The sequence below is a fragment of the Nonomuraea angiospora genome, from assembly GCF_014873145.1.
Classification (GTDB): domain Bacteria; phylum Actinomycetota; class Actinomycetes; order Streptosporangiales; family Streptosporangiaceae; genus Nonomuraea; species Nonomuraea angiospora.
The window spans coordinates 398,261-452,683 of the sequence record NZ_JADBEK010000001.1; the positions used below are offsets into that span (position 1 = coordinate 398,261).

Genomic DNA, 54,423 nt, shown 5'->3' on the forward strand with positions numbered 1-54,423 from the left:
GCCGCTTCATGACCGGGTGCAGGTACGCCCTGGCGGCGCTGAGCCGGCGCCCGCGCCGGATGTTGCGGTCGAAACGGGCGAAGCCCTCCTGCCGGTAGCCGTTCACGTCGTCGGTCAGGGGATAGCCGGCCTGCTGCACCGCCTCGAAGAACGCGTCGTACAAGGGCGTGCTCGCCGCCCCGCGCTCCAGCACGAGCGGCCCGCCGTGGCCGCGCCAGGGCGTGTCGGGGTCGGCCAGGCAGTTCTCCATGCGCTTGAAGTACGGCAGGCAGTGGGCGTAGTCCCAGCTCTTCATGCCGGGATCGGCGCCCCACCGCTCGTAGTCCAGCGGGTTGCCGCGCTGGAAGATCATGCCGTTGATGCTGCTGGAGCCGCCGAGCACCTTGCCGCGAGCGTGATAGATCCGCCGGCCGTGCATGTGGGGCTCGGGCTCCGACTCGTAGCGCCAGTCGTAGAAGCGGTTGCCGATGGGGAAGGGCAGGGCTGCGGGCATGTGGATGAACACGTCCCACGGGTAGTCCGATCGGCCCGCCTCCAGGACGAGCACTCGCGTGGCAGGGTCCGCGGAGAGCCGGTTGGCCAGCGCGCTGCCGGCCGAGCCGCCTCCGACGATGACGAAGTCGTATTGATGTGACGTCATGGTGCCTCGTCTCGCTCGCGCGTTTCGCCAAATCGTAGCGTTATACGCATTGCGTTTCACTACTCGCAACAGGAGATCTTTTGGGCTTGCGTTAGACGGAGTTTCCTCCAGCACTTAGAGTTTCGCTATGGGCAACGAGTCGAGCAGCGGGGGCGTGCAGTCGGTCGATCGGGCGATCAGCGTGCTGGAGATCCTCTCCCGGCGGGGCGAGGCAGGGGTCAGCGAGGTCGCCGCGGAGATCGACGTGCACAAGTCGACCGCGTTCCGGCTGCTCGGCGCGCTCGAGGCGCGCGGCCTGGTCGAACAGGCCGAGGAGCGCGGCAAATACCGGCTCGGCTTCGGCATCATCCGCCTGGCCGGCGGCGTCAACACCCAGCTCGACGTCACCCAGCGGGCGCGCCCGGTCTGCCGGCGCCTGGCGGAGGAGATCGGCGAGACGGTCAACATCGCCGTGCTCCGCTCCAGCTACGCGGTCAACCTCGACCAGGTGCGCGGCGCCTCGGCGGTCACCGCCTACAACTGGGTCGGCCAGATCACGCCGTTGCACGCCACCTCCAGCGGAAAGGTGCTGATGGCCCACCTGGACGAGCGCCAGCGCGACCGGGTGCTGTCCGACGGGGCCCTGGAGTCCTTCACGCCCCGCACGGTCACCGACCTGGGCCGGCTCAAGGAGCAGCTGACCGAGATCAAGCGGACCGGCTACGGCTACTGCCTGGAGGAGCTGGAGGAGGGGCTGAACGCCATGGCGGCGCCCATCCGCTCCTACCACGGTGACGTCGTCGCCGCGGTGAGCGCCTCCGGCCCCGCCTACCGCTTCACCGCCGAGCGCATGCACGAGCTCGCTCCCGTCCTGATCGCCGGGGCCGACGAGATCAGCCGCCGCCTGGGGTACGCCGGCTGAGCCGGATCACGATGCTCTTGGAGGTCGGGGTGTTGGAGGTCTCGGCCACCGAGTCGAGCGGCACCAGCACGTTGGTCTCCGGGAAGTAGGCGGCGCAGCAGCCGCGGGCGGTCGGATAGGCGATGACCCTGAACCCCTCGGCGGTGCGCTCGCCGTCGGGCCACTCGCTGACCAGGTCGACCACGTCGCCGTCGGCCAGGTCGCGCTCCGCGAGGTCTTCGGGGTGGACGAAGACCACCTTGCGGCCGTTCCTGACCCCGCGGTAGCGGTCGTCGAGGCCGTAGACAGTGGTGTTGTACTGGTCGTGGCTGCGTACGGTCTGCAGCAGCAGCCGCCCCGGCGGCACCCGCAGGACCTCCAGCCGGTTGACGGTGAAGCCGGCCCTGCCGGTGGCGGTGGGGAAGCGGCGCTCGTCCCGGGGCGCGTTGGGCAGCGCGAAGCCGGCCTCGGCGCGGCCGTTGAAGTCCTCGAAACCGGGGATCACCCGCGCGATGCGGTCGCGGATCGTGCCGTAGTCGCGCTCGAAGTCCGCCCACGGCTCCTCGCCGAACAGCTCGCGGCCCAGCCGGGCGACGATCGCCACCTCCGGCAGCAGGTCCGGGGAGGCGGGCGCGAGCCGGCCGCGCGAGGCGTGCACCAGCCCCATCGAGTCCTCGACGGTGACCAACCCGGCCGGGTCGCGCTCGGTGCGGCCCAGCGTGGGCAGGATGAGCGCCCGCTCGCCGCACACCGCGTGCGAGCGGTTGAGCTTGGTGGAGATCTGCACGGTCAGCCTGGTACGGCGCAGCGCCGCCTCGGTGACGCGGCTGTCGGGGGTGGCGCGGACGAAGTTGCCGCCCATGCCGACGAAGACCTTCGCCTCGCCGTCGCGCATGGCCCGGATGGCCTCGACCGTGTCCAGCCCGTGGTGCCGGGGCGGCTCGAAGCCGAACTCGGCGGCCAGCGCGTCCAGGAAGTCCTTCGAGGGCTTCTCGTAGATGCCCATGGTCCGGTCGCCCTGGACGTTGGAGTGGCCGCGCACCGGGCACAGGCCCACGTTGCCGCGCAGCAGCTGGAAGTTGACCACCTCGCGGATGGTGGCCACGGAGTTGCGGTGCTGGGTGAGCCCCATGGCCCAGCAGACGACGACGGACCCGGCGTTCCTGACGTCGCGGGCCGTCTCCTCCAGCTCCCGCCGGGTCAGGCCGGTCGCCTCCAGCACCTCCGCCCAGTCCAGGCCGGTCAGGTGCGCCTTCCACGCCTCGAAACCGCTGGTGTGCTCGGCGATGAACGCCTCGTCGGCGGTGTCGAGCAGCAGCAGCGACAGCGCCTGGAACAGCGCCATGTCGCCGTTGAGCCGGATCTGCAGGAACCGGTCGGCCAGCGCCGTGCCCGCCGCCAGCCCGGACGGCCGCTGCGGGTTCTTGAAGCGCAGCAGCCCGGCCTCGGGCAGGGGATTGACCGCGACGATCCGCGCGCCGCCGCGCTTGGCCTTCTCCAGGGCGGTGAGCATGCGGGGGTGGTTGGTGCCCGGGTTCTGGCCGATCACGAAGATCAGGTCGGCCCGGTGCAGGTCGTCGAGCGACACGGTGCCCTTGCCGATCCCGATCGTCTCGGTGAGCGCGGCCCCGCTGGACTCGTGGCACATGTTGGAGCAGTCGGGCAGGTTGTTGGTGCCGAACCGGCGCACCAGCAGCTGGTAGGCGAAGGCCGCCTCGTTGGAGGTGCGGCCCGAGGTGTAGAAGACCGCCTCGTCGGGGCTGTCCAGCGCGCGCAGCTCGGCCGCGATCATGCCGAACGCCTCCGCCCAGCCGATCGGCTCGTAGTGCTCGGCGCCCGCGGGCTTGTACATCGGCTCGGTCAGCCTGCCCTGCTGCCCCAGCCAGTAGTCGCTCATCCCGGCCAGCTCGCTCACCGGATGGGCGGCGAAGAACTCGCGGGTGACGCGCCGGACGGTGGCCTCCTCGGCCACCGCCTTGGCGCCGTTCTCGCAGAACTCGGCCGGGCTGCGGTGCTCGCCCTCAGGCCAGGCGCAGCCGGGGCAGTCGAAGCCGCTCTTCTGGTTGACGCGCAGCAGCGTCAGCGCGGTGCGGCCGATCCCCATCTGCCGGTGGGCGATGCGCAGGGCGTGGCCCACCGCGGGCAGGCCGCCCGCCCAGTCCCTGGGCGGGCCGGCCGTCAGCCGTTCGTCGTCGTGCTCGTTCACCCGACGCGGTCCTGGACCCAGTCGTGGAAGGCGCCGATGTGGTGCTCGCTGGGCACCAGCACGCCGCCCTTGGCGTACGTACGCGAGCCCATCTGCGGCTGGCACCGCTCGCACGCCTCGAAGTCCTGCTCGTTGACCCGGTGGAACAGCTCCACCGACTTGTCCAGGTCCTTGCCGCTCGCCACGACGCCGGGCAGGTAGAGCCAGTCGCACTCGACGACCGTGCGGTCCACCGCCAGCGGGAACATGCGGTGCACGATCGCGTGGTCGGGCACCAGGTTGACGAACACCTGCGGCTTGATCGTGATCGCGTAGTAGCGGCGGTCCTGCTCCTCACTGACGCCCGGGATGCGGTCGAGCCCCTCGGAGCCGTCGACGGTGAAGCCCTGGATCTCCTCGCCGAACTCGGCGCCGTGGCCCACGAAGTACTGGGCCGCGTAGCCGTCGGCGAACTCCGGCAGCACCTCGGTCAGCTCGGGATGGATCGTGGCGCAGTGGTAGCACTCCATGAAGTTCTCGATGATGAGCTTCCAGTTCGCCTTCACGTCGTAGACGATCCTGCGACCCACCTCCAGGCCGGCCACGTCGTAGTTGTCGAGCAGCTCCAGCGAGCCGAGCCGCTCGGTCACCGCGCCCAGCACGTCCTCCTCGAAGGAGGGCGGCTCGTCGGCCAGGCACACCCACACGTAGCCGAGCCACTCGCGCACGTGCACCTTCACCAGGCCGTACTCCACCCGGTCCAGGTCGGCCATCTTGGTCAGGTTGGGCGCGGCGATCAGCTTGCCGTCCAGGTCGTAGGTCCAGGCGTGGTACGGGCACTGGAAGGCCCGCTTCACCTCACCCGACTCCTCCGTGCGCAGCGTCGCGCCGCGATGGCGGCAGACGTTGAAGAACGCGCGCACCGACATGTCGCGCGCCCTGGTGACGAGGATGCTCTCGGAGCCGACCTGAACCGTCTTGAACGCGCCCGGCTTGGGCAGGTCGGCCGAGCGCACCACGCAGAACCACATCGCCTCGAAGATGTTCCGCTGCTCCGCGGCGAAGATCTCGGGGTCCACGTAGTAGCGACCGGGGAGGGTGGGGATCACGCTTGACGTGGTGGTGGTCACGGGCAGTACTCCTCTGAACAGGCCGGGTCAGTGCCCTCGGCGGATCCAGTTCTCGAGCTGCGGAGCCTCGGCCCCGATGCTGGTGTCCTCACCGTGTCCGGTGTGCACCACGGTCTCGCCGGGCAGCGTCAGCAGCGTCCGGCTGATCGACGAGATGATCGTCGGGAAGTCGCTGTACGACCTGCCCGTCGCGCCGGGACCGCCCTTGAACAGGGTGTCCCCGGAGAACAGCACGCCGAGCTCCGGCACGTACAGGCACACCGCGCCCGGCGCGTGCCCCGGCGTGTGCAGCACGTGCGCGGCGGTGCCCGCCACCCGCAGGAGCTGTCCGCCGGCCAGCCGCCCGCCGGGCGTGGCCGACGGGTGGGCCAGCTTCCACAGCACCTCGTCGTCCGGGTGCAGCAGCACGGGCGCGCCGGTCAGCGCGGCCAGCTCGGGCGCGGCGTTGACGTGGTCGTCGTGCGCGTGCGTGCACACGATCGCGCTCACCCGGCGGTCGCCCACGGCCGCGGCGACGGCGGAGGCGTCGTGGGCGGCGTCGACGACCAGGACCTCCTGGTCGTCGCCCAGCAGCCACACGTTGTTGTCGACCTCCCACGTCCCGCCGTCCAGGCTGAACGTCCCCGACGTGACCAGGCGCTCGACCCGCATTAGAGCACCACCACCGAGCGAAGCACCTCGCCGCGATGCATCTTGGCGAAGGCGTCCTCGACGTCGTCCAGGCCGATGGTCTCGCTGACGAACGCGTCGAGGTCGAGACGTCCCTGCAGGTAGAGGGAGATCAGCATGGGGAAGTCGCGGCTGGGCAGGCAGTCGCCGTACCAGCTGGACTTCAGCGCGCCGCCGCGGCCGAACACGTCGAGCAGCGGCAGCTCCAGCGTCATCTCCGGCGTGGGCACGCCGACGAGGACCACGGTCCCCGCCAGGTCGCGGGCGTAGAAGGCCTGCCGGTAGGTCTCCGGCCGGCCGACCGCGTCGATCACGACGTCCGCGCCGAACCCGCCGGTCAGCTCCCTGATCGCCTCGACCGGGTCGCCGTCCCTGGCGTCGACCGTGTGCGTCGCGCCCAGGCCGCGGGCCCACTCCAGCTTCCGGCCGTCCACGTCGACCGCGATGATCGTGGTCGCGCCGACCAGCCGCGCGCCCGCGATGGCCGCGTTGCCGACACCGCCGCAGCCGATCACCGCCACCGAGTCGCCCCTGCTGACGCCGCCGGTGTTCACCGCGGCGCCGAGCCCGGCCATCACGCCGCAGCCGAGCAGGCCCGCCGCGGCGGGGGAGGCGGCCGGGTCGACCTTGGTGCACTGGCCGGCGGCCACGAGCGTCTTGTCGGCGAACGCGCCGATGCCCAGCGCGGGGCTGAGCGGCGTGCCGTCGGCCAGGGTCATCTTCTGGGTGGCGTTGTGGGTGGCGAAGCAGTACTGCGGGCGGCCGCGCAGGCACGCCCGGCACGAGCCGCACACGGCCCGCCAGTTGAGGATCACGAAGTCGCCGGGCGCGACGTCAGTGACACCGTCGCCGACCGACTCCACCACGCCGGCCGCCTCGTGGCCGAGCAGGAACGGGAAGTCGTCGCTGATGCCGCCCTCGCGGTAGTGCAGGTCCGTGTGGCAGACCCCGCACGCCTGCACCTGGACCAGCGCCTCGCCGGGCCCCGGGTCCGGCACCAGGACGGTCTCCAGGCTGACCGGCTTGCCCTTGCCGGTCGCGACGACCCCGCGTACTTCATGAGCCATGATTCACTCCTGTCTCAGCCGACCTGAACCGGCGCCGTTTCGAGCTGCCGCCGCCATCGGGTGAACAGCCGTACCTGGTTGACCCCGAGGACCGCGACCGGACGCTCGCCCTGCCGGTAGACCGCGAGGAAGCTGTGCCCGGCCGGGTCGCCCTCCTCCACGTTGACCGTATCCGCGTCCGCGGCGTGCCCGACGAACTGGATCTTCACGTCGTACTGGTCGGACCAGATGTAGGTGGGCCGCCGCGCCTCGGCGCGGGCGGTGCCGCCGGACAGCAGCGTGGCCGCCGCGACCGAGGCCCGCTGCCGGGCTCCCGTCCAGTGCTCGATCCGGTGGTGCCTGCCCTGGACGGGGTCGAACCAGGCGGCGCAGTCGCCCACGGCCACGATGCCCGGGGCGGAGGTGCCGCCCGCCTCGTCGCACAGTACGCCGTCGCCCAGGTCGAGGCCGCTGCCCCGCAGCCAGTCGATCGCGGGGACGGCGCCGATCCCGACGACCACGACGTCCGCGGGCAGGTGGGTGCCGTCCGCCAGCCGTACCCCGTCCACCCGGTCCGCGCCGGTGAGGCCGGACACGACCGTGCCGGACAGCAGCCGCACGCCGCGCCGCTCGTGCAGCGCGGCCAGCGCCTCGGCCATCGGCACGCCGACGACGCGGGCCAGGGGCGCCGGGCCGGACTCGACCAGCGTCACGTCCAGGCCGAGGTCGCGGGCGGTGGCGGCGACCTCGGCGCCGACGAAGCCGCCGCCGATCACCACCAGCCGCCGGCCCGCCTCCAGGTCGGCGCGCAGGGAGCGGGCGTCGTCCAGGGTGCGCAGCGTGTGCACGCCGGCCAGGTGGCCGGCGCCGGGAAGCCTGCGGGCGGTGGCGCCGGTGGCGATGACGACGCCGTCGGCCCGCACCGAGGTGCCGTCGCTCAGCTCGACGCGCCGCTCCCGGGGGTCCAGGGCCACGGCGGCCACGCCGAGCCGCCATTCCGCGTCCAGCTCCTCGCCCTCGCCCTCACCCTCGCTCTCCAGGGCCAGGTCGGCCTCGGTCAGGTCGCCGCGCAGGAAGTCCTTCGACAGCGGCGGGCGGTCATAGGGGCGGTGTCGCTCGTCCCCGACCAGCACCAGCCTGCCCCGGTATCCCTGGGCGCGCAGCGCCCTGGCGGTCAGCAGCCCGGCGAGGGAGGCGCCGACGACGCAGATCGTGTTCACACCTGCCCCTTGACGGTGACGCCCGGCGGCAGGTTGGGTGGCGCCTCGGACTGCTTGACATAGATGACGCCGTCGTCGACCACCACCTCGTGCGTGCGCACGGGGAGCTTGGCCGGCGGCGCGTCCACCCGGCCGGTGCGCAGGTCGAAACGCGAGGCGTGCAGCGGGCACTCGATCTCGCACCCCTCCAGCCAGCCGTCGGCGAGCGAGGCGTCCTGGTGGGTACAGGTGTCGTCGATGGCGAAGATCTCGCCGTCCTCGGTGTGGAAGACCGCGATCGGCGGGTCGGCCTCGACGCGAAGGGCCTCGCCTCGAGGGAGTGACGCCAGTGGGCACGCTGGGATCATCCTGTCACCCCGGTTTCGTAAAGAGAAACGTCTAGCGCTATACGCAACAGAGTGAGGGCGGGACGGGGAGATGTCAAGGCTGATTTGTCGGACTTAAACCCCAGTGTCCGGCCACCTCATCGCCGGGGGCGAGCGGGGACAGCGAGAAACGCCAGACCCCCGGCCAGTACGGCCATCCCACACCAGGACAGCGCCGGCAACCGCTCGCCCACGACCGCGCCGCCCAGCACCGCCGCGCCGCCCTGCACCGCCGCGCCGCCCTGCACCGCCGCGCCGCCCTGCACCGCCGCGCCCGCGGGCTCCGCCAGCGTCAGCGTCGTGGCCGCCTGCGCGGCGGTCTTCCGCAGGCCGCAGCCGAAGAGCCGGTAGGCGAGGAACGTGGTGACCACGGCGAGATGCGCCGCCACGGCAGCGCCGCAAAGCCCGTTCAGCCACTGCGTGCTGCTCCCCAGTAGTACGACGGGCAGGACCAGGAGCGCCGCCGCGCCGAACATCGCCCCATCACCGCATCGGAGGGATGTCCTCGTGCGATGAGGTTCCCGCCGATGAGCGAGTAGCGGCGTACGACAGCCCGGCCAGGGCCGCCAGCGCCACGCCGGTGACGTCCACGTCCACGGGCGCGGCGCCGCCGGCGAGCTCGGGGCCCGGCACCAGGACGGCGCAGCCGACGACCGCGGTCACCGTGGCACCGGCCCCATCGAGCGGTCGGCGCGGCCTGCCGGGTGCGCCACGCCATCAGACCGGCGAAGACCGATGCGCTGCCCAGCGCGACCCCGGTGGTCACGGACACCCCTGACCGTGCCACCGCCGGGTAGAAGTTGACCGGATAGCCGGCCACCGCCAGCGCGCCGAGGGCGAGCAGCGACCGCTCGTCGCGCGCATCTCCTGGCGAGCGAACGGGCGCCCGGCGCGCAGAGGCCATCAGCAGGCCGCCCAGCACCGCCGGGCCGTAGGAAGCCGTCGACGATCGGATGCGGCGCGCCGCCCCTGAACTTGCTCACCGCCCCGCCGATCGCCTCGCGCCAGGTGGGGCCGTGCCTGGCGAAGCTCTCCACCAGCCCAGCCCAGCCCAGCCCAGCCCAGCCCAGCCACGGCACGGCCGGCGCCGGGTACGAGACGGCGACCTCGACCTGGGCCATCCCACGCCGACCACGGCTCGACGCCGGCCCCCGTCAGCCGTTCCCCTACCTCCTCGTCACGCGGCGGCTCCGCACCCGCGCAGAACGCGGCGATCCCCACCCGCGCAGAGCGCGGCGATCCCCACCGCCGCAGCACGCGGCGATCCCCACCCGCGCAGAACGCGGCGATCCCCACCTCGACAGCGGCGTCAAACCCCACTCATCCGATCATGACGCAACCTTGCTTCCGGCCCGAGGGTGCCCCCGCCCAGCTCGAACCGTCCGCACCGCATCGGTTCTAGGGAAACTGCGTCCAGGCCTCGACCACGTGGCAGCCCTGGGCGTCGCCCGAAGCCGTGGACCACTTACCCTGCTGGCCGGAGGCCTTGGTCACCCACGGGCCGACGATCGTTCGCGTGTAGGGGTAGTGAGCCGAGTTGCACTTCGCGGCCACCCGGTAGCTGCCGAAGCCGGACGCGCACAGCGCGCCCGCCACGTTCGCCGTCGTGTCGACGGAAGTGATGCAATTCCATACTTCGGCTTGCGCCGGGGTGGCGGTGCCGGCGAGGACCATCGCGCCGGCTGCCACGGTGGCCAGGGCCCGTACGACGTTACCCATGGCGTCTCCTTTGCGCCTTCGGCTTGGCTTACGCGCTTCATGCTTTCGCGTGCGCACGATCCGAGGACAGGGCGCCAAGAGGGCATCTACCGGCCATTTCGCGTCGACGCGAGCACGCCTGTGCCCGGGGAGCCACGGGGATGCACGTGGTCAGGGAATGAGGGAGACCTCGGGGAAGCGAGCGTCCGGGCCCTCGAACAGGCGGGTCGGCTTGCCCCGCAGGTGCAGGTCGAAGAAGGCCCCGACGTAGGCGCGCTGGGCCGCCACCGAACGGCCGGGATCGATCGTGCCCACGTAGTCCGCGAGCGGCACCTTGGGGAGCTTGCCCGCGATCTGCGGCAGCAGCGGCTGCAGGTCGGTGAACGAGCCGTGGGCCGCGCCCTTGAAGCGCAGCTCCCGCTTCCACCCGGTCGAGGCCCGCCAGAACGACTTCCAGCTTGGCTCGCTGTCACGCGTATGGGTCTCGGCCGCCAGTTGCAGGAACGGCCTGGTCACACCGCGCCCGGCCACCGGGCCGACATAGGAGCCGTCGAGGTTGACGGCCGCGTCCACACGGGCGTCGTCGCGGGTCAGCTGTGCGGCGACCGACCCGCCCAGCGACTGTCCCAGCGCTCCCACCCGCGTGGCGTCGGGCGCGCCGAGCATCCCCTCGGGCAGTGCCCCGCCGATCGGGTGGCCCTGGGCCAGGGCGGTGACCTGGTCCAGCACGTACCGCATGTCCGCCAGGCGCGCCCGCGCGTGGTCGGCCAGCAGCTTGGCGATGACCTTCGGCGTCAGCTTCGGGGGCAGCGGCAGGGCGCGTACCAGGCGTCGGCCGGGAAACTCCACCTGGTCGGCCTCGTAGGTGTGGTCGACGGTGACGACCAGGTAGCCGCGCGAGGCCAGGTCCTCCACCAGGGTGGTGCCCAGCGTGCGAGGCCCGCCGTCCCCCGAACCGAACAGCACCACCGGCAGCCTGCCCGCACGCGGCTCGACCGGCGCGCCCACGCGGGCGTGGGTGCGCGTGGCGGCCCAGGCGACGGCGCCCTTGGGGACGCCCAGGGGTGGCGCCGAGTGCCGATCCCAGTCGGCGGCGGCCAGCGGCGCCATGTGCGGCGCGAGCGGCCCGCGGTCCGCCGCCGGGTACCACAGACTGATCATCAGCTCCCGGTACGGCTTGGCCGCCACCAGCGGATCGGGCCGCGAGCGGTCCACCAGCCGCATGGCCACGGTTCCGACCGGATACGGGCCGCCCGGCGCGGGCAGGCTCACCCCGATCGGGCGCGCGACGTTGGCTCCGGCTCCGGCTCCGGCGCTGGCACCGGTGCCGGCGCTGGCGTTGGACGCGGGCAGGGAGACCGCCAGCACCAGCACGGCCAGCCCGGCGACCTTGCCTGTGACCCTGCCCGTGCCCGTGCCCGTGCCCGTGCCCGTGCCCGTGCCCGTGCCCGTGCCCGTGCCCGTGCCCGTGCCCGTGCCCGTGCCCGTGCCCGTGCCCGTGCCCGTGCCCGTGCCCGTGCCCGTGCCCGTGCCCGTGCCCGTGACGTTGCCTGCCGCCTTCGAGACGGTGGACGGACCGGTAGCCCTGGCCCTCATAGCCAGATCCGTATTTTTCGTGACAACGGACATGCGAAAGCTCCTCTATCGGAAAAGGGATGTCCGACAGGCTGACAGCCGGCACGTCGAGCGGACAGCGGCGGAGGTCGCACGCGCGCCTGCGACTTTCGGATGACGGTCGTCCCCGAGGAGGAGCGGGAGCGAACCCGCAGGACAACTAGGGTGAAGCGCATGAACCCAGCCGACCGTCCGGCGGCCCGCCTCACCGCGCTGAGCCGATGGTCGACCTTGCCCGCCGACGCGCTGCCGGCCGCCGCGCTGTTCCTGGCCACGCTCGGCCCCGGCCAGGTGCTGTCGGGCCCTCCATGGCTGTTCGCGCTGCAGACGGCGCTGGTGGCGCCGCTGGCCTGGAGGCGGCGCGCGCCGATGACGGTCCTGGGCGCGATCGGTCTCGCAGCCGCCGTCCAGTGGGCGCTGGACGTACAGCTTCCCGCCGACGCCGCCCTCCTGGTGGCCCTCTACACGGTCGCCGCGCACCGCCCGTGGCGCCACACCCTGGCGGCGGCGCTCGCGCTGCAGGCCGGGGTGCTGCTGGCCGCCGCCCGCTGGGCGCCGCCCGGCCAGTTCCCCTTCACGGTGGCTGCGCTGAGCGCGATGGCGGCCGCCGCTCTCATGGCCGGCCTGTGGATGCGGGTACGGCGGGCGTACGTCACCTCCCTGGAACGCGACCGCGAGCAGCGGGCCCGGCTGGCCGTCGCGGAGGAACGCGCGCGGATGACCCGCGACATGCACGACATCGTCACCCACAACCTGTCGGTCATGGTGGCGCTGGCCGACAGCGCCGCGTACGTCCGCCACAGCGCGCCGGACCGGGCCGCGGAGGCGATGGAGCACATCGCCGCGACGGGGCGCCAAGCCCTGCAGGACATGCGCCGCTCCCTGAGCACCGGCCACGCCACCTCGGGCGAGGACCGCCTCGACGAGCCGCTTCAGCCCGCGCCCGGGATCGCCGAGCTCGGTCCGCTGGCCGAGCGGATGCGCGCGGCCGGGCTGGTGACGCGTGTCCGGGTGGCCGGGGACGCCGAGGCGGTGCCCGCCGCCGCCCAGCTGACGATCTACCGGCTGGTTCAGGAGGCGCTGACGAACACGCTGCGGCACGCGTCCGGGGCCCGCGCCGAGGTACGGGTCGAAGTGTTGTCACGCCATGCCGAGGTGGAGGTCGTCGACGTTCGCGAGCCGGCTGCCCCCGGGCTCGCCGACGCCGGGACCTGGGTGCCCGGGCCCCGCTCCGGGCCAGGGGGCGATGGGCTCCGGGGCGATGGGCTCCGGGATGGTGGGCTCCGGAGCGACTGCCCCCGGGGCGATGGGCGCGGGATCGCGGGCATGCGGGAACGGGTGGCCGCCTACGGCGGGACCCTGGACGCCGGGCCGGTGACGGGCGGCGGATGGCGGGTGCTGGCCGTGCTGGACCTGGGAGCGCCACGATGATCCGGCTGCTGATCGCCGACGACGAGTCGCTGCTGCGAATGGCCTTCCGCATGGTCTTCGAGGCCGAGCCGGACATGGAGGTGGCGGGGGAGGCGGACGACGGCGAGCAGGCGGCCCGGCTGGCACGGCACCTGCGCCCGGACGTGGTGCTGATGGACGTACGCATGCCCGGCCTGGACGGCATCGAGGCCACCCGCAGGATCGTGCGCGACAGCCCGCGCTCGCGCGTGCTCATCCTGACCACCTTCGATCTCGACGAGTACGCCTTCGCCGGGCTGAAGGCCGGAGCGGCGGGGTTCCTGCCGAAGAACACGCGGCCACAGGAACTGCTGAGCGCGATCCGCAACGTCGCGGCGGGAGAGGCGGCGCTGTCGCCGCGCGTCACCCGCCGCGTGCTGGAGAGGTTCGCGCCGCAGATGACGCCGGGACCCGCCGAGCGGGACGAACGGCTGGCGCAGCTGACCGCGCGCGAGCACGAGGTGCTGGCGCAGGTGGCGCGCGGGCTGTCCAATGCCGAGGTCGCCGCGGCGTTGCACCTGGCCGAGGCGACGGTCAAGACGCATCTGAGCCGCGTACTGGTCAAGCTCGGACTGCGCGATCGCGCACAGGTGGTGGTCTTCGCGTACGAGAGCGGCCTCATCCGCCCCGCCGCCCCCGACCTCTGACCACCCCACGACGGCTCGCCCGTTCACGTGGAGGCGGGACCCAGGAGGCAGGCCCGTAGCCGCAGCGACTCCAGGCGTCACGGCCTACCTCGCGGCCGGCCAACTCCGCGACGGTCACTGCCTCCTGCGCGCAGGCCTGGTCGCGGGCGTCCTGCTTCGGGGCCGGTCCTCGGTGATCAGGGCGTCGAGCCGGTCGCCGACGCGCAGCATCGGGGCGAGGTCCTGCCACTGGCACAAGGCCGTCCCTGCTCAGTGGCAGCGCATGTCGAACCCCGGTTCGTGAGGTCCGTCGAAGAACTCCACGATGACGCCCTTGAACCCGTCCCGCCATGATCCGCTCGGGTTGACGTTCACGGTGCCCGAGAGCGGGCGGCCTTCGAGACCCTCGATCGCGGCGGACTCGTAGTAGCGTGCGATCTCGGCGTCCGGCAGCTTGGTAAGCAGGGACATGCGGACCAGGTAGTCGCAATGATTGCTGTTGCCCGACTGGATACCCACCGTGCCCTGCACACTGAGATCGCCCGGCTCCGTGTCGGGCGGGAGCGGGAACACGCTCACCCGCTCCGCCAGCCGGGCCAGCTTCTCGTCGGCTGCTTCGGTAACGCCTCCGGGGCCGCCTCGGTCAGCACCATGCCATCCTCCAGCGCGTTCGTAGGATGATCACCAAACAACAACACGGACCGGCGCCAGGCCTTACCGCGAGGATGGGAAGATGTGGAGGTCGTCCCCCTCAACGGAAGAGAATCCTCGGCATGGCCGTCATCCACCACACGACCCTCAAGCCGACCAAGCTCGAACTGCTCACCGCCTGGCTACCCACCCGGCCGTGGTACTCGGGCGGCGCGGGCGACCCGGAGTTGGCCAAGGCCGGCGGCTTCCGGCTCGACGACCCCGAGGGCGAGGTCGGGATGGAGTTCTTGGTGGTCACGGACACCTCGGGCACCCAGCCGATCAGCTACCTGACACCGCTCACCTATCGCGGTGCCCCGCTCGACGGGGCGGAGCACGCCCTCGTCGGCACCATGGAGCACGGGGTGCTGGGGCGGCGCTGGGCCTACGACGGCTGCCACGACCCGGTGCTGGTCGCCCAGCTGCCGGCCCTGATCGAGGGCCGCGTCCAGGCCCAGGACCAGAACATCAGCGACACCCCTGACCGGGAGGTCACCCGCTCCTACCTCGGCGCCAGCCCCGTCCCCACGGGCTTCTCCGCCACTGCCGTCGACGACCACGAGGGCACCGAGCTGCCCGCCCCGGACGGCACGGCTCTGCGTTTGCACCGGGTCCTGCGTCCCGTCCCGGACGACGCGGCTCTCCTTCCGCCCGAAGCGACCGGCCACGTCGCCGGCGCCTGGCAGATACCGGACGGCACCCGCGCGCGGGGGCTGTTCGTCACCCTGCGCACCGGCCCTCGTGCCTGAGGAACGCCGTTCATGGAAGCGGGCTCACGGCACCCGTACTGAACTGGCCCGGCCAGTAGTTCTACAGAAGGCGCCCGTAGGCGGGGACGGCATGCTCTGAGTCATGCAGAACGTGGAGATCTGGAGTGAAGAGTTCGGCGCCGCTACGGACGAGCCGATCTTGCTGGTGATGGGTTCGATGTCGCAGGGGGTCCTGTGGCCGGATGAGTTTGTCGGCCGGCTGACGGCCGGTGGCCGGCGGGTGGTCCGGTACGACCATCGTGATACCGGTAGGTCGGGCACGGTGGATTTCGAGAAGGAGCCGTATACCTGGGGCGATATCAAGGACGATGTGCTGCGGGTGTTGGACGCGCATGGTCTGGACAGTGCGCATCTGGTGTGTCATTCGGCGGGTGGGTTGCTGGGGCAGTTGATCGCGGTGGAGCGGCCGGAGCGGGTGCGTTCGCTGACCGTTATCGGGTCCTCGCCGCTGGGTGGGGGTGAGGGGATGGTGATCATGCGGGCTTTGATGGGTCAGCCGCAGCCGGAGGGGAGTTTGCCGGAGCCGGTGGCGGAGTTCGTGGCCCACTTTCGGGGGTTGATGGCGGGTCCGCCGCCGGTTGATCGGCGTGGGCGGATTGAGGCGATGATCGCGGAGCAGCGGGTGCTGCACGGCACCGCGTTGCCGTTCGATGAGGATGCCGCCCGCCGGTTGCAGGAGCGTATCTTCGATCGGGCCCGGGATCTGGATGCGGTGGTGAACCATCGTCTGGCGGCGATGGCTCGGCCGGATTTCGAGCCGGTGGGTGTGTTGGATCGGGTGAAGGCGCCTACTTTGGTGATCGAGGGTACTCACGAGCCGGCCAAGCCGGGTCATGGTGCGATCATCGCCGGGCAGATTCCGGGGGCGCGGTTGATGATGGTGGAGGGTATGGGGCACACGTTGCCGCCGGAGGTGCACGAGGAGCTGGCACGGGCCATCCTCGCGCACACAGCCGCCTGACGCGCGCCGCCGAGCACGGGGCCGACCCCGGCTGAAGCGTCCGAGGCAGACCAACACGGAGCACGGCGGGCGCGGCGTCCATGTCAAGGACGCGGCCGGCCACCCATCGAGCTGATCACCAGACCTTGCCACCCAGCTTGGGGGAGTGGGGAAACAACCACCGCGACAGGACTCCGGATGGGCGGCAAGCGCGGTGGGCAGGGGGTGGCTCAGCTCATGCCGACGGTCTGCCGCTCGGGCTCGATGACGGCGATGACGCGTTCCTCTTCTCGGGTGTAGGGCCTGCCGATGTACTTCGTTGCGATCTGGTCGATGATCTCCCAGGCGGTGTCGCCCTCGAGCCATTCGATGACCCGGCCGCGGACGATGACGGGCTGGAACGGGTTGTCGGCGGGCGTTATGGAGAGCGCCACCCGCGGGTCGCGGCGCAGGTTGCGAGCCTTGCGCGACTGCGGGCCGGTGAGGATGACGATGTGGTCCCCGTGGGTGCCCACCCAGAGCGGGACGGTGTGGGGCGAGCCGTCCGGCAGGACGGTGGCGAGGTGGGCCAGCGAAGTGCCGTCGAGGACGCGGCGTACGTCGGGGTTGAGCATCTTCTTCTCCTTGCGGGGTGAGCCATGCGATCGGAGTTCCTTGAAGAGACTCTGTGACCGTAACACGCGAAGTTCCCTAAGGGAACCCCGATTGCTAGACTCTGCTCATGCAACGCACGAACTTCGGCCAGATGGCCTGCTCCATCGCCCGCACCCTCGACGTCATCGGGGAGCCCTGGTCGCCACTGATCCTGCGTGACGTGTGGGCCGGCCTGAGCCGGTTCGACCAGCTCCAGGCCGACCTGCAGATCTCGCGCAAGGTGCTGACCGAACGGCTCAACCACCTGGTCGACCAGGGCGTGCTCGAGCGCCGCCCCTACGACAACCGGCCACGCTACGAGTACCACCTGACCGTCAAGGGGGCCGAGCTGGTCGACCTGCTCATGGTCATGGCCGGCTGGGGCGACAAGTGGCTCGCGGGCGAGGCCGGACCGCCGGTGCTCTACCGCCACCACGCGTGCGGCGAGATCAGCCGTGCCGACCTGCGCTGCGCCCACTGCGGCGAGCCGATGCACGCGGGCGACGTCGACCTGCTGCCCGGCCCGGGCGCGGCCGTCTGAGTGAGGGGAGTGGTGCGGTGGAAGCCCGGCAAGCCGATGCTTCCGGGTCTCTGCCGGACGGTCGGGGCGGTGATCGGCGCAGGAGGAGCCGGATCGCGCTTCGCGCTTGTCGCCGCGAACATCTTAACTCTACGCGACGATTCGATTACTTTAGGTAGTGGACGGGTCGCGGAGTGCGACCTCAGCATCGGAGGTGCCCACCCCCATGCCACGCATCCTCACCAAGATCGTCGCCGCTCTCGCATCAGTTGCGATGCTCGGCCTCGCCTGCCCCGCTCAGGCGGCCGAAAGAGCCCTCTTCGAGTTCACCGACATCACCGGCGAAAGATTCGTCGTCCAGCTCACCGACCCGGAAAAGATCGCGCACGCCCGCGAGCTGCTCGCCGGCGTGACCAGCGACCAACCCCACCTGATCGGGCGGATCGTCAAGCGTCCCGTCCCCTACAACCCGCGCTGGAGCTACCACTACGACCCCAACACGGTCAGCTTCTTCGACGTGGCGATCGAAGTCTGCGACGCGACGATCCCCTACGTCGAAGACCACCTGGACGAGGCCGGCGGCGCGTTCCTGCCCGGCCTCTACTGGTGTCCATGGACTTCCCGGCTGGTGCGCGAGCTGCCCGCCTGGCTATGACCTAGAGTCCAGTCCCGTGCCCAGGTGACGAGGCCGCCGGCCAGGACCCTGGGCACGGCACGCGAGCGCCGTCCGATCTTCGCCCTGCCACGAAGGAGACCAGATGCATCCCGCCCCCGAGATGGACGCGGCGGGTGGCTCGGTCCCGCGCCCCAGTGCACGTGTCGTTCTCATCGACGACGCCGACCGGCTCCTGCTGTTCTCCAGCCGCGACCAACACGATGGCACGCTTCGCTGGTACACCCCGGGCGGCGGTCTCCAGCCCGGAGAGAGCCATCGAGACGCGGCACTGCGTGAGCTGCGTGAGGAGACCGGGTTGACGGATGTGGCGCTGGGGCCGGAGGTGTGGACAGGACGCCCCTGGACCATGGAGCGAGACGGCGTCATCCACGAGGTGCGGCAGCGCTACTACCTGGCCCGCGTTCCCGTCTCGGAGATCGACACCACCCGCATGGAGGACTTCGAGAAAGCGAGCATCACCGGCCATCGCTGGTGGACAGCGCAAGAACTGGCTGAGACCGCCGATCTTCTGCGCCCCGCCGGGCTGGCGCACCTGCTGGCCGCCCTGCTTGCCGACGGCCCACCCCGCCACCCGGTCCTCGTCGACGGCTGACCGCGCCGACGTGGCCGTTGCCGCAGGAGCCGGCACGTCCCGGAACCTGGGGGAGCGCGCACGACTACGCCGAACGCGGGCCGGCCTCCGAGCGCGGAGTCGCCCCGCGTCGAGTCGGGGCGGCTCGCCACCCGCCGATCAAGATGCGGCCCCCACCCCGCGACGTACGTCTGCTCGGGTCATTTGTCGTAGTCGGGGCGTACCCTCCCCACCATGAAGGACACGCACACACCGCTCGATGGCGAGCGATGGCAGCCTGGAGACCTTGTCGTCGATGCCGAGGGCGGCCTGTTCACCCGCGCGAGCGCGCAGGACCAGGACAGTGGCCGGCCGTGGGGACATCCCACCGGTGTGACACGCCATCGCGACGGCAGCGCTCATGTGCCGGACGGCGAGGTGGGGGAGACGGTCCCCGTCCGACCGCTCACGCTTTTGCTTCGTGATGGTCAGCCGGCCTTGCCTGCCGCGCCCGCGAACGCCTCCGCGGTGCTCGGCACCCAAGCCCAGCAGACCGCCACCTTGGCAAGTGTCGGCGGCCTGTTCCTGGCCGCCACCGCTTTCGACCCTGACGGCGCAGGGGATCCGAGAGCGGCGAGGCTGCGCGCGGACCTGCTCGACACCGTCGTGGTGGTGGACAGCGAACAAGCGCTCACGGCGATGTTCGGCGGGGCCGCCGACGGGTTGCTGGTGGAGCTGGCGGAATGGCATCAGCGGAGTGTGGAGGAAAGCGCCTGAGCGGCCCTAGACCCTTGCAGGCCGCCGGCGCGGGGAAAGAGGTACACAACCCCGCGTCACGTCGGCCGTCCGAGGTCGGAGGCATCGTCCACCGGCGCCGGTGCCGTACGTGTTGTTCCCGGTCATCAGCGACGGTCACGGTCCGTCGTGCTCGCGGGAAGCCGCGGGAAGCCGCAGGAAGGCGGCGGAGAGCACCGCGACCAGCGCGAGACCCGCCGGCGCCATGGCCGCCGCGCCGCCCCCGGCGTCGAACAGCCGGCCCACGACGAACCCGCCGGTCAACGCGGCCACCCCGGCGACGAAGCTGAGCAGGCCGAAATAGACCCCGAACCGTCCGGACGGCGCGCACCGCGTGACGGTCTGGAACAGCGCCGACTGCATCAGCCCCTGGGCCAGCCCATGCAGCACCGCCGCCACCAGGAGGACGACGAGGTGGCCGCCCTCGCCGGAGGGCATCGCGAGCAGCGCCAGATAGCCGAGGCCGGCGCAGACCAGGCCGCTTCTGAGCACCCAGGGACGTTCGCCCCGCCCACCGGCCGCGCACCAGGGCTGGACCGCGGCCATGGCGACCGCCACCACGCAGAAGAACAGGGTCGTCGAGCCTGCCCCGACCTCCTTGAGCGGGACCACGGTGACGATCTGGTCGGCGAGCAGCGTGGCCGGCGCGGCGGTCATGGCGAAGCGCCGGAAATCCCGATCCCGGAGCACCGCCGACACGCCGCCGGTGAGCCGGGCGCCCGCCCGTGCCGCGGCGCCGCGTTCGGCCGGCAGCAGCAGGAACAGTACGGCGCCGACCGCCCAGGCGCCCGCCGCGGCGGCGGACAGCAGCCCGAACCCCCCGGCCAGCAGGGCCAGCCCGACGGGCGGGCCGGCCACCGCCCCCACCTGACCGGCGACGACGTAGGCCGCGAAACCCCTCGCGCGCCGCGCGGGCGGCACCCCGGCCAGCAGGGACTGGGCGGCCGGGTGGAACAGCGCCCCGCCCACCGCCAGGACCGCGGCCGCGCCGAGCAACCCGGCCGGCCCGTCGATGACCCCCAGCACGGCGAACCCGGCCGCCCGCAGCGCGCAGGCCAGCGCTCCCGCGCGGGCCGCTCCCACCGCGTCGGTGATCGCGCCGGCCGGCAGGAACAGCATGTTCTGCAGCGCCACGCGCACCCCGAGCACCACGGCGATGGTGCCGGCGAGCAGGCCGAGGTCGTGGCGCAGGTACGTGACCAGGTGCGCCATCACCGCGAAGAACCCGATCGAGATGGCCAGCTGCACTCCGACGACGACGGCGAGCACGTGGCGGCCGCTGCCCGGCGGGCGCGCGGGAGGCGCGGGATGCCCGGTGAGCGGCCGGTTGGGATGCGGGGTGGACGTACTCGGCGCCATGGGCCGGGTCGTTCTCACGATCGCGACGCCCACCGGAGGACGCCGGGGCGCTGCGGCCCCGTCGGCCCCTCATTCACGATCTGCACCGCAAGAGAAGAGCAGAAGCCGCCGGGTCATGTCCAATATCGATATGTGCCCAGGGGGATAACCCCTTCAATATCGGTGCTGGTGGGGGCCGGGTAACCCGCCAGCTAAGCGGGGCAGACCTCCTGATACCCCACGTCGGCTCCCACGTGCTCGCGCCACTCCGCCTGCGTGAGCCGGCGGCCCGCCCGCTCGCACACGCTCCGGACGGCCGGCGCGGGATCGACCGGCAGCTCCTGGAACGCGCCGTCGAGCCCCACCACGCGCAGGGCCGAGCCGTCGGCCGTGAAGGCGAGCGCCGGCATGGGGTCGGCCGGTTCGTACGGATCGAACGCCCCCGTGGTCACGGTCCAGGCGGCGCCGAGCTGGCGGCCCGCGACCGCGTCGAACAGCGTCACCCTGGTGTCATGGGCGACCGCCAGGATCCGCCCGTCGGGGGAGAACCTGGCCCCCGCGACGTCCCCCGGCACCCTGAACACCCGGCCCGTCGTACGCCAGGTGCGGGTGTCCCACAGGACCACCGCCCTGCTCCCGTACGGCGAGGCGCCGAGCGGGCCCTTCGGCGCGAGGGCCATCCACCCCTCCGCCAGCGTCCCCGGGCCCTGCGCGCGGGGGAGCACCTTACGGGCGACCAGGTCGATGACGTCGGCGCCCCCGGCGTCGGCGGTGACCAGGTACCTGCCGTCCGAGCTGAAGGACAGCGGGCCGCCCGCGACCGGGCCGAACCGCATGACCCGCTCGCGCCGCGCGATGTCGATGACGACGACGTCGCCCGCGCCGTAGTAGTCGTTGGCCATGGCCGAGCTGAGGGCGAGCAGCCGGCCGTCGGGGCTGATCTGCAGGTCCGCCCGCGTGTCAACCGACTCCAGGGTCAGGTGGCCCAGCTTCCGCCCGGATGCCGCGTCCCAGAACGTGGGTCCCGTGGTGAGATCCTCCGAGGAGATCGTGACGACCGTGCGCCCGTCGGGGCTGACCCGCATGATCGGCTCGCCCTTGCTGGGGACGCCGAGCCGGCCGGTCTCGGTGAAGCCGGGCACCGACCAGCCGCGCACGGTGTCGCCCGTGCGGGCGAGCAGCAGGCTCCCCGAGGCGGTGAACCGCGTCTGCAGAGCGCCGGCGGGCACGACGCGCCGGGGGCCGGTCTGCCGGCTGAGGTCGTAGGTGGTCACCTGTCCGGCGTCGTCCAGGATGCTCAGCGTACGGTTCCCGGGGCCGAACCGCGGGGACCCGACGATCTTGGAGGCGACGGTGAGCCGCAGGAGCGGGGCCGCGTCGCTCAGCCGCCACAACGTGATGCGCCCGCCCGCCCAGTTGTCGAAGGTGATCAGGAAGCGGCCGTCGCCGCTGAAGACGGCTTCGCCGGCCGGGCCGGGGAAGGCGTGCCGGTCCCGCTCGCCGGTGGACAGGCTCCACAGCGTCGTGCCCTTCTCCCCGCCCACGGCGGCCAGCGCGCCGTCGGGGCTGATGGCCATGACCTGCCCCTGCAGGCCCCGGCCGGGGAGCCGCTTGCCCGCCGGCGTTCCGCCGCCTGGCAGCGCCCGCAGCGCGGTCACGGTGCGCTCCTCGGTGATCTCGAGGGCGGCGAAGCGGTCGCCGGGGCCGACGCGGGCGTTGCTCACGTAGCCGTCCTGCTTCTCCAGCGCCCGCCGCGCCACGTTCCACAGCCCGACGTACGGCCCGCCCAGGTTGGCGCGCACGACGATGTAGCCCCCGCCGGGGCTGAACTCCAGGCTCGCCGGGCGCCCGTCGTAGTCCGCCGGAGCCCCGGGCATCCAGCCGCCCCCGCCCAGCAGCCGGCCGCTCCGCAGGCTCCACCGCTCCAGCCGGCCGCCCCCCGCGAGCGCCAGCGTGTCACCGTCCGGGCCCATCGCGGCGGTGACGGGCGCCTCGCCGATCCCGCCGAAGGTCCTGACCGGCCGCCCCGTCACCACGTCGTAGGCGGTCACCCGGCCGGCGCCCGCGCTGACCAGCGTCCGCCCGTCGGGGCTCAGCGCCCGCCCTTCGTTGGCCGGAGCGGGATCGGTGAAGACCGACTGCTCCTGCTGCGCGAGCGAGCTCAGCACCGCCGAGCGCGCCTCCGGAACCTGCGCGATGCGGTAGGCCGCCACGCTGAGCAGCATCGCCTTGACCGGGTCGGTCGCGCGCAGCGCGTCCGCCTGCAGCGCCACCCGCCGCGCCGCCGCCTGCGCCCGCTCCTCGGCCAGGCGCCGGCCGGCCTCGTCGCTCCTGAGCGACTGCTGCCAGGCGAGGGCGCCCGCGGTGAGCGAGGCGACGAGCAGGACCGCCACGCCGGTTGTGACCAGGCGACGCAGCCTGCTCTGCCGCGCCGACCCGGCCCGGCTCGCCTCGACGAACTCGCGCTCCGTGGTGTTCAGCGTCAGGTGCGTGGCGGCGGTCCACTCCATCGCGTGGCGCAGGGCGGTGCCGCGAAGGAGATCCTCGGAACGGCGGCCGCCACGGGCCCAGCGGCGGGCGGCCTCGCCCAGCTCGCGGTGCCGGCCGAGCGCGTCGCGGTCGCCGGTGACCCACTCGTGCAGCCGGGGCCAGGCGTACAGCAGGGCGGCGCTGCCGATGACGACCCCGTCTCCCTGGCGGCGGACCAGCGTGGCCTCCTCGAGCGCGGCGAGTACCCGTTCGGCGGCCTCGTGCCGTACCTCGATCAGCTCGTCCAGGGTGGCGGTGCGCGGCACCTCGTCGCCGTCGCGGACGTCCACCAGCCGCAGCAGCAGATCGCGCGCCACCTCGCGTTCGGACGCCGGCAGCCCGGCGTAGAACCGCTCGGCCACCGCGCCGAGCGCCGGGTCGGCGGCCGGCCCGCCGGGCGGCCGCACCCCCGCGGCGGCCTCGGCGCCCTCGGCCAGGGTCGCGCGCCCGCCGCCGAGCAGCGTCAGCAGCAGGCGCTGCGCGGAGGGCCGCGCGGCCGGGTCCTTCGACAGCGCCGCGCGCACCAGCTCGCGCAGCCCGCCGGGCAGGACATCGACGTCAGGGTCGTGGTTGAGCAGCCGGTTGATGACCGCGACCGTCGTCGGGGCGGTGAACGCGTCGCGTCCCGTCGCGGCGAACAGCACCACCGAGCCCCAGGCGAACACGTCGGCCGCCGGCTCGGCCCGGCCCCCGGAGAACAGCTCCGGCGCCATGTACATCGGGGTCCCGGCCAGCTCGCCCGTCGAGGTCATCGACAGGCCCGCGGCCCTGGCGATGCCGAAGTCGATGACGCGGGGCCCGTCGGGCCCCATCAGGACGTTCTCCGGCTTCAGGTCGCGGTGCACCACGCCCGCCTGGTGGATGGCGGCCAGCGCGGTGGCCACGCCCACGGCCAGCCGGTGCAGCGGGTCACCCGAGAACGGCGCCCCCTCCGCCACCGCCGCGCGCAGGCTCGGGCCGGGGACGAACTCGCTGACGATGTGGGGGCGTTCGCCCTCCAGATCGTGATCCAGGATGCGGGCCGTGCAGAACGAGGCCACCTGCCGCGCGGCGGTCACCTCCCGGGTGAAGCGGCGGCGCAGGACGGAGTCGCCGGACAGGTACGCGTGCAGGACCTTGACCGCCACGCGGTTGGCCGCCTCGTCGTAGCCCTCGTAGACGACGCCCTGGCCGCCCGAGCCGAGCCTGCTCGCCAGCCGGTAGCGGCCCAGCCTCGACGGATCCCCGGGGCGCAGCGGGTCTGCTGTCATGGTTGCTTAGATGGCCGATCACCGCCGCCGGTTCGGGCGGCGGGCTGCCCGCGACGGCGTGTCCGTCAGGAACGGCTTCCGCTCAAGTCCCACGAGATCAGCACAGAAGGCAGGACCATGCTCACCACCGAGGAACAAGCCGTCGTCGACACGGTCCGCGACTTCGTCGAGCGCGAGGTCCGGCCCGTCGCCCGCGACCTGGAACACGCCAACGCCTACCCGGACAAGCTCATCGAGCAGATGAAGCGGCTGGGCATCTTCGGCCTGGCCGTCCCCGAACCCTGGGGCGAGGCGCCGGTCTCCATGCCGTGCTACGCCCTGGTCACCGCCGAGCTCGCCCGCGGCTGGATGAGCCTGGCCGGCGCCATGGGCGGGCACACCGTCGTGGCCAAACTCATCCTCGCCTTCGGCACCCACGAGCAGAAGGACCACTACCTGCCCAGGATGGCGACCGGCGAGATCCGCGCGACCATGGCGCTGACCGAACCCGGCGGCGGCTCGGACCTGCAGGCCATGACCACCGCCGCCCGCCGGGACGGCGACGCGTACGTGGTCAACGGCGCCAAGACGTGGATCACCAACGCCCGCCGCTCCCAGCTGATCGCCCTCATGTGCAAGACCGACCCCTCCGCCCGGCCGCGCCACAAGGGCATCTCCATCCTGCTCGTCGAACACGGGCCGGGCCTGACGGTCTCGCGCGACCTGCCCAAGCTCGGCTACAAGGGCGTCGAGAGCTGCGAGCTGGTCTTCGAGGACTTCAGGGCACCGCGCGCCGCCCTGCTCGGCGCCGAGGAGGGCCGCGGCTTCGCGCAGATGATGAAGGGCCTGGAGGTGGGCCGCATCCAGGTCGCCGCCCGCGCCCTGGGGGTGGGCCGCGCGGCGTTCGACGACGCCCTGCGCTACGCGCAGGAGCGGGAGAGCTTCGGCAAGCCCATCTGGAAGCACCAGGCCGTCGGCAACCATCTCGCCGACATGGCCACCGACCTCACCGCCGCCCGCCAGCTCATCCTGTACGCCGCCGAGCGCTACGAGAGCGGCATGCGCTGCGACATGGAGGCCGGCATGGCGAAGCTGTTCGCCTCCGAGGCCGCCATGAGAGCCGCGCTCAACGCCGTACGCATCCACGGCGGCTACGGCTACTCCACCGAGTTCGACGTCGAACGCTACTTCCGCGACGCGCCGCTGATGATCGTCGGCGAGGGCACCAACGAGATCCAGCGCAACGTCATCGCCGTACAGCTGGTCAAACGCGGCGGGCTGGACTGACCGGCACCCTACGTCCGCGGCGTCGCGGGCCTGCGGGCACGGACCCAGCGGAAGATCGACGGCCCGCCCGCGAAGCACCACAGCGCCACGACCGGGTCGCAGATGGCGCAGCCGAAGGAGGAGATGGCGGAGAAGGGCAGGATGGGGTTGCCCTGGAGGTGGTGCAGGACGTCCCAGGCGGTGTGGAGCAGCCAGCCGACACCGATCCAGGTCCAGCTGTTCAGCCCTCGATAGGCGACGTAGGTCATGACGACCGGCAGGACGAACTCCCAGTACCCGAGCCCGCCCCCGCTGAGGTAGGCGGCGCCCGCCCCGCCGACCAGCACGGCGTTGAACGGGCGCCGATGCGGCTCGGGGATCAGGGACAGGAGGCAAACGCAGATCAGCCCGATGACGATCGGCATGATGACGGACATGGGGTGTGGCGATCCTTTCTTGATCAGGGGGTTCTCGCAGCGCAACGCTAGAGCGCGCGGCCACGGCTCCCCATGGGCTGGATCGACAACTTCCAACGGGTTCCCGCCATCCGGCCGAACCCGCGAGCGCCTACCGTGTCCTCATGCACACGGTGGCGGTCCTGGCTCTGGACCATGTGGTGGCGGCCGACCTGGCGACGCCGATCGAGGTGTTCGGGCGGGCCCGGCTGGCGGACGGGCGTAGCCCGTACCGGATCCTGGTCTGCGCCGCGACGCCGCAGGTGGCCGGCGACGCCTTCACGCTCATCGCCCCGCACGGCCTGCGGGCGCTGCGGGAGGCGGACACGATCGTCGTGCCGGGCTGCTCCGAGCGGGCCGCGCCGCCGGCCCCGGAGGTGCTCGACGCCCTGCGCGCGGCGGCCGCCGCAGGCACCCGGATCGCCTCCATCTGCGCGGGCGCGTTCACCCTCGCCGCGGCCGGGCTGCTGGACGGGCTGAGCGCGACCACGCACTGGGCGGCGGCGCACCGGCTGGCCCAGCAGTTCCCCCGGGTGGACGTGCGGCCGGACGTCCTGTACGTCGACAACGGCCAGATCCTGACCTCGGCCGGGGCCGCCGCCGGCCTGGACCTGTGCCTGCACGTCATCCGGCGCGACTTCGGCTCGGCGGTCGCCGCCGACTCGGCCCGGCTGTCGGTGATGCCCCTGGAACGGGAGGGCGGGCAGGCTCAGTTCATCGTCCACGCCCGGCCGCCGGTGCCCCAGGGGTCGCTGCTGGAGCCGGTGCTGTCGTGGATCGAGGACAACCTCGACCAGGAGGTGACCTTGGCGGAGATGGCCCTGCGCGGCGGGATGAGCGAGCGGACCTTCAGCCGCCGCTTCCGCGAGCAGACCGGCACCACGCCGCTGCAGTGGCTGCTGCGCGCCCGCGTACGCCGGGCGCAGTTCCTGCTGGAGAACACCGACCACGGCGTCGAACGCATCGCCACGCAGGCCGGGTTCGGCTCGGCGACGGCGTTCCGGGAGCGGTTCAAGCGGGTCGTCGGCGTCACGCCGCAGTCCTACCGCTCCTCCTTCCGGACGAACGCCTCCTGAGCTCAGCGCTGATCGGCGCAGCCCGACGCCCGGCACTTCTCGATGATCTCGGCCATCGTGTCGCCGAAGCGCTCGCGGACGTCGGGCGCGAGCGGTGCGACGAGACCGTCGAGCAGGACGCACAGGAGCCTGGCCTGGACGGGGGTCAGGTCGTGGCGTTCGGAGACGCGGAGGTAGATGCCCTGCATCAGGGTGGAGAGCTGGTGCAGCGCGGAGGCGACGTCCGTGCGGCTCGGGCGCGCGTCCTGCATGCGGATCACCCCCACGGTGTCGTGGAGCTTCAACCTGGAGGGGCAGCCGTTCAGCCACGACCGCGAGGTCACGGTCCGCCGCACCGTCCACCCGACCGACGATGGAGAGATCGCATGAGCTTCGACACCCCCGCGGGGACCCGAGGCGCCCGCCAGCCGGGCGGCTGGGCGTTCCGATGGCTGAACACGCTGATGGCCAGGCGGCTGCGGCGCAAGGGCCCGGGAACCCGGCGTGGTACTACAACCTCGCCGCCCACCCCGACCAGGTGCGGATCGAGGTCGACGGCCGCACGGTGCCGGTGGTCGCCGAGCAGCTCCACGGTGCGGAACGCGAGCAGGCCTGGCAGCAGATCACCGCCGCCGCGCCGCGTTTCGCCCAGTATCAGGTGAAGACCGACCGGGAACTGCCGATCATCCGCCTGGTGCCCCGATCCGGCCAGGAGTGAGCACTCGCGGCGCAGGCCCTGGCCGGCGGGCGTGGGCTCGATGACGGCGGCGCTGGGGCGGAGGACTGACGCGGCGCTGGGCGGCCTGCGCCTGGCCAACCGCATCGTCATGACCCCCATGACCCGCAGCCGCGCCTACGGCCCCGGCGCGGGCTGATGGCCACCTACCACGCGCAGCGGGCCGGCGCCGACCTGATCGTCACCGAGGGCACCCAGCCGTCGGCGGTCGGCCAGGGCTACCCGGGTCGCGGACCGGGGCGGTCAGTCGTACGGGTTGTGGTCGCGGTGCTCGTATCCGCGCTGCTCGTATCCGCGCTGCTCGTATCCGCGCTGCTCGTGTCCCCGCTGTTCGTACCGAGGCTGCTCGTATCCCCGCTGCTGGTGGTCGTATCCCCGGGGCTGGTCGTACCGGCGGGGCTGCTCGTGCGGGTACGGGTCCTGATCCGGCGCCTCCTCGATGGCCGTGCGCCCGATCGAGGCCAGCAGCGAGACGATCGCGATGCCGATGATCAGGTTGATGACGGCCGTGGCGATCTGCGGCAGGAGGGCCGCGGAGTTCATGAACGGAAGGAGCGTGATGACGACGGTGCCGAGCCCGGCGATCCAGCCGAAGAACCTGTTCGGCTCCGGGGTCGACAGCATGAGGATGTAGAGCAGCAGCGTGGCGACGAGCGCCAGGGCGGCGGCCGAGATCGCGTATCCCGTGGTCGCCGAGCTGCCGTAGACGGGCGCCCCGTCGGGGGTGAGGACGCGGATGCCGAGCAGCGTCTTGCTGATCATGACTCCGACCACCACGATCAGTGCGGCCACCACGGCGGCCGCCACGCCGCCTCCCCACACTCGCGCGGGATTCACCCTCGGCCGGGCCGGAGCCGGGCGGCGATCGTAGCCATCGTGGGAGGGGTATGACATGCGAATCACCCTTGGTCGCGGATGCTGATCAGGCACTTCGAGCACCTTACACGCGGCGTCAAGAGGGTAAAGCCGCTTTCCGCTCCAAGCCGATCACTGTGAGTCACCTCCGCGCCCGGTCCGCCACCGACCTGGCCGGGGTCAGCCGGGCCGGACCTGGCCGGGGTCAGCGTCGTCCGCGGCGGGCGGTGCCGAAGATGGATCTGGTGATCTCCCGGCCGAGGGCGGAGGCCGCCGACCGCGCCATGGACCGGAACTCCTTCGACTCCAGCACGCTCTCCAGTGCGGACCGCCTCGCCTCCGGCTCTCGCTCCCTGGGCCTTTCCGGCTCGCGTGGGGCCTCGGCGGCGGGCCCCTCGGCCTGCTGCTGTTCGGCCAGCTTCGCGGACAGGATCTCGTAGGCGGACTGGCGGTCGACCGCCGTGCCGTACTTCTGCCGCAGCGGCGAGGCCGTGATGATGCCCTGGACCACGTCCGGGCTCGACGGCGCCATGAGCGTCTGCGGGGCGCGCAGGCGCGTCCAGGCCACGGGGGTCGGCGCGCCCGTCTCCGACAGGACCGTGACCACGGCCTCGCCGATGCCGAGCTCGGTGAGCAGCCGCTCCAGGTCGTAGGAGGACGCGGGGAAGGTCGAGACGGTCGCCTTGAGCGACTTGGCGTCCTGGGGGGTGAAGGCGCGCAGGGCGTGCTGCACGCGCGCGCCGAGCTGGGCCAGCACGTCGGACGGCACGTCGTTCGGCGTCTGGGTGACGAAGAAGACGCCGACGCCCTTCGACCGGATCAGCCGCACGGTCTGGGTGATCGACTGCAGGAACGCCTTGGACGCGTCGTCGAACAGCAGATGCGCCTCGTCGAAGAAGAACACGAGCTTCGGCTTGTCCACGTCGCCCACTTCGGGCAGCACGTGGAAGAGGTCGGCGAGCAGCCACATCAGGAAGGTGGAGAACAGCTGCGGCCGGTCCTGCACGGCGGGCAGCTCGAGAACGGAGACCGTCCCCTTGCCGTCGCCGGTCACCCGGAGCAGGTCGCGCACGTCGAACTCCGGCTCGCCGAAGAACGCCTCCGCCCCCTGCGCCTCGAAGTTGGTCAGCGACCGGAGGATGACGCCCGCCGTCGCCGCCGACAGTCCGCCGATCCCGCTCAGCGCCTCCGGGGTGTCGGTCAGATAGCGGATGACCGCGATCAGGTCCTTGAGGTCGAGCAGGGGCAGCCCGTGCTTGTCGGCGAAGTAGAAGATCAGGCCGAGCGACGACTCCTGGGTCTCGTTGAGGCCGAGCACCTTGGCGAGCAGGGTCGGTCCGAACGCGGTCATGGTGGCGCGGATCGGGATCCCGGTCCCGAGGCCGCCCAGGGAGAAGAACTCCGCCGGACAGGCCGAGGGCTGCCACGCCTGCCCCACCTCGGCGGCCCGCCGGGTGACGCGCTCGGACGTCGTGCCCGGCGAGGCGAGCCCCGACAGGTCCCCCTTGATGTCGGCGAGGAAGACCGGGACTCCCTGGGCCGCGAGCTGCTCCGCCATGAGCTGGAGGGTCTTGGTCTTCCCCGTTCCCGTGGCGCCGGCGACCAGTCCGTGCCGGTTCAGCATGCCGAGAGAGATGCGGATCTGTTCCGAGGGGTCGGCGGTGCCGTCCTCGCGCACCAGGGCCCCGAGCTCCAGCGCCGGTCCCTCGACGTCGTATCCCTTCATCGGCTCTCCCCGTGTGGCATCCCCGCAATGTTGTTACCCATTGCGATGGATATGTCACGGAAAAGAGCGACAAGTGTTAGTCGATCCGCTGGCAGATCGTCACCTGCAGGCGAGGGGACCAGGTCCGGGTGGCCTCGTCGTACGCCTGCGCGTACCCGTTGCCGCTTCCGGCGCAGGGAGCGGCGATCGTCGTCTCCACGTAGACGGCCCCGCCGGGAGTGACGGCGTGCGGCCGGGCGATCTGCCACTTGGCGAACGCCACCCGGCCGGTGCTGTACTTGACGGCCACGTAGACGCGGCGGTCGACGGTGAAATTGCCGCCCGCGACCTTGAGGTGGCCGTTGAAGGTGTAGGTGAACAGGAAGGGCCGGGCCTGCCTGAGGCCGTCGAGCGCGCCGGCGGAGGCCGCGGTCGAGGCGTCCGCGGCGGCGCCGAGGGCGGGGACGCCCACGGCGAGGACGCCTGCGGTGGCGGTGGCGGCGAGCAGCGTGGCGATCGTGCGCTTCATCGGATCTCCTCGGTGACGAAGGCTTGCGTCACCATTGATGGGCAGACCGCCTGCAACGCCCTTTCAGCACCCTGACGTCCGCATGCAGACCGCTGTAGACACCTCCAGGGCCAGCGGGGCCCCCGGGAGCCGGCGCCTGTCCGGGATCGGCCGGGGCGAGCGACGCCAGTCCGTCCCCATCCATGAGAAGATCAACACGATGATGATTGGTCTGACTGCCGGCTGCGGCGGTTATGTCTTCGCGACGGCCGCAGCGATCGCGATGGCCGCGTCGCCGACGCGCGGCCATGCGGCCGTGCCGTGCGCCGCCGGTGTGCCGTGCGTCACCGGCGCGGGACGACCCCGCGCCGCCGAAGTCTCCCCGGCGCGCGTGTGGTGAGCATGTCGTACGCACCCGCTGGAGGACCAGCCGCGCCGGCCGACGAGGCCGCGCGCCGTCGCGTCGCCGGGACGCCGCCCGCGCGCGCGGAAGCCGTGCCCCGCGTCGGGCAGATGGCCGGACTGCGGCCCCGCGCCGACGTCGAGCTCCTCGACGCCCTGGACCATCACACCCGCCGGACGGTGGCCGCCTGGCTGCAGGACCGGCCCAGCACGGCCACGCGGCAGGCGTGCCTGCAGACCCTGGCCGGGTTCGTGCGCTGGCTGCAGGCCGCGGAGCCGGGCCTGGGGCTGCTCGCGGCCACCGGCGCGCACCTGGACGCCTACTGCGAGCAGGCGCGGATCGGCGCGCTCACCGTCGGCGTGCGCAACCCCGGCCGGGCCCTGTCCGGCGCGACCGTGGCGAGGAAGCACCGCGCCCTGTCCTCCTTCTACTGGTTCGCCTGGTCGATCGGCGCGATCCGGCAGGGCGAGGGCGTCTGCACGCCGGCCGACGAGCCCCGGTCGTTCGCGATCACCCGTGAGGAACGGCGGATGCTGCGCCACGGCGCCTCCCGGCTGGCCGCCGACGGCCGCGTGGCGGAGGCGGTGGCCGTCGCCCTGATCGAGGCCACCGGCGCCAGCGTGGCCACGCTGGCCAGCCTGACCAGCGAGGACCTGCACGCGGTGGGTCACGGGTCGAACAACCCGCTGGTGCTCGTCACCATGCGCGACGATCGAGGGGATGTCGTCACCTTCCCGGTCCCCACGTGGGTCCATCCCTGGCTGAGGGCGTTGAGCTCCACCCGGGCCGCCGGCGATCTGCTGATCAAGCAGGGCGACGGCCAGCCGGTGAGCATCGACTGGCTCACGGCCGCCCTCCAGGACGCGGGGTCCGCCGGCGGAGTCCCGGCGTCGCGGGCCAAGCTGCTGCACCCGCGCAGGCTCCGCGCCGGCACCGCCGCCGCACCGGCATGAGGTCCCGGAGCGTCGTGATCTAGGCGTTGGCGAGGATGAGCAGGTTGGTGATGGCGTGCGCGCCGACGCACAGCAGCAGCGCGGCGGCGAGCCAGCGCGACAGCAGGACGACGTCGAAGTTGACCGTGTCGCCGCCGCTGGTCAGCCAGAGCACCCGCTGCACCGCGGTGGGGACGAACCACAGCGCCACCCCGACGGCCAGGGCCGCGAGCGGCGGGACGCGCGGGCCGGCGGGGTTCACCGCGCCTCCCCAGCCGGGGTGGCGGCCACGACCTTGGTCTCGACCAGGCGATCGAGCACCCGTCGCCGGTCGCCCCAGACGACGGGCGCCCAGTCCAGCCAGGCGAACGGCCCCAGCAGCAGGCTGAGCCTGCGCACGACGCCGGCGACCGGATGGATGCGCAGCCCGGTCTCGGTCACCACCCGTAATTTCATGGCGCGCTTGCCCGGCGTCTTGCCGGTCCACGCCTCCAGCAGTCCCAGGCCGACGATCGACCAGGCCAGGGCGAGCGGAACGCCCAGGGTGTAGAGCAGCCCGGCGGAGTCGTAGGCGGCGATTCCGCACCCCTGGGGTGCCATGGACACGCAGACGTCGCCGACGTTGACGTACACGTAGGGCGGGAACGCCAGGCTGAACCCGCCTCCCTGCCCGGCCGTCCGGGTGAGCCCCTGGACGAGCAGCGCGATCGTGACGCCGACGAGCGGCAGGTTGTCGATCAGCGCGGCGAGGAAGCGCACGTCCACGCGGGCGGGCGGCGCGGGGCTGGGCTCGGCGAAGGCGGCCGCCGCCTCCTCCGGGGTGCCGAGCCGGCTCATGGCCTCGGCCAGCTCGCCGGCCTCCGCCGCGTCGGACAGGTGGTCGACGAGCTCCGCCTTCGCCCTCTCCCGGGCCGGGCCGGTCAGGTGCCGTCCGGCCCGTTCCGCGTAGTCGTCGATGATCTGCTGTTCGTCGCTCATTCCTGCACCTCGCCAAGGGTGTCGAGTAGCTGTCGCATGGCGTCCACCAGGCCGCTCCACTCGGCCCGCAACATGGCGAGGTATGTGCGACCGTCCGGGGTGATGACGTAGTACTTGCGCGGCCTGGCCCGCCCTTCCGCCTCCCAGGTCGCGAGGATGTGGCCGGCGTCCTCGAGCCGGTGCAGCAGCGGGTAGAGCGTGCCCTCCTTGACCTCCAGGACCCCCTCACCCGCCTGCCGCAGCAGTTTCAGCAGCTCGTAGCCGTACCGGCGGCGGACGTCGAGGACGGACAGCACGGCCAGCTCGGTCGTGCCCCGCGCGAGCTCGCGGCGGAGACGGGCGAGGGTGGCCGAGCCCGGCGTCGCCTCGGTGTCCTCAGGCATATCACCAAAGTACGACCCGATACCTTGCGTGGCAAGGTATCGGGTCACATGAGGAAGGATCGCCGCCGCCTGTCACGGACCGGTCGAGGGTGAGTCAGCATTTGTCCCGCCATTGCCGAGCCGTCTTCTACGCCGTCTGGTCCCGTGTCTAAAAGGGAGCGTTGCTGATCCGCGTCGCGAAGGCCCGGGGGACACGTTGACCACCAAAGTTGGACGAACAGCCGCCGGCGCGGGCCTGCTCGTCGCCATGTTCGTACCGGGCCAGGCCGTCGCCACCCCCGAACGCCAGCTCGCCGCGCCGCCGCCGCGACCGCTGACCCTGGTGCTGGACGGAAGCTCCTTCTCGCTGCGCGACGCCTTCGCGGTCCTGTCGGGCCGCCCCGTCACCGCGCAGCTCGCGGCGACCGTGCCGGCGACCATGAACCAGACGCGGCAGGGCGCGCTGGCCGCCCTGGCGAACCAGCGCGTGTACGGCTGGAACCAGGCGCTCGGGCCGCTGAAGGACCGCCCGCTCTCGCCCGAACAGGCCGAGCAGTTCCAGCACAACGTCCTGCGCTCGCATGCCGCGGGCGTCGGCGAGCCGCTGCCCGACAACGTGGCCAAGCTGGCCCTGATCCTCAAGGCGAACCAGATGGCCAGGGGCACGTACGGGGTGCGGCCCGAGGTGCCGCAGCGCCTGCTGTCCATGGTCAACGCCGGAGTCATACCGCGGATGCCGCAGATCGGGTCGCTGGGCACCGGGGACCTCCAGCCGCAGGCCGCCGCGGGGCTCGCGGCGGCCGGCGAGAACGCGCCCGTACGCTACCTGGGCCGGGAGGGGCCCGCGTCCGAGATCCTGCCGCAGGCCGGGCTGCCCCGGGACTTCGTCTTCCAGGCGGGGGAGGCGCTGCCCGTCATCAGCGGCAGCACCGTCGTGGCCGCCATGCTGATGAACGCCGTCTACCGGGCCACCACGCTCGCCGACCAGGCGGAGGGCGCCTTCGCCCTGTTCATGGAGGCGACCAGGGCCGAGCAGGGGTCGCTCGACGCGCGTACCCACAAGGAACGCCACATCCCCGAGGAGGACGCGGTGGCCACGCGGCTGCGCGCGATGGTCGCGGGCTCGGGCTGGATGACGGAGGAGGGCCGCAGGCGCCTCGACCCGGCGAACTACGAGCCGCGCATCCAGGACGCGGTGTCGGTGCGGGCGGCGCCGCACATCCTGGCCGGCCTGCGGCACGCGCTGGCCGAGACGCGCCGCGCCCTGGTCCGGGAGGCCAACTCCTCGACCTCCAACCCGCTGGTCTTCCCGCGCGGGGACGGGCAGGGGTACGAGTTCGTGATGGGCGGCAACTGGGACGCCTCCATCATGGGACACCTGGCCGACACCCTGAACGCGGAGATCACCGACGTCGGGGTGCTGTCGCAGGAGCTGTCCGGGCGGCTGCTGTCGCCCAAGTGGAGCTACGGCCTGCCCGCCAACCTCGCCGGCGGGACCGTCGGCCTCAACTCCGGCATGGTGCAGGTGCAGACGGTGGCCGCCGCGCTGGTCCCGGAGATGCAGGTCAGGGCCACGCCGGCGGGAACGCTGTCCCGGCCGGTCAAGGACGGGCAGGAGGACCACAACACGATGGCGATGGCCTCGGTCCGGCACCTGCAGCAGAACCTGGACCGGCTCGGGGTCGTCCTGGCCGTCCAGTACATGATGGCGGCCCAGGGCATCGACCTCATCGCGCAGAAGATGGCGGGCCTGCCGCTCGGCGCCGTCACGCGGTCCCTGCACGCGGAGATCCGGCAGCACATCACGCCTCTGAGCGACGACCGTTACATGACTCCCGACCTGGAGCGCGCCATCTGGCTCGTACGCAACCGCCGCCTCGTGCCGTCCACCGCCGCCTGACGCCGCGAGCCTGCCCGGCCAGGTCCGCTCGCCGCGCCGGGCGGCGTGCTCACCACCGGTCCCAGTGCAGGACCTCCTTCCGCGGGACGCGGGGCGCGGGCTTGAAGTCGGTGCCGATGGTGAAGGCCAGCGGCACGAACGCCGCCAGCATGACCTTCTCGTACGGCACGCCGAGCACCTGGGCCAGCTCGCGTTCGAGCGGCCCCTGCGCGGTGGTCCACACCGTGCCCAGGCCGCGTGCCCGCGCGGCCAGCATGAAGCTCCACACCGCGGGCAGGATCGACCCCCACGTCCCCGCCTGCACGGTCACCGGGGCCTGGTCCGTCCGGCCTTCCACGGCGGGGATGACGAAGGCGGGCACCCGGTGGATGTTGGCGGCCAGGTGACGCAGGCCGTCGAAGACGCGGTCGGTGGAGCCGGGGTGGTAGTTCATGCGCCACAGGTCGCGCTCGGTCAGCGGCTGGCCGGTGGCCTGCGACTGGGCGCGCAGGAAGATGTCGGCCACGGCCCGCCGCTGCCGTGGCTCGGTGACGACGAGGAAGTGCCAGCGCTGCCGGTTGCGCCCGGTGGGCGCCTGCACGGCCAGGTCCACGCACTCCTCGATCAGCTCGCGGGGCACCGGCCGGGTGAGGTCCAGGCGCTTGCGCACCGCGCGGGTCGTGCTCAGCAACTCGTCGGGCGTGAGGTTCAGCGTCATGGCTCAAAACCGTATGCCTGCAAATCGTCTGTCGTCAAACGATCTGAGGGGAGATGGATGTGCGTTAGACTGGCGGCTCACGTGGAAGGAGAGCCGATGCCGGCGACGACCAGGACGACGGACCGCGGGGCGGCGTACTTCCCGCGACTCGCCGCCGAGCGGCTGGACATCGCGCTGTGCCGGGCCTCGGCCGCGGTGGCGCGGGCCGCGGACGCGCACGCCGCCGAGGAAGGTCTCGGGGTCGGCCAGCATCTCGTGCTCCAGATGCTCGACGCCGTCGGCCCCTGCTCCCAGCAGACGCTCAGCGAGGAGCTGCGGATCGACCGCAGCGTCATGGTCGGCGTCTGCGACGACCTGGAGCGGGAGGGCCACGTACGCAGGGAGCGCAACCCGCGTGACCGGCGTTCCTACGCCGTCACCATCACCGACTCGGGCCGGCGCCGGCTCGCCGCGGCCCAGGCCTCGATCCCGGCCTTTCTCGACGACACCTTCCACGCCCTCACCGGTGACGAGCGCGGCCAGCTGAGCGCGATCCTCGCCAAGCTGCTGGGGCAGCGCGGATAAGGTTTCGCCGGGCAAGGCCGCGAGCCCGCTCTGCGCAGAGCGGGCTCGCGGGTCAGACTCAGCCCATGTTCCAGACGGAGGAGATGCGGTCGTTCCATCCGCTCGGGACGAGGTTCGGGATGTCGGCGAAGGGCTGGACGAACAGGGAGCTGCCGCCGAAGTTGATGTGCTCGTAGTAGCGGACGGCGTTGTTCGTGGCGCCCATGGAGCTGATGACGTCGTTCCAGTCGTGCAGGTGGAGCGGGCCGTGGTGGACGCTGGTCAGGTCGTTGTGCGCCTGGTGGGCGGCACACCAGAACCAGTCTCCGGCGTAGTCCACGTGCTCGAACATCTGGACCTGGCCCTGGGTCGCGGGGCGGGGGTCGGCCGCGCGCAGCTGCGAGGCCGCCCACACCGCGCCGTTGAGCGCGCTGTCGTCGGTCAGCGCGACCAGGCGCTCGGTGCCGTAGACGTAGGTCAGCGGACGGCCGTCGAACCGCGACAGGTCGCGGGGATCGTGCTCGACGCCGTCCACGACCACGGCCATGGCGGGCGCGGGGTGGGTGATGGGCTGGGTGGAGGCGGCCGCGGGCCTGCTCAGTGCCTGCGCCGCGTCCATCCTGACGGGCGGGGCGGAGCGGGGCGCGTTGACCGCCTTGCTGACGAGCGCCTCCAGTGTGGTGATGCCCTGGTCGCGGAGCAGCGCCAGCACGTCGGTCTCGTTCAGGCCGCCGACGTGGTCGGAGAACTCCAGGAACCGCTCGATCTGGCGGCGGGCCGGGGTCGAGATGGTTGTCACGGGTTTGCCTCCCCCTCTGAGTGGTGCGAACTCCTTCATGGTCGGGTGGCGCGGCGGCCCGGGCATTCCCCAGTGTTGGGGATGGTGTTCATGGTCGATGCCGCCATAGGCTCGCCGGTTCCATCTTGGGCGGGGCAAGTGCCGGGCTTGATCGGCTGTTGGGTTCGCGGACCGTATGGTCCGGACATGCTTGGAGACACCGCTGGGGCGGACGCGGCCGGACCGTGGGGCGCCGCGGGGATATCGTTGATCGGCATCGTGGTGCTGGGGGCCTGCTCGGCGCTGATCCGGCGCAGGACCCGGCGGCGCACCGCCCGCCGGGAGCGGGCTCGCCGGGCCGCGCTGGACCTGGCCGCGGCGGTCGAGGACGTCCGTACCGGCATGCGCGACGCGACGACGCGGCACGAGCGCGGCGTCGCCCTGGCGCGGTGGCGATCTCGCTGGATGTACGCCGCCGCCATGATCGCTCTCGTCGATCCCGCCGTCGCCAAGGACGTGCGGGCTCAGGGGCGACGCCTGTACGCGGACCTCATGGCCGTCGAAGTGCTCGGCACGGCCTGGCCGGTCGGCGGCATGCGGCGCGAGTCCGGCCAGCTCCTCCACGCCAGTGCCCGCGACCTCTACACCCGTTGTTGCAGCCGAGACTGATCCTGGAACCTCACTTTTCCCGACAAACCAGATGATCTGCTTGAAACGCACAAACAACACGCCGCCGGATGAACGGCAATAAAGCACATCCAGACTCACCTCCAGCAAAATCTTGGAGGTAAGTGTTGGGCTACAGCAGACGCGATTTCCTGTCCGCCGTCGGTGTCTCCGGTGGGGCAGGCGCGCTCTTCGCGACCATGGGCGCGCTCGGGCTCGCGCCGTCCGCCGAGGCGTCCGCGAAGGGGACCTTCGACCCGCCACAGCAGTCCGATTTCTCCCTCACCGGGCGGTCCGCGAAGAAGGTCGTGATCCTCGGCGCGGGGATAGCCGGCCTCGCCACGGCGTACGAGCTGGGCAAGGCGGGCTACGACTGCACGATTCTGGAGGCGCTCGACCGGGTGGGCGGCCGGAACTGGACCATCCGCGGCGGCGACCGGGTGACCGAGCTGGACGGCACCACGCAGGTCGCGAAGTTCGGTGACGGCGTCTACCTCAACGCGGGGCCGGCCCGGCTGGCGCAGTGGATGGTCACCATGGACTACTGCCGCGAGCTCGGCGTGGATCTGGAGGTCTTCACCAACTCCAACGCCCAGGCGTACATCTACCACCAGAACATGCGGGCCCCCGTCCGCTGGCGCACCGCGAAGGCCGACGTGTACGGGTACGTCTCGGAGCTGCTGTCGCGGGCGACCGACGCGGGGGCTCTGGACGCCGCGCTGACGGCGCAGGACAAAGAGCGGCTGATCGCCTTCCTGTCCAGTTTCGGGGCGGTGGGCGACAGGGCGAGCGGATTCAAGTACTCCGGCGGCACCCGCCGCGGCCACGGCGTGAACCCGGGCGCGGGCGACCAGCCGGGCACGGCCCTCGGGCCGGTGCCGTCGCTGTCGGAGGTGCTGGCCAGCGGCGTCGGGCAGCGGTTCGCGTTCGAGTTCGGCTACGACCAGGCGATGCTGATGTTCCAGCCGGTGGGCGGCATGGACGCGATCCCGCGGGCCTTCGCCGCCAAAATCGGGCGGCAGCGGATCCGGCTGCGCGCCAAGGTCACCAGGATCACCGATCTGCCGGACGGCGTGGAGGTGGAGTACGCGGACCGGCACGGCCGTACCCAGAAGATCAAGGCGGACCTGTGCGTCGCGGCGATGCCCCCGCACATCCTGGCCAGAACCGCGCACAACCTCGGCGCGGAGGTCCAGGCCGCCCTCGCCACCCCGACCGCCACGAACGCGGGCAAGATCGGTCTGGAGTACCGCCGCCGCTGGTGGGAGGTCGACGAGGACATCTACGGCGGCATCACCGCCACCGACCTCGACCTGGCCACGATCTGGTACCCCTCCTACGGGTACGGCGCGTCGCGCGGCATGGTCGTCGGCTACTACAACTTCGGCGCCCAGGCCGACGCGTACGCCGCGCTGAAGCCGGCCGAGCGCGAGCGCCGCGCGATCGAGCAGGGCATGAAGATCCATGGTGCGAAATATCGCGACGAACTGGCGTCGTCGGTGTCCATCGCCTGGAAGCTCCAGCCGCACATCGAGGGCGCGTGGGTGGGCTGGCCGTCCCGGCAGGGCGCGTACCAGCTCCTCGGCAAGCCCGCCGGGCACGTGTACTTCGCGGGCGACTGGCTGAGCTACATGATCGCCTGGCAGTCGGGAGCCCTGGAGTCCGCCCGCAAGGTCGTCACCGAGCTGCACCAGCGCGTCCTGAGCACCTCCTGAGAGGACACCTCCGCATGAAGATCCGCACCATCGCCCTGTCCGCGGCCGTCGTCCTCGTCCTCGGCACGGGTACGGCCGCCGCCGGTCCCACCTGGTCGCCCCGGCCGCAGGAGGTCAAGCCGTTCCTCCCCGAGGGCGCCGCCAACCCGGCGATCGCCGACGGGGTGGCGCTCGGGAAGCAGGTGGCCACGTACACCGCCAGCGGCCTGGGACCGGCGGCGGGCAACCCCGCGGCCCCCGCCGACTCTCCCGAACGCTACGTGGACCTGCCCGGCGCGGTCCTGCCTCCGGGGGTCACCCTCACCGAGGCCCAGGCCCTCAACGTGCTCAAACGCGTCAAGGCCAACCTCACCGCGGCCGGGCTGGGCCTGGCCGACGTCGTCTCCATGCGCGCCTACCTGGAGAAGCCGCCCGGAGCCGAGTCGGCGGACTTCGCCGGCTGGAACCGCGCCTACCGCCAGTTCTTCGCCAACACGGACCTGGCCACCGGCCGGCCCGTACCCGTCCCGCTCGGCACCGCCGCGCCCGCCCCGCCGATGGAGGTCAACCCGGCCCGCCCGGCCCGCGTCACGATCGAGATCGCCAACCTCCCGGTCGCGGGCTGGCTCGTCGAAGTGGAGGTCGTCGCCGCCTACAGGCACTGACCTCGGCGCTGCCGGGGCTGGTGTGGGCTCTGTTGTCCAAGGGAAGGAACACGAAGGCGCCGCCTCTGCTCACGCACTGAAAAGAGGCGGCGCTGTTTCGTTCTCCGCCTCCCGCCGCCTCTGGTTGATGGTTGAACGCTTGCATGGCAACCAATACAAATGTATAGAATGCTGGACGTGCGACCAATTTCTGAAGAGGACCTGACCACGCGTGCCCGCATTCGCGACGCCGCGATGGCGTTGTTCGCCGAGCAGGGGGTCAAGGCCACCACGATCCGCGGGATCGCCGAGGCGGCCAGGGTCTCGCCCGGCCTGGTGCAGCACCACTTCGGCACCAAGGAGGCGCTGAGGCAGGCGTGCGACGAGTACGTCCTCAGCTACGTGCGCGAACAGGTCACCGCCGGCGTCACCGACCGCAACCTGGAGAAGCCCGAATTCATCGAGAACGTCCACCGCACCGCGCCGCCCCTGATGAAGTACCTCGGCCGCGCGCTCGTGGAGGGCTCCCCGGCGGCGGCCACCATGTTCGACGACCTCGTGACCGTGACGGAGCAGCATCTCGCCAACGAGGACCAGCACTCCGAGGCCGACCACCGCGCCCGCGCGACCGTGCTGACGGCGATGAAGCTGGGCATCACGGTGCTGCACGAGCACGTCTCCCGCGCGCTCGGCACGGACCTTTACGCGCCGCAGGGCGCGTTGCGCGTCGGCAAGGCCCAGCTCGACCTGATCAGACCCGAATTCCTCGGCCGCGAGCTGTTCGAACAGGCGCGGACCGGGCTGGAGAAGTTCGAGGGACAACAATGAACGCCGCAGTGCGAGCCGACGGCCTGGTCAAGACCTTCGGCCAGGCAAGGGCCCTGGACGGGCTCGACCTCACCGTCAGGACGGGGGAGGTGCACGGCTTCCTCGGCCCCAACGGCGCGGGCAAGACCACCACGATCCGCATCCTGCTGGGGCAGATGCGCGCCGACGGCGGCCGGATCGAGTTGCTCGGCGGCGACCCGTGGCGCGACGCCACCGAGCTGCACCGAAGGCTCGCCTACGTGCCCGGCGACGTCACCCTGTGGCCCTCGCTGACCGGCGGCGAGGTCATCGACCTGCTGGGCAGGGTGCGCGGCGGCCTCGACCCCCGGCGGCGCGCCGAGCTGCTGGAGCACTTCGAGCTCGACCCGCGCAAGAAGTGCCGCACCTACTCCAAGGGCAACCGGCAGAAGGTGGCGCTGGTGGCCGCCTTCGCCTCCGACGTGGAACTCCTGGTGCTGGACGAGCCGACCTCGGGCCTGGACCCGCTGATGGAGGCGGTCTTCAACGACTGCGTCCTGCGGGAGAAGCGCGACGGCCGCACCGTGCTGCTGTCCAGCCACATCCTGTCGGAGGTCGAGACGCTGTGCGACCGCGTCAGCATCATCCGCACCGGCCGTACCGTCGAGTCCGGCAGCCTGGCCGACCTGCGCCACCTCACCCGCACCTCGGTGACGGCCGAGCTGATCGGGTCCGCGCCGGGGCTGGCCGCGCTGCGCGGCGTACACGACCTGACCGTGGACGGCGCCCGGCTGCGCTGCCAGGTGGACGGCGACGCGCTCACCGCGGTGCTCGCCGAGCTGGCCAGGGCGGGCGTGCGGACGCTGACCACGCAGCCGCCCACGCTGGAGGAGCTGTTCCTGCGGCACTACGAGGGAGCCGCCGCATGACCGGCACCCTGACCCTGATCCGGCTCGTCCTGCGCAGGGACCGCGTGCTGCTGCCGGTGTGGATCGCGATCAGCGCGCTGCTGCCGGCGAGCATCGCCTCCGCCACCAGCGACCTCTACGCCGACCAGGCCGCCCGCGACGCCTTCGCGGCGGCCTCGGCGAGCAACCCCGCGCAGCTGGCCACGCGCGGCCACATCTACGACGCGAGCGTCGGCGGCCTGACCGCCTGGACGCTCGGCTCGTCCCTCGCGCTGATCGGCGGGCTGGTCAGCATCCTGCTGGTGACCAGGCACACCAGGGTCGAGGAGGAGACCGGCCGGCGCGAGCTGCTGTCGTCGGGGGTCATCGGCCGCCACGCCCCGCTGGCCGCCGCGCTCGCGGTCGTGCTGGCCGCCAACCTGCTGCTGGGCCTGCTGTCGGTGATCCCGCTGATCGCGAGCGGCCTGCCCGCGGGTTCCTCGCTGCTGTTCGGGCTGTCCACCGCGGGGGGCGGCTGGGCGTTCGCGGCCGTGGCCGCCGTCACCGCGCAGCTCACCGCGTCATCCGGTACGGCGCGCGGCATCGCGATCGCCGTCGGCGGCCTGCTGTTCGCGCTGCGTTCGCTGGCCGACACCGGCGGCATCGGCTGGCTGGCGTGGCTGACGCCGTTCGGCTGGGTCCGGCTGACCAAGCCCTACGCCGGTGACCAGTGGTGGGTGCTGGGGCTGATCGCGGTGGCCGTGGCCGCCGCGGCGACGGCCGCCTTCGCCCTGTCCACCCGGCGCGACGTGGCCGGCGGCCTGGTGCCCATCCGCCAGGGGCCCGCCACCGGAGGGCTGCCGGGCGCGTTCGGCCTGGCCGGGCGGCTGCACCGGGGGACGGTCGCGGGCTTCGCGATCGGGTTCGGCCTGCTGGGGGCGCTGCTCGGCGTGTCGGCGCGCGGCCTGGACACCCAGCTGGACACGCCGCAGTTCCAGGAGCTGGCCGCGACCGTCGGCGGCGCGGGCGCCCGCATCTCGGACGTGTTCTTCACGTTCGTGATGTACGTGCTCAGCCAGCTCGTCACAGGCGCGGCCCTGGTGTCGGCGCTGCGCGCCCGGAGCGAGGAGGCGGCGGGCCGGGCCGAACTCCTGCTGTCCACCCCCGTCGGCCGGCTGCGCTGGGCGCTGAGCCACCTGATGTTCGCCGTCGTGAGCCCGGTGTTGCTGCTGGCCGTGCTGGGCGCGGCGGCGGGGCTCACCTACGACGGCGACGTGGCCCGCGTCGCCGGGGCCACGCTGGCGTACCTGCCCGCGGTCTGGACCGTGGTCGGGATCGCGACGCTGCTGTTCGGCCTGCTGCCCCGGCTGGCCGCGGCCGTGAGCTGGACCGCGCTCGGCCTCTTCCTGGTCGTGGACCTGCTGGCGGAGTTCAAGCTGGCCACCGGGGTCGTCCTGAACCTGTCGCCGTTCGTGCACGTGCCGGCGATGCTGCTGGGCGGCTCCTCGTCGGCGGTGGCGCCGCTGCTGGGGCTGACCGCGGTGGCCGTCGCCCTGGCCGGGGCGGGGCTGGCGTTCCTGCGCCGCCGCAACCTGGTGCCCTCCGCCTGATCCCCGCTCAGGACTCCGCCGCGCCCTGGCCGGCCCTGGCGGTCGCGGCGGCGTGCTCCTCGGCGGTCATGCCGAGGTGGGGGTGGCTCTGGTGGAGGTCGTGCTGGTCGTCGGCCCACTGCCGGTAGGCCCGCCGGACGGCCGGCTCGTCGGAGTCGACGATCCGCGCGATGTCGGCCCAGGTGGCCCCCGCCTCGAGTGCGTGATGGACGTGGGCGGGATGGCGTACGGTGCGCGCGATGCACTCCGCCAGCGCCAGCAGCTCGAGGTGCTCGGCCACGGTGAGCGCGGGCCGGTCGCCGGCGCCGTGCCGAGCGGGGTCGTAGATGCCCCGGGTCACCAGCTCGACCCGGGCGCGAGCCGCCGCGTCCTTGGCGGCCAGCGCGTCGTAGCGCTCCAGCTGCCGGCTGACGGGCATGTCGAAGCGGGCGTCGCGCCAGGACGTGATGGGCTCGGACGTGGTCATGACGACTTCTCCAGGGCGGTCGGGGTGCCGGTTTTCGGGGCGTCTCAAGTACACACCATTCCTGGGACAGGACGCGGCGGCGAGTATTGTCGGTGGCGTCGGGCAGGGTAGGTCCGTGCCCGAGACGGTCTCTCGGGCACACCGTGTACACGAGGACCTTCGGAAGGGCTTTCATGACAGCCGACCAGCCGCTCACCTGCTCCACGTGCCAGGGCGTGATCGTCGGGGCGCATGACAGCGCCTATACGCCCGCCCGCGGCCGGCTGATCGTCGCCAACGGCTACTGCCGGGGACAGTGCTCCGGCACCTCGCCCGAGCCAGCGCGCGACCAGCCTGCCGAGAGCACGGCATCCGCACCCTCCGGCCAGCCGGCGCCCGCGTCCCTCACTCCGTGAGGCCCGGCGGCGTTTCTCCAGTGAACGCCGGCCCGCCGGGAGTGTCCGGATTTGGGCATACAGTGGGCGCTTGTGCTGTTCGGCAGATCGGCGGAGATCGCCGCCATCGATGATGTGATCTCCCGGGCCCGCGAGGGCGCGGGAGCCGCCCTCGTCCTGCGGGGCGAGGCGGGCGTGGGCAAGACGGCCCTGCTCGACCTGGCGGCCTCCCGGGGCGGGTCCATGCGGGTGCTCAGGACGACCGGTGTCGAGCCCGAGTCGGACCTGGCCTTCGCCGCGCTGCACCAGCTGCTGCGGCCGGTCGCCGGGCTGCTGGACGCGCTGCCGGGGCCGCAGCGCGAGGCGGTGCGCGGGGCGCTCGGCCTGGGCGGGGGCGCGTCCGGGGACCGGTTCCTGCTGGCGGCCGGGGTGCTGTCGTTGCTGGCCGAGGCCGCCGCGCCGGACGGGCTGGTCTGCGTGGTCGACGACTTCCAGTGGGTGGACCGGGCCTCGGCGGACGCGCTGCTGTTCGCCGCCAGGCGGCTCCCCACGGAGCGGATCGCGTTGCTGCTGGCCGTGCGCGGTGACGCGCCGGTGAAGGGCGTGCCGCCGCTGCGGCTCGGCGGCCTGCCGGAGCCGGCGGCGGCCGAACTGCTCGACGGCCTGTTGGAACCGGCGGCGGTCGAGCCGCTCGGCGGCCTGCTGGAACCGGCGGCGGCCGAGCTGCTCGACGCCGCGATGCCGCCCGCCGTCAAGCGGGAGCTCGTGGCGGCGACCGGCGGCAACCCGCTGGCCCTGCGCGAGATCGTCCGGCGGTTGGGTCCCGGACAGCTCGCGGGCCGTGAGCCGCTGCCCGATCCGCTGCCCGGCGGCACGCGGTTGTTCGGCGAGCAGGTGGCCGCGCTGCCGGACGACGCCCGGCTGGTGGCCCTGCTCGCGGCCGTGGAGAGCGACCTCGACCTCGTGCTGCGCGCCGCCGCGCGGATGGGCGCGGGCCGGGCGGCGTTGCATGAGCTGGAGGTCGCCGGGCTGGTGCGGGTCGAGGGCGCGTCCGTACGATTCCGCCACCCCCTCATCCGCTCGGCCGTGCATGAGGCCGCGGCGCCGGCGTCCCGCCGGGCGGCGCACGAGGCGCTGGCCGCGCTCTCCGAAGGGGACCGCCGCGCCTGGCACCTGGCGGCGGCCGCGCTCGGCCAGGACGAGAGCGTCGCCGCCGCCCTCGCCGAGACCGCCGCCCGGGCCCGCGACCGCGGCGGGTACGGCGACGCCGCCACCGCCCTGGCCAGGGCCGCCGAGCTGACCCCCGCGCCGCGCACGCGGGCGGTCAGGCTCAAGGACGCGGCCACGGCCGCCTGGCTCGGCGGCCGTCCGGGGCAGGCGGAGTCCCTGCTGGCCGAGGCCCGCGACCACGCGGGCGGGGACCGCGCGCTGGAGATGGAGATCGCCCAGCTGCGGGGCAGGTTCGAGCTGAACTCCGGCAGCGCCGCCGAGGCGGTGCGGATCCTGGCCGCGGGCGACAGCCTGGACATGCTGGCCGACGCCGCCGAGGCGGCCTCGTACGTGGGCGACACCGCCGCCATCGCCGAGCTCGGGCGGCGGGCGGCGGCCTTCCCCGAGGGGTTCCTGCGCGACGTGCTGGCCGGCATCGGCCTGATGCTCTCTGACGGCACCGGGCACGAGCTGCTCAGGCGGGCGCTGGACAGGACCGGGGAGCTGACGGAGGCGGCCGGGTTCCTGTGGGCGACGGCGGCGGCCAGTTACCTGGGCGAGGCCGACCTGGCGGCCGAACTGGCCGCCCGGGCGGGCCGGGTGGCCAGGGTGTCGGGGATGGTGGGGCAGCTGCCGGTCGTGCTGGAGTTCGTGGCCACCGGCGAGCGGATCGCCGGGCGGCTGGCGGAGAGCCAGGCCCTCTCCGAGGAGGGGCTGGAGCTGGCCCGCGAAGCTGGGTACGCCAACACGGTGGCCGCGCACCTGGCCAACCTCGCGGTGCTGGCGGCGCTGCGGGGCGAGGAGGAGACGTGCCGCGGGCACGCCCAGGAGGCGCTGGCCATCGCGATCCCGCACCGGGTGGGCCTGCGCGCGGGCGTGGCCGCGTACGCGCTGGCCATGCTGGACCTGGGGGCGGGCCGCTTCGCGGCGGCGCACGACCGGTTCACCGCGATCGTGGCCGCGGGCCCGGGGGCCGGGCATCCGACGGTGGTGTGGCGCTCGACGCCGGATCGCATCGAGGCGGCCGTGGGCGCGGGCGACCTGGAGGCGGCGCGGGCGGCGCTGGAGGCGTACGAGCGCTGGTCGGCGCAGGCGGGCACCGCGGAGTCGCGCGCCCTGCTGACCCGGTGCCGCGCCCTGGTCGGCGCCGGCCCGGAAAAGGAGCTGCCGGAGAAGGAGCTGGAGGAGGCGCTGCGGCTGCACGCGAACCCGTACGAGGCGGCCAGGACCGGCCTGCTGCTGGGCGAGCGGCTGCGCCGCGCGCACCGGCCGGGCGAGGCGCGGCCGCATCTGCGGGCGGCGCTGGAGACGTTCCGTCGGGCGGGCGCGGAGCCGTGGGCGCGGCGCGCGCACGGCGAGCTGCGGGCGGCGGGCGAGAGCGCCGAGCCCGCCCGCGGCCCGGCGCTGGACGCGCTGACCCCGCAGGAGCTGCGCATCGCGGGCCTGGTCGCCGACGGCCTGTCCAGCAAGGAGATCGCCGCGCAGCTGTTCCTGAGCCCGCGCACGGTCGAGTATCACCTCTACAAGATCTATCCGAAACTGGGCATCGGCACCCGTACTGAACTGGCTCGGCTAGTAGTTCTACAGAAGGCGCCGGTAGCCGGGGGCGGCATGCTCTGAGTCATGCAGAACGTGGAGATCTGGAGTGAAGAGTTCGGCGCCGCTACGGACGAGCCGATCTTGCTGGTGATGGGTTCGATGTCGCAGGGGGTTCTGTGGCCGGATGAGTTCGTGGGCCGGCTGACGGCCGGTGGCCGGCGGGTGGTCCGGTACGACCATCGTGATACCGGCAGGTCGGGCACGGTGGATTTCGAGAAGGAGCCCTACACCTGGGGCGATATCAAGGACGATGTGCTGCGGGTGTTGGACGCGCATGGTCTGGACAGTGCGCATCTGGTGTGTCATTCGGCGGGTGGGTTGCTGGGGCAGTTGATCGCGGTGGAGCGGCCGGAGCGGGTGCGTTCGCTGACCGTTATCGGGTCCTCGCCGCTGGGTGGGGGTGAGGGGATGGTGATCATGCGGGCTTTGATGGGTCAGCCGCAGCCGGAGGGGAGTTTGCCGGAGCCGGTGGCGGAGTTCGTGGCTCACTATCGGGGGTTGATGGCCGCTCCGCCGCCGGTTGATCGGCGTGAGCGGATTGAGGCGATGATCGCGGAGCAGCGGGTGCTGCACGGCACCGCGTTGCCGTTCGATGAGGATGCCGCCCGCCGGTTGCAGGAGCGTATCTTCGATCGGGCCCGGGATCTGGATGCGGTGGTGAACCACCGCCTGGCGGCGATGGCTCGGCCGGATTTCGAGCCGGTGGGTGTGTTGGATCGGGTGAAGGCGCCAACCTTGGTGATCGAGGGTACTCACGAGCCGGCCAAGCCGGGTCATGGTGCGATCATCGCTGGGCAGATCCCGGGGGCGCGGCTGATGATGGTGGAGGGCATGGGGCACACGTTGCCGCCGGAGGTACACGAGGAGCTGGCCGCCGCCATCCTCGCGCACACCTCCGGCGTCAGGACGTGAGCCGCCCGCTCGGCACGACCACGTACTGCCGCAGGTACAGGTCCCGGAAGCTCACCGGGCCGCGCGGGCCGGGCACCCGGTCGATGTTGATGCCGGTCTCCGGCAGCCGCAGCAGCTTGAAGCCGTCGAGGAGCCGGGTGGTGGAGTTCCAGAACACCCCCGAGCCGGCGTAGGCGTCGATGAACTCCGCGGCGGCCACCGGATCCTCGGTCGCGACGGCGGCGGCCAGCCCGGAGGTCTCCTCGTTGGCGATCCGGGCCGCGTCCAGCGGGCCGTCGGCGGCGTCCACGGTCACGGTGGCCGCGCGCTCCAGGTCGAGCGACCACTCGTAGCCGCGCGGGTGGGCGTGCGGGGGCAGGGACGCGCCGATGCCCAGGCGGTCCAGGACCTCCAGGACGCCGGGCAGCCGCTCGTCATAGCAGGACCGGTCGATGAGCAGCAGGTTGAGCCGGTTGCACACGCCCAGCCGGTCGAGGCTGCCGGCGATGAGCCGGTGGACCGTGTCGTCGTCGGCGGACGGGTGGATGTACAGGACGCCGCCGCCGTCGGCGTGCGCGAGGGTGCGCACGCCGTGCCGGGCCGCCTCGCGGCCGAGGTCGCGGGTGCTGTCGCCGCTGCCGCGCAGGATGACCAGCGGGATGAGCTCGGGCAGCGACACCAGCGCGTACGCCGCCGAGCGGTCCTCACTGGGCACCAGCTGGACGGCGTCCGGATCGAGGCCGGCGTCGGCGAGGGCCGGTGCGATCACGTGCTCCACGATGGCCCGGGACGAGCGCAGCGCCGCCGAGCCGGTGCGCAGGACGCCCGCGTTGCGTGACTTGAGGAACTGGGAGGCGATGTCGAGGGTGACGTTGGGGCGCGCCTCGAAGTTCGCGCCGATCACGCCGACGGGACGGCGGCGCTCCAGCAGGGTGAGCTGGTCCGGGCGTTCTTCCAGGACCCGGTCGCGGGGCTCGTGCGGCACGTCGGCCAGGATGCGGAGCTCCGCGGCCATGCCGTCCAGCCGGGCGCCGGTGAGGCGCAGGCGGTCCTGGAGGGCGGGTGACATCCCGGCGGACACGGCTGCGGCGAGATCCTCCTCGTTGGCGGAGGCGAGGGTGTCCCGTGCGGTGCGCAGCCGCTCGGCCATGCCGCGGAGCGCGGTGTCGATGTCGGCGTCCGTCGCGCGTTCGAGAGCCGGGGAGCTCTGTCGGGCCCGGATCGCGCAGGTGCGCACCGCGTCATCGGTGGAGCTGGTCAAGGACGTCCTTTCGCCGGTGGGGCACGGGAGCAAGGTGAAGACGATCGTAGCATTGTTCAACAATCCCCTTATTGAACGCCAACCAGCACCGGCCACCCGCCCTGCCGGGTGAAGGCCGCGGCGGTTCTCCGGGTCCTGGGCACGGCCGGCCGGGTGAGCATCAATCGGAAGAGATTTTCCATGGGCTTGTTTCCCCCGCCCCCGTTTTTCGAGGCGCCGCGCCGGTGCGGCGTCCCGCCTGTGCTGACGAGGGCGTTCCACGCCGTTCCGGCCGGGGACAGGACGGGGGCGCCGGACCGGGCGTGGCACGCGAACCCGTCCGACGCCGCGTGGTAGATGTGAGCTGACATCTCCCCCCACCAGCGGCGAGGGGGACACATGACCACGATCAGCTTCGATCACGCGGCGACCGGCTACAGCCTGGCGCACGCGCGCTGCCTGGCCTACGCCGCCGAGCTGGCCTACCAGGACGAGGAGCGGGTCAGGGCCACGGCGAACGGCTGGGGCTTCGACCGCGTGCTCTCCTTCCGCGTGCCGCACACCCCGCCGTTCCCGCTGGTGGACACGCAGGCCTACATCGCGGCCAACGATCGCATGATGGTCGTGGCGTTCCGCGGCACCCAGCCCGAGGAGCTGCGCGACTGGCTGTCGGACGCCAACACGCTGCTGGCGCCGTACGCGGCCGGGACCGGCATGATCCACGCGGGCTTCTACCGCGCCCTGGACGTCGTGCACCCGGCGATGCTGGACGCGATGGAGAGCTGGCGCGCCGACGGGCAGTCGCTCTGGTTCACCGGGCACAGCCTGGGCGGCGCGCTGGCCATGCTGGCGGCGGCGCGCACCTACTTCGAGGACCCGAGCCTGCTCGCCGACGGCGTCTTCACCTTCGGCCAGCCTCGCACCTGCTGCCCGCTGCTGGCCGCCGCCTACGACAAGGCGTTCCGGGGCCGGATGTTCCGCTTCGTCAACAACAACGACGTCGTGGCCCAGCTCCCGCCACCGCCGCTGTTCCAGCACGTGGCCGAGGAGCGTTACTTCGACGCCAAGGGCAAGCTGCGCGAGAAGCCGTCCCTGGCGGCGGGGCTGGCCGACCGGCTGAAGGGCCGCACCGCCGACCTGCTGGCGCCCGCCGGCGACGGGGTACGCGACCACTTCATCAACGCCTACCTGGCGAACTTCGACGCCAACCTGCGCTGAGCGCGGGCCGCCTCTCGCGACCCGATCAACTACACAGGGTTGCGAGATCGTGGCCCAGGGTAGTTGCAGGATTGTCGACCCCGGATCGGCGGGTCCCCGTTCCTCACCGGCGGACCAGCCGATCACCGACCGAACGGAGAACCCCCATGTCCCTTTCCGCCACGGACCGCCTGCGGCTGCGCTTCGAGCTCCTCGACGTCAACGGCAGCGGCACGCTGACGTCCGCCGACTTCGAGCTCTTCGCCTCGCGCGTCTGCCGCGTGCTGGGCGTGCCCGCCGGCTCCCCCAAGGCCGAGGCGCTGTCGGACGGATGCCGGCGCTTCTGGGAAGGGCTGGCATCCGCCGTCGACCGCGACCACGACGGGCAGGTGACCTTCGAGGAATATCGCTCGTTCTCCCACGCCGACTCCTGGTTCGACCAGCACGGCGAGGCGTACGCGGCGGCGGTGTCCACCGTCTGCGACCTGGACGACGACGGCCTCATCGAGCGCGACCACTTCCTCGGCCTGCACAGCGCCGGGGGGTTCCCGCTGACGTACTCGACGAAGCTCTTCGACGACCTCGACGGCGGCGGCACCGGCCAGGTGAGCACGGGCAGTTTCGCCGAGTTCCTGCGGAAGTTCTACACCAGCGCCGACGACCTGATCTGACGAGCCGATCGCACCGGAGACAGGACCGCGCTCTCATGCTGCTGTGCAGCGATCGCACGGTGAGCCGTGCCGAGTTGACCGCGCTGGCGGACGCACGGGCGGCCAGGCTCGCGGCCTGCGGGATCGGCCGAGGTGATCTCGTCGGGCTGTGCCTGCCCAACGGCTGCGAGTGGGTGGTGACGTACCTGGCGCTGGCCCGGCTCCAGGCGTGCTGCGTGCCGCTCAACGCGGCGTCGGCCGTCGCGGAGATCGCCCACGTCGTCCGCGACTGCGGGATGCGGGCGCTGTTCGTGTCCGCCGATCGGGCCCAGGCTCTGGCGGCGACGTACGCGGACCAGGTGCTGCTCTGCCCGGACGGCCGGATCCCCCGGGACCGCCTGGCACCGGAGCGCGGGCCCGGGCAGGCGGCGCCGGCCGGTGCCGCCTGCCTGGCCTACACCTCGGGAACGACGGGGTCGCCCAAGGGGGTGATCCAGACGCGGCGGGCGGTGCGCGCGGGTGGCGCCAACCTGGCGGCACGCCTGCGCCTCGGGCCGCAGGATCGGGTGGTGACGGCGCTGCCGCTGGCGCACACCTACGGGACGAACGTCATGAACGCGGCGCTGGGCAGCGGCGCGGGCCTGATCCTGCTGGAGCGCTTCGACGCGGCGGAGCTGCTGGCGCGATCGGCCAGGCACGCGGCGACGGTGGTGGCGGGCGTGCCGACGATGTACCGGCGGCTGCTGGCCGAGCCGGAGGGGCGGCCGCCCCGCTCGCTGCGATGCGCTCTTTCGGCCGGCCAATGCGCCGGGGAGGACCTGGCCAGGGCCTGGGAGGAGCGCACCGGCGCCCCCTACGTGGAGGGATGGGGCATGACGGAGCTGGGCGGCATGGCCACGCTGGCCGCGCCGGAGCTGGCCGGCCGCCACGGCACGGCCGGGACGACGCTGCCCGGCGTCCGGCTGCGGGTGGAGGCGGGCGGGCACGTGGCGCCGCCAGGCGCGCCGGGCGAGCTCCAGGTGCACGGCCCGATCGTCACCCCCGGCTACTGGAACGCGCCTCGGCAGACCGCCGCGGCGATCGGCGTGGACGGGTGGCTGCGGACCGGCGACGTCGGCGTCATCACCGCCGACGGGCGCGTCCGGATCGTCGACCGGATCAAGGACGTCGTCCTGTGCGGCGGATATTCGGTGTTCCCGGCCGAGCTCGAACGTGCCATCCGCGGGCATCCGGCGGTTCGTGACGTCGCCGTCGCAGGGGTGCCCGATCCGGTCCTGGGCGAGATCCCGTGCGCGTGGGTGGTGGCGGAGCAGGGGCCCGCCCCCGCATCCGAAGAGATCATCCGGCACTGCCGGACGCTGCTGGCCGCCCACAAGCTGCCGCGCCGGGTGGTTCTCGTCCCCGGCCTGCCGCTCACCGCGACCGGCAAGGTCGACAAGCGTGCCCTGACCTCGACGACCTCCGGAGGGAATCCGCATGTCGCTGAATGACCGGCTCGGGCTGCACGGCCGCACCGCGCTCGTCACCGGGGCCTCGCGGGGCATCGGCGCGGCGGTCGCCCGGATGTTCGCCGCAGCAGGCGCGGACGTGGCCGTGCTGGGGCGCTCCCGCCAGGACCTGGAGGAGGTCGCCGCGGCCGTGCGCTCGCACGGCCGACGGGCAGTGGTGGCCGAGTGCGACGTCACCGACGCGGCCCAGATCGAGACCTCCTGCGCCACCGTCGAGGAGCGGCTCGGCGGGGTGGACCTCCTGGTGAACAACGCGGGCGGGCCCGTCTTCCAGGCGCCGGTGCTGGACGTCCGCGACGACGGCTGGGAACGGGTGCACAACCTCAACCTCACCAGCGCCTTCCGCTTCGTCCGGCGCCTGGCGCCGGCCATGGCCGCACGACGCCAGGGGGTCATCGTCAACGTCGCCTCGATCGCGGTGGCCCGGCCCTGGCCCGAGATCGCCGCCTACGGAGCGGCCAAGGCCGGCCTGCGGCACCTCACCCAGGCCCTCGCGGGCGAGCTCGGGCCCCAGGGGGTGCGGGTGAACGCGGTCAGCCCGGCGTGGATCGACACCGCGGTCAACCGCGCCTACGTCGCCGACCCCGCCCTGTCGCAGTCGGCCCTGGACCTGGTGCCGCTGGGCCGCTGGGCGAGCCCCGACGAGGTCGCGGCAGTGGTGACGTGGCTGGCCTCCCCGGCGGCCTCCTTCGTCACCGGGGCCGACATACCCGTCGACGGAGGCTTCGCGGTGGCCATGCCCTCGCGCGCGCGGGCCGCGCTGAGCAGGGTACGCCCGCCCGAAGGAGCCCGGTCGTGATCGACGGACCGCTCATCGTGGGCGCGGGCCCCGTGGGGCTGTCGGCCGCCCTGCTGGCGCGAGCCCGGGGACTGCCCGCCCACGTGCTGGAACGGCTGCCCGAAACCGAGCCCAAGCCCGGCAGCCGGGCGATCTTCCTGCACCGGCAGACGATCCAGACCCTCGCGTCGGCCTCTCCCGTCCTCGCCGACCACGTGCTGAGGGAGGGCCTGGTGTGGCGGGGACGCCGGACGTACTGGGCGGGGCGAAGGGTCCATCACCGCCGCTACGAACCGGTGCGTCCCAGGCTCGCGCCGTTCGTCAGCCTCCCGCAGCCCCGAGCGGAACGGCTGCTCCGCGAGGCGGCCGTGCGGGCCGGCGTCACCTTCTCCTGGGGCGCGCAGGCCGACGACGTGACCCTCCTGGACACCTCTGTCCTGGTCCGCGCGGCCGACGGCAGGCAGTGGCGCTCCGCGTTCGTCGTCGCGGCGGACGGCGCCGGATCGGTCGTGCGGCGCCGCCTGGGCATCCTGATGGACGGCGACGCCGGCGGCAACGCGTTCGTCGTCGTGGACGTCGCCGACGATCCCGACCGGCCGCTGCCCGCCGAGCGGGTCTTCCACTACCGCCATCCGCGGGCCGCGGGCCGCAACGTGCTCATCATCCCCTTCACCGGCGGCCACCGCGTGGACCTGCAGTGCCGCGCCCGTGACGATCCCGCCGAGCTCGCCGCGGACCCCCGCGCCTGGCTCCGGCCCCTGCTGCCGTCCGGCCACGCCTGCGAGGTCACCTGGTCCTCCCACTACCTGTTCCGCCAGGCGGTCGCGCAGACCTTCACCATGGGCCGGGTCCTGCTGGC

Annotated in this window: 57 protein-coding genes (2 of these 57 only partly in view); 30 read left to right on the forward strand and 27 right to left on the reverse strand. The window is 72.7% G+C overall.

Going from position 1 to position 54,423, the window contains the following annotated elements:
* Positions 1 to 640 carry the 5' portion of a choline dehydrogenase gene (gene betA / locus H4W80_RS01745; RefSeq protein ID WP_192783437.1) on the reverse strand. Its footprint begins 998 nt before the window's first position, so 640 of the gene's 1,638 nt are visible here — the first part of the coding sequence; the start codon lies at positions 638 to 640; the stop codon falls past the left edge of the window.
* Positions 641 to 767: 127 nt separating this feature from the next.
* On the opposite strand from betA, the gene H4W80_RS01750 reads away from it, so the two are divergent.
* Positions 768 to 1,541, forward strand: coding sequence for an IclR family transcriptional regulator (locus H4W80_RS01750; RefSeq protein ID WP_225963185.1), 774 nt, complete (start codon positions 768 to 770; stop codon positions 1,539 to 1,541).
* Here H4W80_RS01750 and H4W80_RS01755 read toward each other — a convergent pair.
* The 10 genes from H4W80_RS01755 to H4W80_RS01800 form a co-directional block, all read right to left on the reverse strand.
* On the reverse strand, positions 1,513 to 3,726 hold the full coding sequence (locus tag H4W80_RS01755) for an FdhF/YdeP family oxidoreductase (RefSeq protein ID WP_192783438.1): 2,214 nt from the start codon (positions 3,724 to 3,726) through the stop codon (positions 1,513 to 1,515). The genes H4W80_RS01750 and H4W80_RS01755 overlap by 29 nt on opposite strands.
* Complete coding sequence (locus H4W80_RS01760; RefSeq protein ID WP_318786661.1) at positions 3,723 to 4,835, reverse strand: aromatic ring-hydroxylating oxygenase subunit alpha; 1,113 nt, start codon at positions 4,833 to 4,835, stop codon at positions 3,723 to 3,725. Before H4W80_RS01760 ends, H4W80_RS01755 begins: the two co-directional genes overlap by 4 nt.
* Positions 4,836 to 4,862: 27 nt before the next feature.
* Positions 4,863 to 5,486 (reverse strand): MBL fold metallo-hydrolase, encoded by a 624-nt coding sequence (locus tag H4W80_RS01765; protein ID WP_192783439.1) that lies wholly within the window; start codon positions 5,484 to 5,486, stop codon positions 4,863 to 4,865.
* Positions 5,486 to 6,571 (reverse strand): S-(hydroxymethyl)mycothiol dehydrogenase, encoded by a 1,086-nt coding sequence (locus H4W80_RS01770; RefSeq protein WP_192783440.1) that lies wholly within the window; start codon positions 6,569 to 6,571, stop codon positions 5,486 to 5,488. The genes H4W80_RS01765 and H4W80_RS01770 overlap by 1 nt, the downstream gene beginning before the upstream one ends.
* Before the next feature lie 14 nt (positions 6,572 to 6,585).
* Positions 6,586 to 7,770, reverse strand: a complete 1,185-nt coding sequence (locus tag H4W80_RS01775) for an NAD(P)/FAD-dependent oxidoreductase (protein ID WP_192783441.1) — start codon at positions 7,768 to 7,770, stop codon at positions 6,586 to 6,588.
* The gene (locus H4W80_RS01780) at positions 7,767 to 8,117 is read right to left on the reverse strand and encodes a bifunctional 3-phenylpropionate/cinnamic acid dioxygenase ferredoxin subunit (RefSeq protein ID WP_192783442.1); all 351 of its coding nucleotides are present in this window, start codon (positions 8,115 to 8,117) and stop codon (positions 7,767 to 7,769) included. Before H4W80_RS01780 ends, H4W80_RS01775 begins: the two co-directional genes overlap by 4 nt.
* 116 nt (positions 8,118 to 8,233) lie before the next feature.
* Positions 8,234 to 8,524, reverse strand: a complete 291-nt coding sequence (locus H4W80_RS63310) for a hypothetical protein (RefSeq protein ID WP_192783443.1) — start codon at positions 8,522 to 8,524, stop codon at positions 8,234 to 8,236.
* A gap of 94 nt (positions 8,525 to 8,618) precedes the next feature.
* Entirely contained in the window at positions 8,619 to 8,798 is a 180-nt protein-coding gene (locus tag H4W80_RS63315; RefSeq protein ID WP_192783444.1) for a hypothetical protein, read from the reverse strand.
* A gap of 735 nt (positions 8,799 to 9,533) precedes the next feature.
* Entirely contained in the window at positions 9,534 to 9,854 is a 321-nt protein-coding gene (locus H4W80_RS01795; RefSeq protein ID WP_192783445.1) for a hypothetical protein, read from the reverse strand.
* Between the two features lie 150 nt (positions 9,855 to 10,004).
* Positions 10,005 to 11,429 (reverse strand): alpha/beta hydrolase family protein, encoded by a 1,425-nt coding sequence (locus tag H4W80_RS01800; protein WP_192783446.1) that lies wholly within the window; start codon positions 11,427 to 11,429, stop codon positions 10,005 to 10,007.
* A 192-nt stretch (positions 11,430 to 11,621) separates the two neighbouring features.
* Here H4W80_RS01800 and H4W80_RS01805 point away from each other — a divergent pair, with 192 nt between their 5' ends.
* Both H4W80_RS01805 and H4W80_RS01810 read left to right on the forward strand, forming a co-directional pair.
* On the forward strand, positions 11,622 to 12,878 hold the full coding sequence (locus H4W80_RS01805; RefSeq protein ID WP_192783447.1) for a sensor histidine kinase: 1,257 nt from the start codon (positions 11,622 to 11,624) through the stop codon (positions 12,876 to 12,878).
* Positions 12,875 to 13,543 carry a response regulator gene (locus tag H4W80_RS01810; RefSeq protein WP_192783448.1) on the forward strand — a complete coding sequence of 223 codons (669 nt, stop codon included), beginning with the start codon at positions 12,875 to 12,877 and terminating at the stop codon, positions 13,541 to 13,543. Before H4W80_RS01805 ends, H4W80_RS01810 begins: the two co-directional genes overlap by 4 nt.
* 249 nt (positions 13,544 to 13,792) lie before the next feature.
* On the opposite strand, the gene H4W80_RS01815 is transcribed toward H4W80_RS01810, so the two are convergent.
* On the reverse strand, positions 13,793 to 14,101 hold the full coding sequence (locus H4W80_RS01815) for a hypothetical protein (RefSeq protein ID WP_192783449.1): 309 nt from the start codon (positions 14,099 to 14,101) through the stop codon (positions 13,793 to 13,795).
* A gap of 194 nt (positions 14,102 to 14,295) precedes the next feature.
* Here H4W80_RS01815 and H4W80_RS01820 point away from each other — a divergent pair, with 194 nt between their 5' ends.
* Together H4W80_RS01820 and H4W80_RS01825 are read left to right on the forward strand one after the other, a co-directional pair.
* Positions 14,296 to 14,961, forward strand: coding sequence for a maltokinase N-terminal cap-like domain-containing protein (locus tag H4W80_RS01820; RefSeq protein ID WP_192783450.1), 666 nt, complete (start codon positions 14,296 to 14,298; stop codon positions 14,959 to 14,961).
* A 103-nt stretch (positions 14,962 to 15,064) separates the two neighbouring features.
* Complete coding sequence (locus H4W80_RS01825; RefSeq protein WP_192783451.1) at positions 15,065 to 15,943, forward strand: alpha/beta fold hydrolase; 879 nt, start codon at positions 15,065 to 15,067, stop codon at positions 15,941 to 15,943.
* 209 nt (positions 15,944 to 16,152) lie between these two features.
* Here the strand turns inward: H4W80_RS01825 and H4W80_RS01830 are convergent, their stop codons facing one another.
* A complete protein-coding gene (locus H4W80_RS01830) occupies positions 16,153 to 16,536 on the reverse strand; it encodes a PPOX class F420-dependent oxidoreductase (protein ID WP_192783452.1) in 384 nt (127 codons plus the stop codon).
* Positions 16,537 to 16,643: 107 nt separating this feature from the next.
* Here H4W80_RS01830 and H4W80_RS01835 point away from each other — a divergent pair, with 107 nt between their 5' ends.
* From H4W80_RS01835 to H4W80_RS01850, 4 genes are all read left to right on the forward strand, one after another.
* Positions 16,644 to 17,096: a winged helix-turn-helix transcriptional regulator gene (locus tag H4W80_RS01835; protein WP_192783453.1), complete on the forward strand. Its 453-nt coding sequence runs from the start codon at positions 16,644 to 16,646 to the stop codon at positions 17,094 to 17,096.
* A gap of 205 nt (positions 17,097 to 17,301) precedes the next feature.
* A complete protein-coding gene (locus H4W80_RS01840) occupies positions 17,302 to 17,730 on the forward strand; it encodes a BP74-related protein (RefSeq protein ID WP_192783454.1) in 429 nt (142 codons plus the stop codon).
* Positions 17,731 to 17,833: 103 nt separating this feature from the next.
* The gene (locus H4W80_RS01845; protein ID WP_192783455.1) at positions 17,834 to 18,343 is read left to right on the forward strand and encodes an NUDIX hydrolase; all 510 of its coding nucleotides are present in this window, start codon (positions 17,834 to 17,836) and stop codon (positions 18,341 to 18,343) included.
* Positions 18,344 to 18,556: 213 nt separating this feature from the next.
* Positions 18,557 to 19,078, forward strand: a complete 522-nt coding sequence (locus tag H4W80_RS01850) for a hypothetical protein (protein WP_192783456.1) — start codon at positions 18,557 to 18,559, stop codon at positions 19,076 to 19,078.
* 135 nt (positions 19,079 to 19,213) lie between these two features.
* On the opposite strand, the gene H4W80_RS01855 is transcribed toward H4W80_RS01850, so the two are convergent.
* Positions 19,214 to 20,455 (reverse strand): MFS transporter, encoded by a 1,242-nt coding sequence (locus H4W80_RS01855; RefSeq protein WP_192783457.1) that lies wholly within the window; start codon positions 20,453 to 20,455, stop codon positions 19,214 to 19,216.
* 191 nt (positions 20,456 to 20,646) lie between these two features.
* On the reverse strand, positions 20,647 to 24,213 hold the full coding sequence (locus H4W80_RS01860) for a serine/threonine-protein kinase (protein WP_192783458.1): 3,567 nt from the start codon (positions 24,211 to 24,213) through the stop codon (positions 20,647 to 20,649).
* A 117-nt stretch (positions 24,214 to 24,330) separates the two neighbouring features.
* On the opposite strand from H4W80_RS01860, the gene H4W80_RS01865 reads away from it, so the two are divergent.
* On the forward strand, positions 24,331 to 25,479 hold the full coding sequence (locus H4W80_RS01865; RefSeq protein WP_192783459.1) for an acyl-CoA dehydrogenase family protein: 1,149 nt from the start codon (positions 24,331 to 24,333) through the stop codon (positions 25,477 to 25,479).
* An 8-nt stretch (positions 25,480 to 25,487) separates the two neighbouring features.
* Here the strand turns inward: H4W80_RS01865 and H4W80_RS01870 are convergent, their stop codons facing one another.
* A complete protein-coding gene (locus tag H4W80_RS01870) occupies positions 25,488 to 25,895 on the reverse strand; it encodes a DUF6010 family protein (RefSeq protein ID WP_192783460.1) in 408 nt (135 codons plus the stop codon).
* 143 nt (positions 25,896 to 26,038) lie between these two features.
* On the opposite strand from H4W80_RS01870, the gene H4W80_RS01875 reads away from it, so the two are divergent.
* Entirely contained in the window at positions 26,039 to 26,989 is a 951-nt protein-coding gene (locus H4W80_RS01875; RefSeq protein ID WP_192783461.1) for a GlxA family transcriptional regulator, read from the forward strand.
* Between the two features lie 2 nt (positions 26,990 to 26,991).
* Here H4W80_RS01875 and H4W80_RS01880 read toward each other — a convergent pair whose 3' ends face one another.
* On the reverse strand, positions 26,992 to 27,240 hold the full coding sequence (locus H4W80_RS01880; protein WP_192783462.1) for a hypothetical protein: 249 nt from the start codon (positions 27,238 to 27,240) through the stop codon (positions 26,992 to 26,994).
* Between the two features lie 176 nt (positions 27,241 to 27,416).
* Between H4W80_RS01880 and H4W80_RS01885 the strand changes: the two genes are divergently transcribed.
* A complete protein-coding gene (locus H4W80_RS01885) occupies positions 27,417 to 27,686 on the forward strand; it encodes a nitroreductase/quinone reductase family protein (protein WP_225963186.1) in 270 nt (89 codons plus the stop codon).
* 261 nt (positions 27,687 to 27,947) lie between these two features.
* Here H4W80_RS01885 and H4W80_RS01895 read toward each other — a convergent pair whose 3' ends face one another.
* The 3 genes from H4W80_RS01895 to H4W80_RS01905 all read right to left on the reverse strand — a co-directional run bounded on the left by H4W80_RS01895 (position 27,948) and on the right by H4W80_RS01905 (position 30,793).
* Positions 27,948 to 28,598 (reverse strand): DUF6069 family protein, encoded by a 651-nt coding sequence (locus H4W80_RS01895; protein ID WP_225963187.1) that lies wholly within the window; start codon positions 28,596 to 28,598, stop codon positions 27,948 to 27,950.
* Positions 28,599 to 28,764: 166 nt separating this feature from the next.
* Positions 28,765 to 30,285 carry a helicase HerA-like domain-containing protein gene (locus H4W80_RS01900; RefSeq protein WP_192783464.1) on the reverse strand — a complete coding sequence of 507 codons (1,521 nt, stop codon included), beginning with the start codon at positions 30,283 to 30,285 and terminating at the stop codon, positions 28,765 to 28,767.
* Between the two features lie 76 nt (positions 30,286 to 30,361).
* Positions 30,362 to 30,793, reverse strand: coding sequence for a hypothetical protein (locus H4W80_RS01905; protein WP_192783465.1), 432 nt, complete (start codon positions 30,791 to 30,793; stop codon positions 30,362 to 30,364).
* A 199-nt stretch (positions 30,794 to 30,992) separates the two neighbouring features.
* On the opposite strand from H4W80_RS01905, the gene H4W80_RS01910 reads away from it, so the two are divergent.
* Together H4W80_RS01910 and H4W80_RS01915 are read left to right on the forward strand one after the other, a co-directional pair.
* The gene (locus H4W80_RS01910; protein ID WP_192783466.1) at positions 30,993 to 31,172 is read left to right on the forward strand and encodes a hypothetical protein; all 180 of its coding nucleotides are present in this window, start codon (positions 30,993 to 30,995) and stop codon (positions 31,170 to 31,172) included.
* 2 nt (positions 31,173 to 31,174) lie between these two features.
* A complete protein-coding gene (locus tag H4W80_RS01915) occupies positions 31,175 to 32,128 on the forward strand; it encodes a hypothetical protein (RefSeq protein ID WP_192783467.1) in 954 nt (317 codons plus the stop codon).
* Positions 32,129 to 32,147: 19 nt separating this feature from the next.
* Here the strand turns inward: H4W80_RS01915 and H4W80_RS01920 are convergent, their stop codons facing one another.
* Genes H4W80_RS01920 through H4W80_RS01930 form a run of 3 tightly spaced genes read right to left on the reverse strand, consistent with a single transcriptional unit; the run spans position 32,148 to position 33,468 of the window.
* Positions 32,148 to 32,369 (reverse strand): hypothetical protein, encoded by a 222-nt coding sequence (locus H4W80_RS01920; RefSeq protein WP_192783468.1) that lies wholly within the window; start codon positions 32,367 to 32,369, stop codon positions 32,148 to 32,150.
* A complete protein-coding gene (locus H4W80_RS01925) occupies positions 32,366 to 33,085 on the reverse strand; it encodes an RDD family protein (RefSeq protein ID WP_192783469.1) in 720 nt (239 codons plus the stop codon). Before H4W80_RS01925 ends, H4W80_RS01920 begins: the two co-directional genes overlap by 4 nt.
* A complete protein-coding gene (locus H4W80_RS01930; RefSeq protein ID WP_192783470.1) occupies positions 33,082 to 33,468 on the reverse strand; it encodes a PadR family transcriptional regulator in 387 nt (128 codons plus the stop codon). Before H4W80_RS01930 ends, H4W80_RS01925 begins: the two co-directional genes overlap by 4 nt.
* A 196-nt stretch (positions 33,469 to 33,664) precedes the next feature.
* Between H4W80_RS01930 and H4W80_RS01935 the strand changes: the two genes are divergently transcribed.
* Positions 33,665 to 35,347, forward strand: coding sequence for an HAL/PAL/TAL family ammonia-lyase (locus H4W80_RS01935; protein ID WP_225963188.1), 1,683 nt, complete (start codon positions 33,665 to 33,667; stop codon positions 35,345 to 35,347).
* Between the two features lie 49 nt (positions 35,348 to 35,396).
* Here H4W80_RS01935 and H4W80_RS01940 read toward each other — a convergent pair whose 3' ends face one another.
* Positions 35,397 to 36,044: a nitroreductase family protein gene (locus H4W80_RS01940; protein WP_192783471.1), complete on the reverse strand. Its 648-nt coding sequence runs from the start codon at positions 36,042 to 36,044 to the stop codon at positions 35,397 to 35,399.
* A 96-nt stretch (positions 36,045 to 36,140) separates the two neighbouring features.
* On the opposite strand from H4W80_RS01940, the gene H4W80_RS01945 reads away from it, so the two are divergent.
* The gene (locus H4W80_RS01945) at positions 36,141 to 36,608 is read left to right on the forward strand and encodes a MarR family winged helix-turn-helix transcriptional regulator (RefSeq protein ID WP_192783472.1); all 468 of its coding nucleotides are present in this window, start codon (positions 36,141 to 36,143) and stop codon (positions 36,606 to 36,608) included.
* A gap of 58 nt (positions 36,609 to 36,666) precedes the next feature.
* On the opposite strand, the gene H4W80_RS01950 is transcribed toward H4W80_RS01945, so the two are convergent.
* Positions 36,667 to 37,386 (reverse strand): hypothetical protein, encoded by a 720-nt coding sequence (locus H4W80_RS01950; RefSeq protein ID WP_192783473.1) that lies wholly within the window; start codon positions 37,384 to 37,386, stop codon positions 36,667 to 36,669.
* 186 nt (positions 37,387 to 37,572) lie between these two features.
* Here H4W80_RS01950 and H4W80_RS01955 point away from each other — a divergent pair, with 186 nt between their 5' ends.
* The 6 genes from H4W80_RS01955 (at position 37,573) to H4W80_RS01980 (ending at position 43,652) form a co-directional block, all read left to right on the forward strand.
* On the forward strand, positions 37,573 to 38,034 hold the full coding sequence (locus H4W80_RS01955) for a hypothetical protein (protein ID WP_192783474.1): 462 nt from the start codon (positions 37,573 to 37,575) through the stop codon (positions 38,032 to 38,034).
* 125 nt (positions 38,035 to 38,159) lie between these two features.
* Positions 38,160 to 39,746, forward strand: a complete 1,587-nt coding sequence (locus H4W80_RS01960) for a flavin monoamine oxidase family protein (protein ID WP_378526030.1) — start codon at positions 38,160 to 38,162, stop codon at positions 39,744 to 39,746.
* A 14-nt stretch (positions 39,747 to 39,760) separates the two neighbouring features.
* A complete protein-coding gene (locus H4W80_RS01965) occupies positions 39,761 to 40,390 on the forward strand; it encodes a Rid family hydrolase (protein ID WP_192783475.1) in 630 nt (209 codons plus the stop codon).
* A gap of 177 nt (positions 40,391 to 40,567) precedes the next feature.
* Positions 40,568 to 41,197 (forward strand): TetR/AcrR family transcriptional regulator, encoded by a 630-nt coding sequence (locus H4W80_RS01970; RefSeq protein ID WP_192783476.1) that lies wholly within the window; start codon positions 40,568 to 40,570, stop codon positions 41,195 to 41,197.
* Complete coding sequence (locus H4W80_RS01975) at positions 41,194 to 42,084, forward strand: ABC transporter ATP-binding protein (RefSeq protein WP_192783477.1); 891 nt, start codon at positions 41,194 to 41,196, stop codon at positions 42,082 to 42,084. Before H4W80_RS01970 ends, H4W80_RS01975 begins: the two co-directional genes overlap by 4 nt.
* Entirely contained in the window at positions 42,081 to 43,652 is a 1,572-nt protein-coding gene (locus tag H4W80_RS01980; protein WP_192783478.1) for an ABC transporter permease, read from the forward strand. The genes H4W80_RS01975 and H4W80_RS01980 overlap by 4 nt, the downstream gene beginning before the upstream one ends.
* A gap of 7 nt (positions 43,653 to 43,659) precedes the next feature.
* Here H4W80_RS01980 and H4W80_RS01985 read toward each other — a convergent pair whose 3' ends face one another.
* Positions 43,660 to 44,118: a hypothetical protein gene (locus tag H4W80_RS01985; RefSeq protein WP_192783479.1), complete on the reverse strand. Its 459-nt coding sequence runs from the start codon at positions 44,116 to 44,118 to the stop codon at positions 43,660 to 43,662.
* Positions 44,119 to 44,291: 173 nt separating this feature from the next.
* Here H4W80_RS01985 and H4W80_RS01990 point away from each other — a divergent pair, with 173 nt between their 5' ends.
* The 3 genes from H4W80_RS01990 (at position 44,292) to H4W80_RS02000 (ending at position 48,212) form a co-directional block, all read left to right on the forward strand.
* Positions 44,292 to 44,513 carry a hypothetical protein gene (locus tag H4W80_RS01990; protein ID WP_192783480.1) on the forward strand — a complete coding sequence of 74 codons (222 nt, stop codon included), beginning with the start codon at positions 44,292 to 44,294 and terminating at the stop codon, positions 44,511 to 44,513.
* Positions 44,514 to 44,585: 72 nt separating this feature from the next.
* Positions 44,586 to 47,321 carry a helix-turn-helix transcriptional regulator gene (locus H4W80_RS01995; protein WP_192783481.1) on the forward strand — a complete coding sequence of 912 codons (2,736 nt, stop codon included), beginning with the start codon at positions 44,586 to 44,588 and terminating at the stop codon, positions 47,319 to 47,321.
* Between the two features lie 3 nt (positions 47,322 to 47,324).
* A complete protein-coding gene (locus tag H4W80_RS02000) occupies positions 47,325 to 48,212 on the forward strand; it encodes an alpha/beta fold hydrolase (protein ID WP_192783482.1) in 888 nt (295 codons plus the stop codon).
* Here the strand turns inward: H4W80_RS02000 and H4W80_RS02005 are convergent.
* Positions 48,202 to 49,452, reverse strand: a complete 1,251-nt coding sequence (locus tag H4W80_RS02005; protein ID WP_192783483.1) for an aldehyde dehydrogenase family protein — start codon at positions 49,450 to 49,452, stop codon at positions 48,202 to 48,204. The two genes, H4W80_RS02000 and H4W80_RS02005, sit on opposite strands and share 11 nt — an antisense overlap.
* A 378-nt stretch (positions 49,453 to 49,830) precedes the next feature.
* Here H4W80_RS02005 and H4W80_RS02010 point away from each other — a divergent pair, with 378 nt between their 5' ends.
* From H4W80_RS02010 to H4W80_RS02030, 5 genes are all read left to right on the forward strand, one after another.
* Entirely contained in the window at positions 49,831 to 50,649 is an 819-nt protein-coding gene (locus H4W80_RS02010) for a lipase family protein (protein ID WP_192783484.1), read from the forward strand.
* Positions 50,650 to 50,795: 146 nt separating this feature from the next.
* Positions 50,796 to 51,299, forward strand: a complete 504-nt coding sequence (locus H4W80_RS02015) for an EF-hand domain-containing protein (protein WP_192783485.1) — start codon at positions 50,796 to 50,798, stop codon at positions 51,297 to 51,299.
* The gene (locus H4W80_RS02020) at positions 51,296 to 52,768 is read left to right on the forward strand and encodes a class I adenylate-forming enzyme family protein (protein WP_264086051.1); all 1,473 of its coding nucleotides are present in this window, start codon (positions 51,296 to 51,298) and stop codon (positions 52,766 to 52,768) included. Before H4W80_RS02015 ends, H4W80_RS02020 begins: the two co-directional genes overlap by 4 nt.
* Positions 52,755 to 53,585: an SDR family NAD(P)-dependent oxidoreductase gene (locus H4W80_RS02025; RefSeq protein ID WP_192783487.1), complete on the forward strand. Its 831-nt coding sequence runs from the start codon at positions 52,755 to 52,757 to the stop codon at positions 53,583 to 53,585. Before H4W80_RS02020 ends, H4W80_RS02025 begins: the two co-directional genes overlap by 14 nt.
* Positions 53,582 to 54,423, forward strand: partial view of an FAD-dependent oxidoreductase gene (locus H4W80_RS02030; protein WP_318786663.1) — the 5' portion only. The gene runs 343 nt beyond the window's last position; the window shows 842 of its 1,185 coding nt (coding positions 1-842); its start codon is at positions 53,582 to 53,584; its stop codon lies beyond the right edge, outside the window. Before H4W80_RS02025 ends, H4W80_RS02030 begins: the two co-directional genes overlap by 4 nt.

Excerpts from the sequence above, each read along its gene's own strand:
- H4W80_RS01750 (WP_225963185.1), top strand. The coding sequence starts at position 768 with ATGGGCAACGAGTCGAGCAGCGGGGGCGTGCAGTCGGTCGATCGGGCG.
- H4W80_RS01765 (WP_192783439.1), bottom strand. The coding sequence starts at position 5,486 with ATGCGGGTCGAGCGCCTGGTCACGTCGGGGACGTTCAGCCTGGACGGC.
- H4W80_RS01770 (WP_192783440.1), bottom strand. The coding sequence starts at position 6,571 with ATGGCTCATGAAGTACGCGGGGTCGTCGCGACCGGCAAGGGCAAGCCG.
- H4W80_RS01780 (WP_192783442.1), bottom strand. The coding sequence starts at position 8,117 with ATGATCCCAGCGTGCCCACTGGCGTCACTCCCTCGAGGCGAGGCCCTT.
- H4W80_RS01795 (WP_192783445.1), bottom strand. The coding sequence starts at position 9,854 with ATGGGTAACGTCGTACGGGCCCTGGCCACCGTGGCAGCCGGCGCGATG.
- H4W80_RS01800 (WP_192783446.1), bottom strand. The coding sequence starts at position 11,429 with ATGAGGGCCAGGGCTACCGGTCCGTCCACCGTCTCGAAGGCGGCAGGC.
- H4W80_RS01805 (WP_192783447.1), top strand. The coding sequence starts at position 11,622 with ATGAACCCAGCCGACCGTCCGGCGGCCCGCCTCACCGCGCTGAGCCGA.
- H4W80_RS01810 (WP_192783448.1), top strand. The coding sequence starts at position 12,875 with ATGATCCGGCTGCTGATCGCCGACGACGAGTCGCTGCTGCGAATGGCC.
- H4W80_RS01820 (WP_192783450.1), top strand. The coding sequence starts at position 14,296 with ATGGCCGTCATCCACCACACGACCCTCAAGCCGACCAAGCTCGAACTG.
- H4W80_RS01825 (WP_192783451.1), top strand. The coding sequence starts at position 15,065 with ATGCAGAACGTGGAGATCTGGAGTGAAGAGTTCGGCGCCGCTACGGAC.
- H4W80_RS01830 (WP_192783452.1), bottom strand. The coding sequence starts at position 16,536 with ATGCTCAACCCCGACGTACGCCGCGTCCTCGACGGCACTTCGCTGGCC.
- H4W80_RS01835 (WP_192783453.1), top strand. The coding sequence starts at position 16,644 with ATGCAACGCACGAACTTCGGCCAGATGGCCTGCTCCATCGCCCGCACC.
- H4W80_RS01840 (WP_192783454.1), top strand. The coding sequence starts at position 17,302 with ATGCCACGCATCCTCACCAAGATCGTCGCCGCTCTCGCATCAGTTGCG.
- H4W80_RS01845 (WP_192783455.1), top strand. The coding sequence starts at position 17,834 with ATGCATCCCGCCCCCGAGATGGACGCGGCGGGTGGCTCGGTCCCGCGC.
- H4W80_RS01850 (WP_192783456.1), top strand. The coding sequence starts at position 18,557 with ATGAAGGACACGCACACACCGCTCGATGGCGAGCGATGGCAGCCTGGA.
- H4W80_RS01855 (WP_192783457.1), bottom strand. The coding sequence starts at position 20,455 with ATGGCGCCGAGTACGTCCACCCCGCATCCCAACCGGCCGCTCACCGGG.
- H4W80_RS01860 (WP_192783458.1), bottom strand. The coding sequence starts at position 24,213 with ATGACAGCAGACCCGCTGCGCCCCGGGGATCCGTCGAGGCTGGGCCGC.
- H4W80_RS01865 (WP_192783459.1), top strand. The coding sequence starts at position 24,331 with ATGCTCACCACCGAGGAACAAGCCGTCGTCGACACGGTCCGCGACTTC.
- H4W80_RS01870 (WP_192783460.1), bottom strand. The coding sequence starts at position 25,895 with ATGTCCGTCATCATGCCGATCGTCATCGGGCTGATCTGCGTTTGCCTC.
- H4W80_RS01875 (WP_192783461.1), top strand. The coding sequence starts at position 26,039 with ATGCACACGGTGGCGGTCCTGGCTCTGGACCATGTGGTGGCGGCCGAC.
- H4W80_RS01880 (WP_192783462.1), bottom strand. The coding sequence starts at position 27,240 with ATGCAGGACGCGCGCCCGAGCCGCACGGACGTCGCCTCCGCGCTGCAC.
- H4W80_RS01885 (WP_225963186.1), top strand. The coding sequence starts at position 27,417 with ATGGCTGAACACGCTGATGGCCAGGCGGCTGCGGCGCAAGGGCCCGGG.
- H4W80_RS01895 (WP_225963187.1), bottom strand. The coding sequence starts at position 28,598 with ATGTCATACCCCTCCCACGATGGCTACGATCGCCGCCCGGCTCCGGCC.
- H4W80_RS01900 (WP_192783464.1), bottom strand. The coding sequence starts at position 30,285 with ATGAAGGGATACGACGTCGAGGGACCGGCGCTGGAGCTCGGGGCCCTG.
- H4W80_RS01905 (WP_192783465.1), bottom strand. The coding sequence starts at position 30,793 with ATGAAGCGCACGATCGCCACGCTGCTCGCCGCCACCGCCACCGCAGGC.
- H4W80_RS01910 (WP_192783466.1), top strand. The coding sequence starts at position 30,993 with ATGATGATTGGTCTGACTGCCGGCTGCGGCGGTTATGTCTTCGCGACG.
- H4W80_RS01915 (WP_192783467.1), top strand. The coding sequence starts at position 31,175 with ATGTCGTACGCACCCGCTGGAGGACCAGCCGCGCCGGCCGACGAGGCC.
- H4W80_RS01925 (WP_192783469.1), bottom strand. The coding sequence starts at position 33,085 with ATGAGCGACGAACAGCAGATCATCGACGACTACGCGGAACGGGCCGGA.
- H4W80_RS01930 (WP_192783470.1), bottom strand. The coding sequence starts at position 33,468 with ATGCCTGAGGACACCGAGGCGACGCCGGGCTCGGCCACCCTCGCCCGT.
- H4W80_RS01940 (WP_192783471.1), bottom strand. The coding sequence starts at position 36,044 with ATGACGCTGAACCTCACGCCCGACGAGTTGCTGAGCACGACCCGCGCG.
- H4W80_RS01945 (WP_192783472.1), top strand. The coding sequence starts at position 36,141 with ATGCCGGCGACGACCAGGACGACGGACCGCGGGGCGGCGTACTTCCCG.
- H4W80_RS01955 (WP_192783474.1), top strand. The coding sequence starts at position 37,573 with ATGCTTGGAGACACCGCTGGGGCGGACGCGGCCGGACCGTGGGGCGCC.
- H4W80_RS01965 (WP_192783475.1), top strand. The coding sequence starts at position 39,761 with ATGAAGATCCGCACCATCGCCCTGTCCGCGGCCGTCGTCCTCGTCCTC.
- H4W80_RS01975 (WP_192783477.1), top strand. The coding sequence starts at position 41,194 with ATGAACGCCGCAGTGCGAGCCGACGGCCTGGTCAAGACCTTCGGCCAG.
- H4W80_RS01980 (WP_192783478.1), top strand. The coding sequence starts at position 42,081 with ATGACCGGCACCCTGACCCTGATCCGGCTCGTCCTGCGCAGGGACCGC.
- H4W80_RS01985 (WP_192783479.1), bottom strand. The coding sequence starts at position 44,118 with ATGACCACGTCCGAGCCCATCACGTCCTGGCGCGACGCCCGCTTCGAC.
- H4W80_RS01990 (WP_192783480.1), top strand. The coding sequence starts at position 44,292 with ATGACAGCCGACCAGCCGCTCACCTGCTCCACGTGCCAGGGCGTGATC.
- H4W80_RS02000 (WP_192783482.1), top strand. The coding sequence starts at position 47,325 with ATGCAGAACGTGGAGATCTGGAGTGAAGAGTTCGGCGCCGCTACGGAC.
- H4W80_RS02010 (WP_192783484.1), top strand. The coding sequence starts at position 49,831 with ATGACCACGATCAGCTTCGATCACGCGGCGACCGGCTACAGCCTGGCG.
- H4W80_RS02015 (WP_192783485.1), top strand. The coding sequence starts at position 50,796 with ATGTCCCTTTCCGCCACGGACCGCCTGCGGCTGCGCTTCGAGCTCCTC.
- H4W80_RS02025 (WP_192783487.1), top strand. The coding sequence starts at position 52,755 with ATGTCGCTGAATGACCGGCTCGGGCTGCACGGCCGCACCGCGCTCGTC.